A 54,116-nucleotide genomic window follows, 5' to 3' on the forward strand; every position below is an offset into this window, starting at 1 on the left:
CGCTTGGCCAATTGCTGATCGCCAATGGCTTCAAAACGGCTGAAGCTATTGCCAAGGCAACCCCCGACGCTCTGGTCAAGGTTCCTCGAATAGGTGCAGCGCGTGCGCCAGTGCTGATCGCCGCCGCGAAACAGGCGATCGCAGCCAAACCCGCCGCAAAGCCTGTGACACGCCGTGCGCCGTCGCGAGAACCTGCGGTCCGAAAACCAACCGCGCGCAAAACCGTGGCCGCCGCCGCAGCAGAAAAAAGAGCCGAGGAAGCGGCTCGTAAAGCAGCCGAAGAGAAAGCAGCGGCTGCGCTGGCAGAGGCTAAAGCCAAGAAGAAGGCAAAGGCCAAAGCCAAAGCTGAGAAAGCCGCTAAGAAGCGTGCCGAAATGGAAGCTGTGTTCTCGAAAGCCAAGGACAAGGTAAAGGCCAAGGCGAAGAAGGGTAAAAAGTCTAAAAGGGACGATAAGAAGAAAGACGAAAAGAAAAAGAACGATAAGAAAAAGGGCGACAAGAAGAAAGACGCCAAAAAGAGCGATAAGAAGAAGGATAAGAAAAAGGCGAAGAAGTAAGCCTTCCTCGCCTTTGATCACTTAGAAACCGGCGGCCGTGGCGCGTCGGTTTTCTTATGCCAGAGTGCCGTCCAGTTGCAGCGTCAGCTTATCGCCCAAATATGGGGCCAACACTTCGGGCAGGGTGACAGTGCCATCGGAGTTCTGGCCGTTTTCCAGCACCGCGATCAGGCAGCGCCCCACCGCCAGGCCCGAGCCGTTCAGCGTGTGGACATACTCCGGTTTGCCGCCACCTTCGGGCCGGAAGCGCGCATTCATGCGGCGGGCCTGAAAATCGCCGCAGGTCGAAACCGAGCTGATCTCGCGATACGTGCCCTGACCGGGTAGCCATGCTTCGATGTCATAAGTACGGCGTGCGCCGAAGCCCATATCGCCGGTACACAGGATCACGGTGCGATAGGGGACGCCCAGCTTCTCAAGAATCCCTTCAGCGCAGCGCAACATGCGCTTTTGTTCATCGTCGGAATTGTCCGGGTGCGTGACCGAGACCATCTCAACTTTCTCGAATTGGTGCTGGCGCAGCATCCCGCGGGTGTCCTTGCCCGCGCTGCCTGCCTCGGACCGGAAGCACAGCGAATGCGCGGTATAGCGGCGCGGCAGGTAGCTTTCTTCGATCATGGTGTCGTTCACGATATTGGTCAGCGAGACTTCGGAGGTCGGGATCAGCCACCAACCTTCACGGGTCTGATAACTGTCTTCGCCGAATTTCGGCAACTGGCCAGTGCCCAGCATCATCTCGGACAGAACAAGCACGGGGCCGTTGACCTCGGTCAGCTCGTTTTCGTTGATATGCGTGTCCAGCATGAACTGCGCCAACGCGCGGTGGATGCGTGCAACGCCGCCCGACAGCAATACAAAGCGCGAGCCGGACAGTTTGGCAGCGGTCTCGAAATCCATGCCGTGTTGAACGGCCTCAACCTCAAAATGCTCTTTCGGAGCAAAATCCAGTCCGCGCGGGGTGCCCCAGCGGTTGACCTCGACATTGTCGTTTTCATCTGCGCCTTCGGGCACGTCTTCGGCGGGTAGGTTGGCGATGCGGATCAATTGATCTGTCAACAGCGCGTCCAGATCCTTAGCTTCGGTCTGCATCCGGGCGACTTCGGCCTTTTTTTCGGCGACCAGAGCCCTCAACCGCTCGAATTCGGCCTCATCACCGCGACCCTTGGCAGCGCCGACCTCTTTGCTGGCCTTGTTCTGTTCGGCCTGCGCGGTCTCAGCCGCCAAAATCTTGGCGCGGCGGCTTTCGTCCAATCTCAGTAGGTCCGACGACACCGGCGCGTCCCCACGGCGCGCAAGTGCGGCGTCGAAGGCGGCTGGGTTTTCGCGAATGGCGCGGATGTCGTGCATGGTTCAGGTCCTTGAATGCGTGAATCACTGAAACCGCTTATGCACCATCTGAAAGGCGGGGTGTAGCACCGGTTACGACTTATCGGTGTCCTCGTGGGTTTCATGCGCCAGATGCCCGTCCCAGTCCTCGGTCGGGATTTTCGGTTCGGGCGGGTCAGCCATGTAAGAGGGCGTCATGATCTGCACGTTGTTCTCGTTGAACACAGCGACGATGTTGCGATGCAGGTCCGAGCGGATCTTTGGGATAATACTGCCGCGCGTCGAATATCCGTTGATCTGATAGTTGATCGCGTAATCGGCCAAAGCCGTCCATAAAACAAAAGGTTCCGGCTTGGCCTTGATCCCCTTGGTGCGGCTTGCGGCTTCGATCAGCATGGCCTCAACTTTTTCAGGCGGTTCCTCGTATCCGATGCCCACGGTGGTGTGCAAAAGCAACCCGCTGCCGTCGGTTTTCTTGGAGAAGTTCACCACATCCGAATTCATAAGCTGCGCGTTGGGGATCGAGATCAGCTCGTTCTTTATCGACTTCAGATGTGTCTCCATAAGCTTGATCTGGACGACATCACCGATGTGATCGCCGATTTGAATCCGATCCCCGATCGAGGTTGACCGTCGATAAATCACGAACAACCCGGCCAGCATGTTTGACACGACCGAGTTCGCGCCCAGTGACAGCATCGCGCCGACCAGAATGGTCAGCCCTTGGAAGGCGGCAGAATCCGAACCTGGGATGTAAGGCACCGCAAACACAAGCGCGATCAGGATGACGACGACGCGGGCGATGTTGAATGTTGGGTTTACCCAGTGACGCTCGAAATCGCCCATGTCGAATGTGCCAGCCTCGACGGCATCGAAGAAAACGCGCATGCCCTTGATGATGTACATCGCCACCCACGAGATCAGCGCAAGCATGATCAGGTTGGGGATATAGCTGATGATCCCCTTGAAGATCAGCAGAACCGGTTCTGTCAGGTACGTCAGCAATAATTGGGCGAAATACCGAGTCTCGGCAAAGGCCAGCAGGACGAAAGACAGGTAGTAGTAAAAGCCTAGAAAGAAGATCACCAACAAGACGAAACTCAGCCCGTACCGTACCAAGGCTGCGATTGCTTCGGCCTGAACGCTTTTGGCAGTGGCGGTCTCGACATCCCTCAGATGACGTTTCACGAATTTTACAGTTCGGCGCCTGATCCGCCGATGTACCCAAAGGATCAGGGCGACGAATGCTGCAAAACCGACAGTCCACGCAATGGCTTCGATTGCGCCGGATACCCGTGCCTGTTCGGTCCGATTGGCCCTGTATGCCACGATTGCGCCTTCGATCGCTTCACCATGGAGGAAACTGAGAACGTCCAGTTCCATTTGCTCCAGTTCGGAATCGGCGACAGTGACCACTGACACCGCAAAACCGTCAACAAGGATGCGGGTGCCTAGGTCCGTTTCCTCGTAGGCAATCGTAACGGTCGGGCTGTCGGAGGATTCGGCCGCTTGGACGATGTTGTCCTGAACGGTTTCGGCACGCTCTTGCGCAGGAAGGGCGCTTGAACCCCTTAGGAAGAACAGCGTATCGCCATCCACGATCACCGGGGCTTTGAACGTATCAGATTGTTCTTCGGCAATTTCGGTTTGCGTGTCCGTTTCCTGCGCCAATGCCAAGGGCGTCAGCAACGCGACGAACAAGACTGCAATCAGCAGTTGGCGAAACAGGCCAAGGGTATGGATTAATTGCGTCATTCGCCCTCCCACGGCTCAACTATATCTATCCAATCCGGCGTTCCTAGAACGCAGTCGCAACTTCGGCCTGCCACTGTGATTAATATGAGCCAATCATTGAAAAAACCTGCGCCACCATTCCTTGCAAACAGGCGGTTCAAAGAATAGGTTCTCGCCAAATTTGCGGAGCGCTTCCGCAAGACCAAACCAAAAGGAATATCCCATGGAAGGTGGCGCAATCGCCCAGTTTCTCCCGCTGATCCTGATCTTCGCGATCATGTATTTCCTGCTGATCCGTCCGCAGCAGAAGAAGATGAAGGAACATCAGGCCATGGTCGAAGCCGTGCGCCGGGGCGATCAGGTGGTCACCCAGGGTGGCCTGATCGGCAAGGTGTCAAAGGTCAAGGAAGGCGACAACGAGATCGAGGTTGAGATCGCAGAAGGCGTCAAGGTCCGTGTGGTCAAATCGACCATTGCGCAGGTTCTGAACAAGACCGAGCCAGCGAAATAACTTCGCGCGACATCTCGTTGAAAAGGCAGGGTAATGCTGCAAATTGATACCTGGAAGCGGGTTCTGATCTGGGCGGTCTGTGTGATCGGTCTGCTGATGGCCCTGCCGAATGCGTTTTACACGCGCGTCGAGCAATCCAACGACGCCAAAGCCGCAATTGAGCTTGGCGTCGACACCCCCGAGATGCAGGCCGAGGCGGGGCAATGGCCGAATTGGTTGCCGTCATCTCTGGTCAATCTTGGCCTTGATCTGCGTGGGGGTGCACATCTGCTGGCCGAAGTGCAGGTTGGCGATGTCTACGAATCCCGCATGGATGCGATGTGGCCGGAAATCCGCGATGCATTGCGTGATGAGCGGGGCACAGTTGGCACCATTCGCCGGCAGGATTCGGCTCCGGATGAGATTCGGGTGCGCATCAGCCAGCCCGAAGGCATGTCCCGCGCGCTGGAAGTCGTGCGCGGACTGGCCCGTCAGGTGCAGACGCTGACCGGCGTAGGCGCCACGGATATCGAAGCTCGGGCCGAGGGTGACACGATCATCGTGCGATTGTCCGAGGCTGAACAGCTTGCCTCGGACGACCGCACAGTGCGTCAGTCGCTTGAGATCATTCGCCGCCGGATCGACGAAGTTGGCACCCGAGAGCCGACGATTCAGCGCCAAGGTACAGACCGGATTTTGATTCAGGTTCCGGGCATCGGCAGCGCGGGTGAGTTGAAAGAGATTATCGGCACAACCGCGCAACTGACGTTTAACCCGGTTGTCAGCCGCGGCACCAACCCCGATGCGGTTGCTGGTGTGGGTGAGAAAGTCGTCCCGTCCATCGACGAAGATGGCGTGTATTACACGCTTGACGCAGCGCCCGTGGTGACGGGCGAAGAATTGGTGGATGCGCAACCCGCGTTCGACCAGAACGGTCGCCCTGCGGTGAACTTTCGGTTCAACACGTCCGGTGCCCGCAAATTCGGCGACTATACGCTGGAAAATATCGGTGCGCCCTTTGCGATTGTACTGGATGATGAGGTCATCTCGGCCCCTGTCATCCAAAGCCATATTCCGGGCGGATCGGGGATCATCACCGGTAACTTCACCGTTGAAGAAAGCACCAATCTGGCTGTTCTGCTGCGCGCTGGCGCCTTGCCTGCTGGGTTAGAGTTCCTGGAAGAACGCACCATCGGCCCGGAACTAGGCCAAGACAGCATCGACGCTGGTAAGGTCGCAACCATTGTGGCATTCGTCGCCGTGCTGTTCTTTATGGCGCTCAGCTATGGTTTGTTCGGCGTCTTCGCCAATATCGCGCTGATCCTGAACGTGGGGCTGCTGTTTGGCCTGTTGTCGATGATCGGGGCCACGCTGACACTGCCGGGGATCGCAGGTATCGTGCTGACGGTCGGTATGGCCGTGGACGCCAACGTTCTGATCTTTGAACGTATCCGCGAGGAACTGAAATCCGCCAAAGGACCCGCTCGCGCGATTGAACTGGGTTATGAAAAGGCGTTGTCGGCCATTCTGGACGCAAACGTGACCACCTTCATCACCGCTGTGATCCTGTTTGCCATGGGCAGCGGGCCGGTGCGCGGCTTTGCCATCACTCTGGGTTTGGGTATCCTCACCTCGGTCTTCACCGCGATCTTCGTGACGCGCCTGATGATCGTGATGTGGTTTGAACGCCGCCGCCCGAAAACGATCGAGGTTTGATCATGAGACTGAAACTTGTCCCGCAAAACACCTCGTTCGATTTCTTCAGTCGCTGGAAGATCTGGCTGGGCATTTCCGGCCTGATGATGGTCGTGGCCTTCACGTCTTTCATGCTGCAAGGTCTGAACTTCGGCATCGACTTCCGGGGCGGCACAACGATCCGCACCCAATCTGCGCAGGAAATCGACGTGGGCGCTTATCGCGACGCTATCGCGCCGCTGGAGTTGGGTGATGTCACTATCACCGAGATTTTCGATCCAACCTTCGGCGAAGACGAAAATGTCGCAATGATCCGAATTCAGGCGCAGGCCGATGCCGAGGCTGTTTCGGCCGCAACCGTCACGGCCGTAGAAGCAGCGCTGAAAGGGGCAGCCCCGGATATTGTTTTCGTATCTGTCGAGTCCGTAGGCCCCAAGGTTTCGGGTGAGTTGATCCAGACTGCTGTGATCGCCGTTGTCCTCGCGATTGGGGCTGTGCTGGTCTATATCTGGCTGCGCTTTGAATGGCAGTTCGCATTGGGTGCGGTCGCCGCACTTGTGCACGATGTGATCCTGACAATCGGTATCTTCTCGGAACTGCAAATCCGCTTCGACCTTGCCATCATCGCGGCGCTTTTGACCATTGTGGGCTATTCGCTGAACGATACCGTGGTTGTCTTCGACCGCGTCCGCGAAAACCTGCGCAAATACAAAAAGAAAGAGTTGAAAGAGGTGCTGAACATCTCGATCAACGAAACCCTCAGCCGGACGGTTATGACCTCGGTCACAACCCTGCTGGCGTTGATCTCGCTCTATGTACTGGGCGGGGACGTCATCCGTGGCTTTGTTTTCGCGATGATTTGGGGCGTGATCGTGGGAACCTATTCTTCGGTCTTCGTGGCGTCGACCATCCTGCTATGGCTGGGGGTCAAACGCGACTGGTCCAAGCCGTCGAACACGGCGGGCAACCAGTTTGCCAACGTCGATGCCTGATGTTTTCGGCCAGTCCCCGTTGGGGCTGGCCATCATCATTTTTGCGGCTTTTCTAGGCGGTATAGTCCGTGGCTTTTCCGGCTTTGGAACGGCGCTGATCTTTTTACCGATCGCAACACCCTACCTTGGCCCGTTCGGGGCGCTGATCGGCCTGACCATTATGGATATCTTCGGACCCCTGCCGAATTTGCGCCGCGCTTGGGGGGCCGTCGATCGGGGCGACTTGCTTCGGCTTGTCGGAGGCTGCGCGATACTGCTGCCTGTGGGATTGTGGCTGCTGACGCAAGTTGAGCCGGACGTTTTTCGCTATACGGTCAGTATTCTGGCGATTGCAATGCTGGTGATCTTGATTTCGGGGCTGCGCTATCACGGTCACGTCGGTCGAAAGATGGTTATGAGCATCGGTGCCGCAGCAGGTTTTCTGGGCGGTGTGGCGGGGCTGCCTGGGCCGGCCGTCATTCTTTTCTACATGTCTCGCCCTCTGCCGATTGAAGTTATCCGCGCCACTATTTTGCTTTTCCTGTTTGCCTTCGATTTTCTGATCTTGGGTTATTTGTCTGGCATGGGATTGGTCACGCTGCCAGCGGCTGCATTAGGATTTCTGCTGGCGATCCCGAACTTTTTGGGTAATTGGCTCGGTGGCTGGCTGTTTCGACCCTCGCGTGAAAAAGCCTATCGCATCGCTGCTTATGTTGCGATTGCGCTTGCGGCCTTGTCCGGCCTGCCTCTTTGGGGCTAGAACGCATCCATGCGCCTGAATGAGATCACGTATAACAACGCAGTACCCATTGACGGCTATGGCCCGGGGTTCTTCCGGATTGGCGGCGAGGTCCACGAAGGGACGGTTCTGACCAGCCCTCAGGGGACAACGGTTTGGAATGGCTATTCGGACGAAGCCGCATTGTTGGCGTTGGCCGATCACATAGATGTCCTGTTCATCGGAACCGGGGCCGAGCTTGCCCATATTCCGGCCGACCTTAGAACCAAACTTGAAAGCGCGGGCATCGGGGTCGAGATCATGGGCTCTCCTGCTGCGTGTCGTACCTACAATGTACTGCTGTCCGAGGGACGCCGCGTCGCGCTGGCCCTAATCCCTGTCTAAGGGATCCGTCTTCATCTGGCTAAAAATATCCCGGGGAGCCGGCATTGGTGCGCCATTGGTTCAAGCGCCTGTGGCGGCGGGGCTGGTCCCTCACTTCTGCCAGTGTCAACACGAACCCCATTCAAGTTCTGCGGCAAATCCTGCCTTTTGTCCCTTCGTGCAATCCGTTAAGCGAAGGACATGACACTGACTGTAACCGAACTGGCCATTGCCCGAGGGGGCGTTCCCGTGCTCGAAAGGCTCAACTTTGCGCTTCAGCCCGGCAAGGCGCTGATCCTGCGCGGCCCGAACGGGATCGGGAAGACAACCCTTCTTCGGACACTTGCGGGGCTGCAACCTCCGATCGCCGGCCGGGTTGAAGGGGCCGAGGATAAGATCGCCTATGCGTCACATTCTGACGGGATAAAGCCAACTCTGACTGTGGTTGAGAATTTGGCGTTTTGGTCCTCGGTCTTTGGCGCAAATGATATTCAACCCGCGTTGGACGCATATGCGCTGAATGAACTTGCGGACCGTAACGCGGGCAACCTGTCGGCCGGACAAAAGCGGCGGCTGGGGTTGGCGCGAATGCTGGTTACGGGGCGGCCAATCTGGATGCTGGACGAACCCACCGTATCGCTGGACAAAAATGCGGTGAAAATGTTCGCTGATGCCGTACGTGCGCATCTGGGGCAGGGGGGCTCGGCCCTGATCGCCACTCATATCGACCTCGGCCTGGACGGCGAGGTTTTGGATGTCGGCCCCAACAAGGCCAAACCCAAACCCATTGACGATTTCGACGGAGGTTTCCTGTGATCGCTCTGCTGTTGCGTGACCTGAAACTGGCCTTCCGCGCGGGCGGAGGGTTTGGCCTGGGGCTGGCCTTCTTCCTGATTGTCACAGTGCTGGTGCCGTTTTCGGTCGGGCCGCAATCCTCGCTGCTGTCGACCATCGCGCCGGGTATCCTGTGGCTAGGCGCTCTGCTTGCCTGCCTGCTATCGCTGGACCGCCTGCTGGCATTGGATTGGGAGGACGGCTCGCTTGACTTGCTGGCCACCGCGCCGCTGCCACTGGAATCGGTGGTGACGATCAAGGCGCTGGCCCATTGGCTGACCACTGGCCTGCCGCTGGTTCTGGCCGCACCCTTTTTGGGTGTTCTGCTGAACCTGCCGGTACCGGGGTATTTTTGGCTGGTCATATCGCTGCTGATCGGCACCCCGGCCATGAGTGTGATCGGCACCTTCGGCGCAGCCCTGACTGTAGGCCTGAAACGTGGTGGCTTGCTGCTGTCGCTGCTGGTCCTGCCGCTTTACGTCCCCACGCTGATCTTTGGCGCCGAAGTCGCCCGGCTTGGTGCCACGGGGATGGAGACACAGACCCCACTGCTCATGCTGGCCGGGATCACCGCAGCGACAATTGCGCTGTTGCCCTTTGCCAGCGCCGCCGTTTTGCGTATCAACCTTCGGTGACCCATTTAAAGATTGACCAAGGTCAATTGAGAACGAAACCGACTCGGACTAGATAAGGCCCATGTCTATCGCAGCCAAAGCCAACGCCCTCTGGGAATACGCCAACCCGCGCAAGTTCCTTGCCACCAGCGAACGGGTGATGCCGTTTTTCTGGATCACCTCTATCGCGTGCATCGTGATTGGGCTGGTGTGGGGGTTTTTCTTTACGCCGGATGACTACAAACAGGGATCAACCGTAAAGATCATCTACCTGCACGTTCCTGCGGCGCTGATGGCGATCAATTGCTGGCTGATGATGCTGGCAACCTCGTTGGTCTGGCTGGTACGCCGTCACCATGTCAGCGCGCTGGCGGCCCGCGCAGCCGCTCCCGTTGGCATCGTGATGACACTGATCGCACTGGCGACGGGCGCGATTTGGGGTCAGCCTATGTGGGGCACATGGTGGGCTTGGGATCCTCGCCTGACCTCATTCCTGATCCTGTTTCTGTTCTATCTGGGCTACGTGGCCCTGTGGGAAGCGATCGAAGACCCTGATACAGCTGCCGACCTGACATCGGTCCTGTGTCTGGTAGGGTCGGTTTTTGCGATCCTCAGCCGCTATGCGGTGAACTTCTGGAATCAGGGCCTGCATCAGGGGGCGTCTGTGATGCGCGCTGCTGCGATTACCGGAACGGATACAGAAGAAAAGGTCAGCAATATCTATTTCTACCCTCTGCTTCTGTGCATCATCGGGTTTGTTCTGCTGTTCATTGCGCTGGTGCTGTACCGCACGGGTACGGAAATCCGCGCGCGCCGGATCAAGGCGCTGCTGGCACGGGAAAGGGTAAACGGATGATCCCTGATCTTGGAAAATACGCCGATACGGTGATGTGGTCTTACATCGTATCCATCGGCCTGTTGGTGGTGCTGGTCGCATTCAGTGTGATGCGAGGGCGCAAGGTTAGGGCCGAGCTTGAGAAGGTCGAAGACAGGATGACCCGACATGGCTAAAATCTCGCCGTTGATGATCGCTCCGCCAGTGATCTTTGGAATTTTCGCGATCACAGCCTTGGTGCAATTGCAAAGTGGGTCCGATGAAACACTCCCATCGGCTTTGGAGGGGCATCCGGCGCCGCCCGTCGTTTTGACTGAATTCCCCGGCAAAGCCAGCTTTGATGACGCCACGCTGCGTGATGGTGAGGTCAAGTTGGTGAACTACTGGGCCAGTTGGTGCGCGCCCTGCCGGGTCGAGCATCCTAATCTGCAAGCTTTGTCGGATGAGGGTATCCCGGTTTATGGAATCAACTACAAAGATCAGTTGAGAAATGCTGAAAGCTTCCTGTCCGAACTGGGCGATCCATATGCCGGGATTGGACGGGATGAACAGGGGCGTTTGGGTCTTGACTGGGGCGTTTACGGCGTGCCCGAAACCTATGTCATAGACGGGGAGGGTACGATTATCCTGCGGTTTCCCGGACCAATAACGCAGCGCGTAATCGAAAGCACGATCCGACCGGCCCTTGAAAAAGCGGCAGCCAACTAAACCCCGCCCCTTCTTCTGTTTAAAATACTTCGGAGCGCGAGGCAGAGCCTCGCAAGAATAAAGGGCGCCCGCAGGCGTCCTTTATTGTTCGGTCTTACCAAAAGTTCACCCCGCCTTGGCGAGGTTCCTCAGCACATATTGCAGCACACCGCCGTTTTCGATGTATTCGATCTCGGGCGCGGTATCGATGCGGCACTTCAGTGTGATGGTTTTCTCGGTGCCGTCACCGTAGACGATTGTGCAGGGCACCTCTTGCAAAGGTTCGACCGCGTCCAATCCTTCAATTGAAACAGTCTCGTCTCCCTTCAGGCCTAGCGTCTTGCGGGTGTCACCGCCGGTGAATTCGAACGGGATCACGCCCATTCCAACAAGGTTTGAACGGTGGATACGCTCAAAGCTTTCGGCAATCACTGCTTTGACGCCCAGCAATGCTGTTCCTTTGGCTGCCCAATCCCGCGAAGACCCCGCGCCGTATTGTTCACCGCCAAAGACGACCAGTGGAGTGCCTTGTTCCTGATAGGCCATCGACGCCACGTAGACCGAGGTTTGTTGCCCATCGGGACCTTTGGTGTAGCCGCCTTCAACACCATCCAACATCTCATTCTTGACGCGGATGTTGGCGAAGGTGCCGCGCATCATGATCTCGTGGTTTCCGCGGCGCGACCCGTAAGAATTGAACTCGCGCGGCTGAACCTGACGGTCGATCAGATACTTCCCGGCTGGTGTTGTCGTCGCAAACGACCCAGCAGGCGAGATATGGTCGGTAGTGATCATATCACCCAGGATCAGCAAAACCTTGGCCCCTTCGATGTTTGAGATGGTGCCCGGCTCAGCGCCCATGCCTTGGAAATAAGGTGGGTTCTGAATGTAGGTCGACGCGGGTGGCCAGTCATAGGTTTCCTGCTGGGGAACCTCAACGCTCTGCCACTTTTCGTCGCCCTTGAAGACGTCGGCATATTTCGACTGGAACGCTTCGCGGGTCACCGTCTGTTCAACCAGTTCGGCAATCTCTTGGGTCGAAGGCCAGATATCCTTCATGAAGACATCGTTGCCGTTCTTGTCCTGACCAATCGGTTCCGACGTTAGATCAATGTCCAGAGTCCCAGCCAGCGCATAGACCACGACCAGCGGCGGCGAGGCAAGATAGTTAGCGCGCACATCGGGCGAGATGCGGCCTTCAAAGTTGCGGTTGCCCGACAGAACCGAAGTGGCGACCAGATCACCCTCGGCAATGGCTTCCGAGATTTCTTTCTGGATCGGGCCCGAGTTGCCGATGCAGGTGGTACAGCCGTAACCGACAAGGTTGAATCCGATCTTGTCCAGATCTTCCTGAAGACCCGCGGCCTCCAGATAGGCGGACACAACCTGCGACCCCGGCGCCAGCGAGGTTTTGACCCATGGCTTGCGGTCCAAACCCAATGCCGCCGCCTTGCGTGCCACAAGCCCCGCACCGATCATCACATAGGGGTTCGACGTGTTGGTACAGGAGGTGATCGAGGCGATCACGACCTTGCCTGATTCCATGCCATAATTTTCACCTTTGACCTCGACCTGCTTGCCCATCGGACGCTTGAAAGTCTCGGCCATCTCTTTGGTGAAAGCAGCCTTGGCATCCGTCAGCGCCACATAGTCCTGCGGGCGCTTCGGGCCCGAGATTGCAGGAACGATCGTACCCATATCAAGACTGAGCGTGTCGGTGTAGATCGGGGCGTAATCCGGGCCGCGCCAGAAACCGTTTTCCTTGGCATAGGCTTCGACCAGCGCGATGCGGTCCTCGTCACGGCCCGTATTGCGCATATAGCGCAGCGTTTCGCCGTCGATTGGGAAGAAACCGCAGGTCGCGCCGTATTCCGGGGCCATGTTCGCAATGGTCGCACGGTCGGCCAGCGGCAGACGGTCCAGACCCTCGCCATAGAACTCGACGAATTTGCCTACCACGCCTTTTTCGCGCAGCATTTCGACCACTTTCAGCACCAGATCGGTGCCGGTTGTGCCTTCGACCATCTCACCGGTCAGTTCAAAGCCCACAACCTCGGGGATCAGCATCGAGATTGGTTGACCCAGCATTGCGGCCTCTGCTTCGATCCCGCCGACGCCCCAACCCAGAACGGCCATTCCGTTGACCATCGTGGTGTGGCTGTCGGTGCCGACCAGAGTATCGGGGTAGGCGACTTCTTCGCCGCTCTGATCAGTGTCAGTCCAGACGGTTTGTGCCAGATACTCCAGATTCACCTGATGGCAGATGCCGGTGCCGGGCGGCACGACGCGGAAGTTGTTGAACGCATTCTGGCCCCACTTCAGGAACTGGTAGCGTTCCATGTTCCGCTCATATTCGCGGTCCACGTTCATCTGGAATGCGCGCGGATTACCGAACTCGTCAATCATGACCGAGTGGTCGATGACCAGATCAACCGGGTTCAGCGGGTTGATCTTTTGCGCGTCGCCGCCCAATCCCTTGATGCCATCGCGCATCGCGGCCAGATCAACCACCGCCGGAACGCCGGTAAAGTCCTGCATCAGCACGCGGGCCGGGCGATAGGCGATCTCGCGCGGGTTCTGACCGCCATTCGCGCCCCATTCGGCAAAGGCTTTGATGTCGTCGACGGACACGGAAAAACCGTCATCCTCGAACCGCAGCATATTCTCAAGCACCACTTTCAGCGCGGCTGGCAATTTGGAAAAGTCACCCAGACCGGCATCCTGCGCGGCGGGGATAGAATAATAAGAGATGGACTTGCCATTCACGTTCAGGCTGCGACGTGTCTTGGCGGTATCCTGTCCGACTTTGATGGGCATAATTTGGCCTCCCTCTCAAATGACTTGGATTTTGGGACTCGCTGATGGTTATCTGCATCACCGCAGCGCGTGGTTCAAGGTTCTAGGCGCTCAACACCCTGTTTTTTGTATACCATTGCACACATTTTTCCGCGGCGCCTATGTCCAGACTCTCAAGAAACCTTGATTGGAGCTTGAACGACGATCCGTTTAAACCGATTGGGCACCGTACAAATTCTTGAGATACAAATGTCCAGAATCGCTCAGTTGACTGCGTTCGTTTCCCTAGTTTTGGCTACGTCAGCCGCTGCTGAAAGTGATCCGGTCGTGGTCGAGTTGTTTACATCTCAGGGGTGTTCGTCGTGTCCGCCTGCGGATCGGATCATGCACGATCTTGCAAGCCGAGAGGATGTCATCGGCCTGGCCTTGCACGTGGATTACTGGGACTACATTGGTTGGAAAGACGAATACGCCAATCCCGACCATACAACACGGCAGAGAGCCTATGCCCGCGAGGGCGGTCGGACAATGATTTATACGCCGCAGATGGTGGTCAATGGCCAGCAGGACGTAGTTGGCGCGCAATCTCGTGAATTGGACAAACTGATTGATGCACATTTGAAGGCAGCGCCCGAGGCATCTGTAACGGCGAAACATGCGGGGGATCAGGTGACAATCGACGTTACCCCGGTTGATGTGCCAGAGGGCGCGCTGTTTGACGTTCGTGTTGTCCAGTATTCGCCGATGCGCCACGCGTCGATACGGCGCGGTGAGTTGGCCGGGCACGAACTGGATTACGCAAACGTGGTCGAAAGCTGGCAGATCGTCGGTCAGTGGACCGGCGATGCCCCGCAGGAGTTTTCCGCCCCATTGGTATCTGACCTGCCAGCCGTTGTTCTTGTTCAGAGGGTGGGGCACGGCCCGATCATTGCCGCTGCTAGGGTAGAATGATCAGGGCATGTCCTGCGGTTGAACGCCAAGCCCGTTCCATGGCTTCCAGCGGCGGTGAATCCAGAACCACTGTCCCATGTGCTGTCTGACTACGGATTCCAGATCGTCATTGGTGTACTGAGTCATCGTTTTGGCATCGGTGTGCGGCACTGGATCGTGGAGTACGATTTCAAAATCCAGTCCATTTTCTTGCCGCACAGCGTAACAGGGGATCATGACTGCCTTGTACTTCATCGCAAGTTCCGCGTTCAGCACTGATGTGACTGCGGGTTTGCCAAAGAACATCAGCTCTTCTCCGCCATGGGCGTGGAGATCGGAAACGATGGCGATGATCTCACCCTTTTTCAACGAGCGCACCATTTCCACCATGCCGCGACGTCCTTGTTCGAACATCGGAGCGCCGGTTTTGTAGAAGGCATCCACATACATGTCGTTGAAATAGGGGTTCGCCATACGGCGGTACAGGCAACCGATTGCTTTCCCGCTTCGTGCCTGTAGTGCGACGCGCGCCGCCAGATAGTGGCCGAAATGCGCCGTGATCATCATGATCGGCTTTCCCGCCGCAATGGCTGCATCAAATGCCTCGACCCCGGGTCCCGAGATTTTTGCAGTGCGTTGACGCTCAGTAAACCCTTCGGGCGAAAAATGCTCCATAATTGCCCGGCCCGCATTGTCGGGAACGGCACGGCAAATGCGCGCCACTTCGGCATCGGAAAGCTCGGGGCAGGTCAGGTTCAGGTTGTTGCGGACCCGTTTCGAGAAGCCCACAACAGGGGCAAGACCGCGCACGATGGCACCCATAGCGGCAATGCGCCGTTCATAAGGCAAAAGACGCATGGTTCCCACGACGCCCTTGAGAAACAGGCCTGTCAGGTAGTATTTGCCAAGCTCAAAGCGGCTGAGTTCAGACTTTTCAACGGGCATCAGGGGGTCTCGGCGACTATTTGAAATTGCCGGGTCAGACATACAAGCCGGAACCCGTAACCACAAGCATTCTACGCAGAGCCAGTGGTTTGCGCAGTCGCGTTGGCCTATTCTTCTTTCTCTTCCTCGATCAATGTTATGGTACCGTCTTCCACCAGGGCCCGAATGGCGCCAACGATTTGTGCCATGGCGTCTTCGGTCTCGGCCTGTTTGACTTTGCCGCGTTCGCCCATTTCGTCGCGCAGATTTTCAGCCAAGCGCGACGACATGTTGGACAACATAAAATCCACAGCAGTCTTGTCCCCGTCGGTTTCTGCGCCTGCAAGGGCTGTGACAAATACGGGCTGATCCACCCCTCGTAAAACAGCGGGTACATCCCGAGGCAATAAGCGCGCAGGGATATGCGCGAAGGTAAAGATCGACTGCCTTACGATGCTGGCAAAATCCGAATCCTCTTCGTCCAGCGCGACAAGTAATCCGTCCCGCATAGCGGCGGCAGATTGGTTCAAGATGGCGCCGACGCGCTCTCCCGGCCCGTCAGCGAAGGCTGTGGCAGGGCGCTGATCAAGCTGCGCCGCAAGGGACCATCCGATCTGTTCAACGGCCTCGGGGGTGACATTGGCGGTTTTTGAAACGGCATAGGTAATACGGCGCGCTACCGGACCCGGAAGATGCCCCAGAAGCTGCGCGGCCTTTGCGGTTTCAAGTTTTGACAGCATGACAGCGGCGATTTCGGTGCTTTCCGCTTGAACCATCTCAGCCAATTCCTCGGGCGGGATCTGGCGCAGGCGTTCCCATGGATCACCAACCTGACGCACACCCGCGACCTTGCGCAGGCGCGCTGCCGTTGTGGGTGCAATTTTCCCGTTCACGGCGTCCAGAGCACCCGCAAGCCCATGTGGAAAAGACAGGCCGACGCTTTCCAAAGCCTCAGCAAATTCTTGTGCGACCGCGTCAAGTGTCACGCGGTCCACCAGGCCCATCTGGCCAAGTTGGTGGGTCAGCGTTTCCTGCAACGCATCCGGAAGTTCTTCCAGCGGGATATCCGCGCCATCGTTCAACAAAAGGCGCACGACGACCGCAGCCTTTTGCCTGTTGCTGAGCCTGCGTGGAACTACACGCGGCGTTTCGTGGTTTTGTTCGGGCAACGGGGCGTTTGCGCCCGATGCCACCTGTACCAAAGTATTCGCGTCCTGCATTTGCTTGCGGTGCCACTCTTTTGTTCCGCAGTCAGGTTAGCGAGAGTCAGGTAAAGAAAGACTGAACCTCAGTAGCTATATGTCAGGCCCGTGCGGATCGCTTCGCGCAGCGACGCCTCGGCCCATGTTCCTTCGCCGCCGCGTGTTTTGATTTCACGCCACTGCTCGATCGCGAGGTCGGTTTTGCCTTCTGAAACAAAACCCTGTGCCATGTAGGACCGAGCCAGAAGGTTGTCCGGGTTCGTCTGGATCGCGTTGGTGTAGAAGGCATTCGCCAGCTCTAGTTCGCCCATCTTGCGATAGGTGAAGCCCCAATATGTCATCACGCGATCATCGTTCTGATCCATGACCTGCAGAATGCTTTGCGCGTTCTCAAACTGCCCGTCATAAGCCAGTTCGCGAACGGCCTCATAAAGTTCGTCTTGGGTGAAGTTTGTTTTGTCAGGCTTGACGCAACGACCGCGTTCTTTGTCAAAAACGCGTCCGAACAGGCATTTCTTGGTGGTGTTCGTCGGCTTCGGCGGGCTTGCGCTGTCCCCGCCTGCGGCATGCAATGCCGGTGCGAATGCAAATGCCTGAATGACAATAGCTGAAGCGAATACGATGCGCATTTTCCTACTCCGTTATCTGGGCCGTTCTGACCAAACTAGCGCGTTCTGGCGAAAAGCTACCAGCAGTTCGCTCGCTTTTATTCACAAGTAGGAAAGATATGCTCAGCTGTTCACAATTTTTGCGCAGCTGTGGCTATCGGCGTCCCAATAGGTACCAGGCGCACAGGACTGCGTTTGCTTTGAATGGCCGCTGCAGGCCAACGCGGCGGAAGTCGTGCAAGAAAGTGCAAGTGCGCAAAGAACGATGCGGATCATCTTTGGGTCTCCTGTTCGGAAATACACCGACATGCTACCCGAAAACGAACGTTCTGGCAAAAAGAACGGCCCGGACTTGATCCTGAGGTCCGGGCCGTTTGCGCTGTTTGAATTGGTTTACTTATTCCCCAAAAACACGGGCGAAGATCGTATCGACGTGCTTTGTGTGGTAGCCAAGGTCGAATTTCTCTTCGATTTCATCGGTGCTCAGGGCGGCGGTCACGTCTGCATCCCCAAGAAGCTCGGTTTTGAAGTCCTTGCCTTCTTCCCAGACCTTCATCGCGTTGCGCTGTACCAGACGATAGGCGTCTTCGCGGCTGACACCGGCTTGGGTCAGGGCAAGCAGCACGCGCTGGCTCATGACCAGACCACGGAACTTGTTCATGTTGGCCAGCATGTTTTCGGGGTAGACGACCAGTTTGTCGACCACGCTGGTCAGACGCGACAGGGCAAAGTCCAGCGTTACGGTGGCATCAGGGCCGATGTTGCGCTCGACCGAGCTGTGCGAGATATCGCGCTCGTGCCAGAGGGCCACGTTTTCCATTGCGGGGACCACGGCCATACGCACCAGCCGGGCCAGGCCGGTCAGGTTTTCGGTCAGAACCGGGTTGCGCTTGTGTGGCATGGCGGACGAGCCTTTTTGACCCTTCGAAAAGAACTCTTCGGCCTCCAAAACCTCGGTCCGCTGCATGTGGCGGACTTCGATGGCGATGTTCTCGATGCTGCTGGCGATGACGCCCAGCGTGGCAAAGAAGGCTGCGTGGCGGTCGCGGGGGATAACCTGTGTGCTGATCGGCTCGGGTACCAGACCCAGTTGATCGCAGACATGTTCTTCGACGCGCGGGTCGATATTGGCGAATGTGCCGACCGCGCCACTGATCGCGCCGGTCGCGATTTCGGCACGCGCGTCGCGCATACGGGACAGGTTGCGGTCCATCTCGGCATAGAAACGCGCAAAGGTCAGGCCCATGGTTGTAGGTTCGGCGTGGATGCCATGGCTGCGGCCAATACGAACAGTTTCCTTATGCTCGTAAGCGCGGCGTTTCAGGGCAGCCAGCAGACCTTCGAGGTCAGCGATCAGGATATCTGCCGCGCGGGTAAGCTGTACGTTGAAGCAGGTATCCAACACATCCGATGACGTCATGCCCTGATGCACAAAGCGGGCCTCTTCGCTGCCCACATGCTCGGCCAGGTGGGTCAGGAATGCGATGACGTCGTGCTTGGTGACGGCCTCGATCTCGTCAATGCGGGACACGTCGAATTCCACGTCTTTGGCTTTCCACACCGCATCGGCGTTCTCGCGCGGGATCACGCCCAGATCGGCCATGGCTTCGCAGGCATGGGCTTCGATTTCGTACCAGATGCGGAACTTGGTTTCGGGCGACCAGATGGCGACCATCTCGGGGCGGGAATAGCGGGGAATCATTGGCGGCAGCACCTTTTTGTGATTGGGATGAGGCGTTGGCGCGGGGTTTAGCCGTGCAGGTCTGCGGGAACAAGGTACGAGTGCAGGTATGAGACGGTTTGCCCTGATTTTATTGCTCTGGCCCGGTATTTTGGCCGCAGAGGAGTTCCGCGCGCTGACCGGAGATGAGATTCTAGAGGCTTTGACCGGCCATAAGCTTGGCTACGGCAAAGGCATCTGGCAGACATTCGACGCATCTGGCGTGACAAACTACTTCTCGGGTGGTCCAAGCGCGGGGCGCTGGGCTGTGCGGGGGGACCAATACTGCTCGGTCTGGCCCCCGTCAGAGCTTTGGGCCTGTTATGACGTGCGCCGTTCGGGGCAAGTCATTCGGTTTGTCGACAGCAATGGCGAGCTAACAGACGGAACTTACGCTAAATGACCTTGCCGCAAAGCCTTTCGGACTTTGAGGGCCGCTGGAACCTGACCCGTGTCATTCGCGATGCCAGGGCAGGGCACGTCGTGCGCGCAGACGGAATAGCGATCCTGAGCCGGTCCGACGATGGGCTGGTCTATGACGAAGACGTTACTTTGCGCCTTCCGGGGCAACCAGCGATGAAGGGAACGCGTCGCTATCTTTGGCGTGATGGCGGCGATGGTATCGCCGTGCATTTCGACGACGGCCGCTTTTTTCACAGGCTAAAGCTGGGAAAGACCTTTGCGTCGGATCACCATGACTGCCCGCCGGACAGCTATTATGCAGAGTACGATTTCTCGAACTGGCCGCATTGGAAGGTGCGGTGGATCGTGTCCGGACCTCGAAAATCCTATGAAATGGACACGGAATTTATGCTGCGGTAGCGTAATCATCTTGCAGAATTAGCTTTGACAGGGCATTGCTGTCGCAGAATTTCGGTCCGAATTGGGAGAAGTGAAGATGAATGCAAATGTTCTGGCCAACGCGATTGGTCCGCGCGAGGGAACAGCGCTGCGCGTTAAGCAGGTTGTTCTGGTTGCGCTGGGCATCGTTGCCCTGGCCGTTGCCGCGAAAATCAAAGTACCGATGTGGCCTGTGCCGATCACGATGGGTACCTTTGCTGTTTTGACCATCGGCACCGCCTATGGCGCCCGTTTGGGTCTGGTGACGATGCTGGGTTACCTGCTGGTCGGGGCACTGGGCTTTGACGTTTTCGCCGGGTCTTCGGCTGAAAAATTCGGCCTGACTTACATGATGGGTGGCACTGGCGGCTACCTGGTGGGCTATCTGATGGCGACCGTCCTGCTGGGCGCACTGGCTGCGCGCGGCTGGGACCGTTCGGTTGGCAAGCTGGCGCTGGCACTGGTTCTGGCAAATGTCCTGATCTATGTCCCCGGCCTGCTGTGGCTGGGTCAGCTTTATGGCTGGGACAAGCCGATCCTGGAATGGGGTCTGACACCGTTCCTGGTGGGTGACGCGATCAAGCTGGCTTTGGCTGCGCTGTTGATCCCTGGCCTGTGGAAGCTGGTCGGCGACGCCCGCACCTGATCCACGGCATAATCACAACGAATGAACCCGCGCCGGAAAGACCCGGCGCGGGTTTTTTGTTGCATTCAGATACTGGACAAGTCGCACCGCCACAGTTCAGTTTGAATTGACTGAAACAAAAGGTTTTTGAGACATGCATATTCGATTGGCTGCCGTCTTGCCCACGTGTGCGGCATTGCTGCTGGGCGGTACTCAGGCTGTTGGGGACACTCCGATCACTTACACGGATCAAGGGCGTGCCCTGTTCAGCTTTGCAGTCCCTGATTTCTGGGCTGTCCGTACCGGCGGCCCGCGCGAGATTGAGGATACCGAACTGGGCGACCCGCGCGCCGTTGCGCGCGTGATTGGCGTACGCCCCGTGACTGATGACGGCGCGTGGATGGGGTTTGTTTCGCCTGCCGGCGTCGCCTCGATCGACGGAGGGCTTCGTTACCTGCAAGATATTGACAAGTTTCTTGTAAAAGACCCCGACGTTTCCGAGACCGTCACTACGCAGATCGGTGGTTTGCCTGCCCGCGTGATCCGGGGGACAGGCACGCGCGAGGGGCGTGGCGTGAACTTTACCGCCACCGTGGTTGACCTGCCGCGCGACCGTGTCGCGGTGATCATAGCCGTGCTGCGCGATGGCGCTGACCCGGCCTATGTGGACGATCTGAACGCCGTGTTCGCATCGTTCCGGTCGGCGCAGTAGGGAGGCTCAGATGACACATAAACTGTTGAAACGGTCTATTCTGGCGCTGGGTCTTGGTGCTGCAAGTTTTACCTTGTCGGCTTGTGATGGCGTGACGGTCGGGGTTGGGTATGGGTACGATCCGTTCTACGACTCGATGCTGTGGAACGATTATTATCACGACGTGGACATCGACATTGACGTAGACCGCCCAGGTCGTCCACGTCCGCCCGTGGCCAAACCACCAGCGCGTCCCAAACCGCCCGTGGCCAAGCCGCCCGCACGCCCCAGACCGCCCGTGGCCAAACCACCGGCGCGTCCGCGCCCGCCGGTCGCGCGGCCACCCGCAGCACGACCGCCAATTCACCGTCCGGCTCCACGGCGCTGAGTTTGTCAGGTCAGAAGCTCGGTCGTGATCTGAGCTGAGCCCTCAAGTGTCCGGTGTACAGGGCACTTGTCGGCAATCTCTAGCAGGCGCGCGCGTTGGGTTTCGTCAAGCGGGCCTTCTAGACGGATTTTCCGCCGAAACATGTCGACTTTGCCGTCACTGACCAATCCAGCGTCCTGCGCGTGAACCTTGTCGTGGCAGACGTCGACAGTGATGCCGGTCAACGGCCAGCCCTTGCGTCGCGCATACATGCGGATCGTCATCGAGGTGCAGGCACCCAACCCTGACGACACAAAGCCGTAGGGCGACATGCCCTGATCGGTGCCTCCGTATGAGGCGGGCTCGTCAGCTATGGCGTGATGCCGGGGGCCGGATTGGATATCCTGCAGGAACCCCGCAGGATCAGCTTCGGTCACGCGCACGACCCCTTCGGGTGCGCCCGGCGGAGGGGCTGGGGGACACAAAGGAACATAGCGTGTGACCCATGCCGCGATTACGTCGGCGGCATATTCAGCATCCGCTGCTCGTGTGATCAGGTGATCCGCATCGTCCAGCGTCACAAAGCTTTTGGGATGTTTGGCTGCCAAAAAGATCGTGCTGGCGTTGTCTACACTGACCGTTTCATCCAACGGAGCGTGCAAAACCAAAAGCGCAGCTTTCAGGTTGGCAATGGCGGGGGTCAAAGCGGATTCTGAAATGTCGTCCACAAAGGCTTTGCCAATACGGAAAGGGCGTCCGCCCAGCGTAACCTCGGCAGAGCCTTGCTGCTGAATCTCAGGCAGGGCGTTTTCAAAGTGGTGCGACACATGCCCCGGATCGGCCGGGGCACCCAGCGTTGCGATGGCTTTGACGGTGGGAATGCCCGCACGCGCGCGTAATACAGCTGCGCCCCCCAGCGAATGACCAATCAACAACGACGGAGCCATGTTGCGTCCGGCCAGATACTGGGCAGCGGCGATCAGGTCTTCGACATTAGACGTGAAGGTGGTGTTTGCAAACTCGCCTTCCGAATGGCCAAGGCCGGTAAAATCGAAACGCAGAACGGCAATACCCATACCCGCCAAACGCGCCGCAATCCGGCGGGCGGCAGGAATATCCTTGGAACAGGTAAAACAATGCGCGAACAAGGCTGTTGCCAGAACTGGTCCGTCCGGAAGATCAAGGCGAGCCGCCAGCTGGTTGCCGTCGTGACCGGCGAATGTGATGCGTTCCGTAGGCATGGCGGCTCCTTACACTTCTTGATGCCATCAATATTGTGGTCAACAAGTGGGCTGCTCAACCCCTATGTAGGAAGCGTCACGGGAAGGTGAGCCGACAGTGGGAGGTCGTGGACGCCTGATGCCGGGGAGTAAATTAAAATATCAACATTTGTGATATTTAACCTAATAAATATTCGTTTTAAAATTTATCTCTCGCCCTCATCTTTTGCCTGTCACTAGTTTGCAGCCAAGGAGGGTATCATGGCGCATATCATCACAGCACCTCGCGGATTTGCCCCGCGTCCTGACATTCTGATCGCGATTATCCTGACCGGGATTATCGGCTTCGCTGCTGGTCAGTATTCGTCGCAACCTTCGGTGACACCGTCGGTTGGCGCGGAAATCGAAGACTGGCACGGCAATGTGCGGCGTTAAAATTGGCCGGACCAAGGGTCAGTCTTGTCCCATCAGCATCGGATCGAACGGATAGGTGGTGAGGTTTTCGTACCCCTCCTCGGTGATCAGAACCTGATCTTCGAGTTTGATCGAAAAGTCGCCACCAACCTCTCCGACTGCAGCTTCGACGCATAGCACCATGCCGGGTTCCAGTGGGTAATCATAAGCGCCTGCCACCGCCTTATCCGGGTAAGCAACCAGCGGCCATTCATCACACAGTCCGACCCCGTGCATCAGGCAGCCATATTTCTGAGCCTGAAATTTGTCGTCCAACCTGTGGGTGTTGGCGGTCAGGTCGGGGATCATCACGCCGGGTTTAAGCATCTCCATGTTCGTCATGATATGCTCATGTGCGTGCTGCATGGCATAGACCATATCGGCCCGAGGCTTTTTGTCCCCAATCCACCATGTGCGCGAAATGTCGATACAAATGCCGTATGACCCGATCAGATCGGTATCAAAGGCAATGATCTCGTTCTTTTGTGTGATCCGAGGCCCGCATTCCTGAAACCACGGGTTGGTGCGTTGGCCCGAAGCCAAAAGGCGCGTTTCGATCCACTCACCTCCGCGCCGGATGTTTTCTGCGTGCAGAATAGCCCAGATATCATCCTCGGAGGTCTTTCCATCGCCTACATTAGCACGGGCGAATTTCTCCATCTTGGCCACAGCGGTTTGGCAGGCATGGTTGGCGCAGCGCATGGCCAGTATTTCATCAGGGCCTTTGATCGCGCGGGTTTTCTCGGTGACCTCTTCACCCTCCATGATCTCGAATCCCTGTGCCTCAAGCGCGCGTAGGCCGTGCAGCATGATCTTGTCGACCGCCAGCCGCTTGTTGCTGCCGCCGTGTTCCTCGATCAATACACGCACTTCATTTGAAAACACGTCTGCCGCGATATCAACCTTGTCGCCCCGGTCGAAGTAGAACAGATCGGCACCGGATCGTTGCTCGCGCACCAGCGGATTGAACGTCGAAAGGAATGGAGAATTCTTGTAGTCCCAGATCACCATGTACCCATCGGCACACAGCAAAACCGCGCGGAACGGGTTGTGGGTGTTCCAAAGCTGCATGTTCGTGCTGTCAGTCGCATAGCGGATGTTGAGGGGATCAAACATCAGCAAACCGCCATACCCCCGGTCCACGATTGCCTGCGTCAGACGTTTCCACCGAAACTCTCGCATCTGGCTCAGGTTGGGTAGGCTCAGACCCGCTGCCTCCCACTCGGCGAAGGCCAGTTGGGTGGGTCCGATCTCGATCCGGTCCAAGTCGTTCGGGGTGCCGTCCCCAAGAGTGGCTCCTTTGGTCGGGTCGATCTTGCGGTTGTCCCGATAGTGTTCGTTCATGGTGGGCCTCCCTACTTGTTCGTAAACCGTGGAGAAACATTCCTGTCTCGTCTGGAAAAAATGCGACGACTTGTTCGTCGCTTTTTGACCGACAGGGAGGGCGTCTGGTGATAGGTGAATCTCATGACGATCATACTGCAAAACTCGATCCCTTATGATCCGCTGACCCCGCGCCCTTTGCCGGGCATTCAGCCAACGTCGCTGGACACTTGGCTGCACCGCGATGACGCTTTTGCAGCCCAATTGCAGCACCGGGAAGCCCTGCTAAGGGAAAGGCGCGACGATGTTCTGGCGCTGGATACGTCCGCCGAACCCGCAGCGCAGGAGGTTCTGGATCTTGTGCTGCAACACGCCTATCCAGGGTGTTCGGATCACGTCGTTAGACCGGATGGCCAAGAGGTCCCGGTCGACCGTGAAAACCCGATGGATACTTTGTGCCGCCTGGTTCAAGAGGACATCTGCATTCTGCAAAAGCATGGGGATGAGCATGTCCTGACAGGTGCAATCCTGTGTTTTCCCGCCAGTTGGCGCTTGTCTGAAAAGTTCATGCGCCCCTTGGTCGGTATTCACGTGCCGGTTGCGAGTTATGACGAGAATATCGCGCGCCGTGTCCAGCGTTTGTTCGACGGGATTCAACCTGACCGTCCGCTCTGGCGGTTCAATGCGTTGTGGTATGAGGATGCCGAGCTGCACCAACCCCGAAGTGAAAACGCACGGCGCGAAACAAAGGCGCCCGGCGACGCCCGGTATTTGCGCAGTGAACGGCAAACCCTATTGCGACTGCCCAAGACCCGAGCGGTGGTGTTTTCAATTCATACCTATGTCATAGAGGCAAGCAGCCTGCCAAAAATGGAAAACCCCGCCTGATGGCGGGGCCTCCTAGGAGGGTCTTTGGAGTGTGAACTACATGCCCAAGGCGTTGGCAACGCCGGCGAACGCACCGCTTGTGCTGAGAGCGGATATCGCGACCGTATAGGCAAGTACCTGCGTGTTCAGACGAAAGTCTTCGCCCCTGATCAGGTTTACAGCGGCCATGGACGCTGCAATCGGGACCGACACACTAGCCACGGCACCCGTGAGCCCCCAGCTTGTAAGCCGGAGGATATCACTGGGTTGGTCGTGGTCGAGGGGGGGCGTGTCGTCCCGATCTGATGACTGCTCGGTTGTTTCTTTTTCTGTCCGAAAAGCGATGCTGAGCAACTGCTCATCCGACAACTGGATCGGCCGGGCTGCTGGTTTCAGCGCCGTTTTTTGTGGCTCGTCCAGGACTTCTTCATTAATTTTCTGCCCCGCAAAAGGGCCGGAAACTGCCTCGAAAATCTGTTTTCTATTCCGCTTTTTTGCGGGCGGTAGAGTGTCAAAGGCACTCAGGAACTGTTCGATTGTCAGCACGGTATTGGGCGTTAGCCATTCAACCCGTTGTGTCGCGCAAATGTCGACCATGCGGTACAGGATCACAACCAGCATAAGCTCTGAGATCTCACTGTCGTCCAACAGGGCGGATACCGGGCTGATCGTGATTGTAAGCCGGTTTTCAGGCAGCGTTACAGCTGGTCTTTCAATGGTTTTTAAACCCGCCGCACGATCCATACGTTCAAATCGGTCTTCGGTCTGAACAACCTGCGTGTCCAAAGTCATGCGCACGAGGTACTGGCTGGACACGATGCTGGCCTCGGTCGTGTCCCGAACTGTCTTGCGTTCGACCAGATGACCGTAGTCTTCCAGCGTGGCCGCGACGATTGCTGCGAACCGCTCGATCGCGCCATCGGTATTACCGTTGAATTGCAGACCGCCATGGTAGCTGTGCTTCGGTGTCACTGCTTTTTCCTTTGTCGCATCCCGTCGTGCAAACAAATTTACCAAGCGATATTGGGCAGATTTGGGCAAAAATGGAAAAAAATCAGAAAATGCCAAGATTGATTACGCTCTGGAAACCTAGGCATTTTAGGGGCCTTTTAATGTATATGGCAGCAATGTGGCGGAATTGAGGTGGTCCGGCCTGAAAATGTGGCGCCCTCAGCCGTCGATTCGGGCGGCCATGATCGCAATAGATTGCTGATACACAGTGGCCGCGTTCCACTGTTGTATGACGGCAAAATTAGGTTGTCCGGGCTGATAGCCCCGGCCAGGTTTCCAACCCTTCTTACGCAAAAAATTGGCGGTTGAGGCCAATGCATCAGTCATATTGTAGAAATCGACCTTGCCATCGCCTGTGGCGTCGACCCCATATGTCAGAGCGTTTCCGGGCAAAAACTGTGTGTGCCCTAATTCGCCATGTTTCGCCCCCTGGGTCGCTGTCGTAATGCTGCCTTGATCGACCAGTTTAAGGGCGCCGATTGCATGAGGGACAAAGAACTCGGATCGGCGACAATCATAGGCAAGCGTTGTTATTGCTGACACAACCTGACTGTCCCCCATAAAGTTGCCAAAGCCGGTTTCCATGCCGTGGATCGCGATTAGGACACCCGCCGGCACCCCGTATTGCCGCTCAAGAGCTGCGTAAAACTGTGGGTTGCGGGCTTTGCGTTTGCGGCCTTGTGCGACGATTGCATTTGCACCGCGCACCTGCATGAACTTGTCCAGCGAGTACTTGAAGCTCTTTTGGTTGCGATCAGCAGCGATAGTGCGCGTTGCGTAAGTTGTCTGGGATAAGGCTTGCAGCCCCCGCTTTTTCACTCCGGCGCGTTTGGCTGTCCGGGCAAAGTCGGACTTCCACGCCTCAAAACCTGCGCCGGTGTTTCCGCAGGGCGCTGCTGCGCCAATTGTTGGAAGCGACATGGCAAGGATGAAGGCTAATCGAAGCACGGTCAAAATCCGGTCGGCTGAAATACTGTATCCAAGCCTATGCCGTATTCCCCGATGCGCAAAGAAGTTTAATACAGGTCCAGTTCACCTGTTCCCTTCAAGCTTTCAAACCACTCATCCGGCGTTTTGTTGATCTTGGCATGTTTGACCATCATCGCGTTCATGTTTGGCAGGTCCGACGAGTCCGGCCAAACGTCTGGCTGCCAGATGCCTGATCGGATGACGCATTTGGGGCAATGGGCAAAAACGGTCTGAACCTCAACCAGCAGGGCGAGTTTGGGTGGGTGATCCTGCACCGCCATTTTCCGTAGTAACGCAGGGTCCGCGCAAATACGGGCTGTACCGCGAATCCGCAGTGTTTCCATCTTGCCGGGAACAAACAAGATCAGGCTGACGCGGGGGTCTTTCAGAACATTGTGAAACGTATCCACGCGTTTGTTGCCGGGCCGGTCGGGAATTGCGATCAAACTGTCCGACAACACGTGAAGAAAGCCTGCCGGATCGCCGCGCGGAGAAACATCCACATGTCCGTCGGGGTTGGCCGAGGCGATCACGCAGAAGGAAGACATGGCGATAAAGTCACGACACATCTGATCCAGCGCAGGCAGCTCTTTGGCGATAACCTGAGGCAGAGGAGCGCCGGTTATCTGCTCTAACTCTTCGACGGTGGTCACGAAGTCAGTAAATTCAGTGTCCATGCGATCTCCTCCTGTCGTCCCAGTCTGGAAGATCGACCCAAATGAAACAAGGGCGCCCGAGTGGACGCCCTTGTAGATGTAAACCCAATCCGGATCAGCAGCTATAGTACATGCCATATTCTACCGGGTGCGGGGTGTGCTCGTAGGTTTCGACCTCTTCCATCTTAAGTGCGATGTAGCCGTCGATCTGGTCTTTGGTGAACACGTCGCCCTGCAGCAGGAAGTCGTGATCGGATGCCAGAGCTTCCAGAGCCTCACGCAGCGAACCGCAAACGGTCGGGATGTCGGCCAGTTCTTCGGCAGGCAGATCGTACAGGTTCTTGTCCATGGCTTCGCCCGGATCGATCTTGTTCTTGATGCCGTCCAGACCGGCCATCAGCAGAGCAGCAAACGCCAGGTAGGGGTTCGCGGCCGGATCGGGGAAGCGGGCCTCGACGCGCTTGGCTTTCGGGCTTTCGGTCCACGGAATACGGACACAACCCGAACGGTTACGTGCCGAGTAGGCGCGCAGAACGGGGGCTTCAAAGCCCGGGATCAGGCGCTTGTAGCTGTTGGTCGACGGGTTGGTGAAGGCGTTCAGGGTCTTCGCGTGCTTCAGGATGCCGCCGATGAAGTAGATCGCTTCGTCCGACAAGTCGGCATATTTGTCGCCAGCGAACAGAGGCTTGCCGTCTTTCCAGATCGACATGTTCACGTGCATACCGGTGCCGTTGTCACCTGCGATCGGCTTCGGCATGAAGGTGGCCGATTTGCCGTAGGCGTGTGCAACGTTGTGGATGACGTACTTATACTTCTGCAGCTCGTCGGCCTGCTTGGTCAGGCTGTCAAAGATCAGGCCCAGCTCGTGCTGACAGGACGCAACTTCGTGGTGGTGCTTGTCCACTTTCATGCCCAGACGCTTCATGGTCGACAGCATTTCCGAACGCAGATCCTGCGCTTCGTCAACCGGGTTCACCGGGAAGTAGCCACCCTTGACGCCCGGACGGTGGCCCATGTTGCCCATCTCGTACTCGGTGTCGGTGTTCCACGACGCGTCGGTTGCATCAACTTCGTAGGATACCTTGTTGATGCTGTTCGAGAAACGGACGTCGTCGAACAGGAAGAATTCAGCTTCGGGGCCCATGTAAGCCACATCGCCGATACCCGAAGATTTCAGGTAAGCTTCGGCTTTCTGGGCGGTGCCGCGCGGGTCACGCTCATAGGCTTCGCCGGTGTCGGGCTCAACAATCGAGCAGTGCAAGCAGATGGTTTTTTCCGCGTAGAACGGGTCGACATAAGCGCTTTCGGTGTCGGGCATCAGTTTCATGTCCGATGCTTCGATCGACTTCCAGCCAGCGATCGACGAACCGTCGAACATGAAGCCTTCTTCCAGGAAGTCTTCGTCAACCTGATCGGACATAATTGTGACGTGCTGAAGCTTGCCGCGCGGGTCGGTAAAGCGGATGTCGACGTATTCTGCGTCTTCATCACGGATCAGCTGAAGAACTGCGTCCTTGCTCATACTTTCTATTCCTCTGATTTGAGTGCGTTCGATTACAGTGCTTCCGAGCCGGTCTCGCCGGTCCGAATGCGAATGGCTTGTTCAACGGGCGAGACAAAGATCTTGCCGTCGCCGATCTTGTCGGTCTTAGCGGCTGAGACGATGGCGTCGATGGCAGCATCAACCTGATCGTCGTCTAGAACGACTTCGACCTTCACCTTGGGCAGAAAGTCGACCACATATTCCGCACCGCGATACAGTTCGGTGTGGCCTTTCTGACGACCAAACCCTTTCACCTCGATCACGCTGAGGCCCTGGACGCCGACGTCCTGCAAGGCCTCTTTCACTTCATCGAGTTTGAACGGTTTGATGATCGCTTCGATCTTCTTCATCCCGGGCTCCCTTTAACTCTTGTCAGAATGGGACTGACCACGTCTAAGATCAGTCGGCAATCTGATTGCGTAATTGCCCCTGTTTGGGTGAAGAGAAAATAGAGTGCCGGTTAAATTTTGACCGACTTGCACAAAAAGTAATCAGTATTGAATCGGCAGAGGGATTGAGATGACGGAATTACTGACCGCCGCACAGATGCGAGCCATCGAACAGGCTGCGATTGAGTCTGGTGAGGTGACCGGGCTGGAGCTGATGGAGCGGGCCGGGCAGGGCGTTGTCGATGCGGTATTCGAAGAGTGGCCGGAGTTGCGCAAGCGAGGGGCCAGCCCCTCGCGCTCCCCGGGATATTTAGGGCCAGATGAAGGGGATCCGCTGCGCGCTGTGGTGCTGTGTGGGCCAGGGAATAACGGTGGCGACGGTTTTGTCGTTGCGCGGCTTTTGCGTGGGTTGGGGTGGGAGGTTGAGGTGTTTCTGTATGGGGACGCCGAGAAGCTGCCGCCGGATGCAAAGAAGAATTTTGCAAGGTGGTCAGCCTCCAATGTCGTTCATGATTGGGATGACGAAGAAATCGAGGGTATTTTGGACGAGCAGGAACACGACCTAGTTGTCGATGCGTTGTTCGGGACAGGCATAACCAGATCAATGCCGGATGATACAGATCGAACATGGAATGGGTTCGTTCCTACGGTCACCGGTACTCTTCCACAGGATCGCAGGCCGAAATATGTAGCAGTGGACTGCCCCAGCGGGCTGTGCTGCGATTCCGGAATGAATTTCGGCGCTCTGCCAACGGATTTGACCGTTTCGTTTCACTCTCCCAAACTGGGACATTTCTTGATGGGAGATGGTCATTATGGCGGAGGACCGGGGCTTTCGGGCAAACTTGTGATTTCCGATATCGGCCTAAAGCCCGCCTATGCCAAGAGTATTGTTCAGTTGGCGTCTGATCCCGCAGGTAAGGGATTCCACGGTAAGTGGACTGGACAGCACAAATACACGCACGGCCATGCCCTCATCCTTTCGGGCGGTGCGGCGAAAACCGGCGCTGCGCGGCTTGCTGCGCGGGGGGCTTTGAGGATTGGGGCGGGGTTGGTGACGCTGGGTGTTCCTCCGGCTGCTCAGATGGAGGTCGCTGCGCACGTGACGGCGATCATGTTGCGGCGGGTCGAAGGCGCGGACGGATTGTCCAATGTGCTGAAGGATGACCGGCTGAATGCCTTGTGTCTTGGCCCCGGTATGGGGGTTGAGCGAGCGCGGGAATTGGTGCCGGATGCGCTTGAGGCACAGCGTGCGACGGTGTTGGATGCCGACGCGCTGACGGCTTTTGCGGATGATCCGGCCGCCTTGTTTACCCTTCTACACGATAATTGCGTTTTGACTCCGCACGGGGGCGAGTTCGTGCGGCTGTTCCCGGATATTGCCGAGAAGCTGGCAGCCACCCCGACCAAAGGTCCGGCCTATTCCAAGGTAGACGCCACCCGCGAAGCCGCCGAAAGGTCGGGATGTGTCGTATTGTTCAAAGGGCCGGATACAGTCATTGCCGCTCCGGACGGGAGGTGCTCGATCAACGGAGCATTCTATGAGCGCGCAGCGCCCTGGCTGGCGACGGCAGGGTCGGGGGATGTGCTGGCAGGGTTCATCACAGGGCTTTTGGCGCGGGGATTTGATCCGATGCAGGCAGCGGAATCTGCCGCCTGGTTGCATGTTGAATGCGCGCTGTCCTTTGGCCCCGGTTTGATTGCAGAGGATTTGTCTGAACAATTGCCTTGCGTTTTTAAAAAAATGAATATGTGATTGTTTCGGCGGTATTTGGCCGAGCATTATCAATCTCGGCGGCTATTGGCTTACCGGAGCATTGCAGATCAGCAGCGAATGTTTGCAACACGCGTGGCTGGGCGGCACTCTTGAAGCGTTGGGAGGGAGTAAACGAAACATCTTTTGAGATATTAAAAATATAAATATTACAGGCGTTTGGTTGCAGCGGTAGCGCTTTGCTTACGCGACTTGATCTGAATAGCTGAATGCTTGTGAAAAATGGGGATTGGTGCGCGATTGGGCAGTGCCGGAAACCGGAATTTTTTCATGGTGAGTGAAATGACCCAGAGAATTGTGCTTAGTTCAGTGGCAACTGTTTTGGCGGCGTCTGCAGCAGCGCCTGCTGTGGCAGAGCTTAAGTATGAAAACAACAGTGGTGGATATGTCGAGTTATACGGGCAATTCCATCCGGTGATTGTCTCGGTTGACGATGGCGAGGAAACGGAAACGCGCCTGCTTGACAACGATCTGTCGAACAGCCGCGTTGGGCTGCGTTTGATGCAACCCTATGGCAGCAACGAGTTTACGTTCTGGTTCGAAACCGGCCTTGGCCTGCCCAGTACAGGTTCGGCCAACCAGGATGGAACCAACAACGATGGTTGGTCACGAGAAGATCTGCGTCACGTGGACTTTGCGCTGCGGGGAAGCTATGGAAAATTCTCGGCAGGACAGGGCAGTATGGCGTCGGACGGTGCCGCCGAGGTTGATCTGTCTTATGTCGGTACGACGCTCTATTCGTTCACAAACGATGAAAACGGGGCGTTCTTCTACAGGCAGCCTGACGGTCTGCTGAGTGCGATTACGGTTGGCGATTCAGCCAGCAACTTCGACGGTGGCCGCCGCGGAAGAATCCGTTATGACACCCCTGATTTCAATGGGTTTTCTGCGGCCATCGCATACGGCCAGAATATCCTGTCGGACAGCGACGATGACGACTATTACGATCTCGCGGTCTCATATGGGAACACCTTTGCCAACGGGGTAGAGTTCGCCGCAAGCATTGCTTACGCGGTACGAGATTTCGATGACAGTTCCGGAGAGCGGAAGGACACGATTGGGTCGGCCTCTGTTCTGTTGCCCAGCGGATTTAGCTTTACGGCGGCCTTGGGTACACGTGATGACACAGCCGCAGGCGCAAGCGACCCCGATTACTGGTATGCCAAGGTTGCCTATGAAGACGACTGGGTCTCGTGGGGGCAAACCGGGATCGGCATCGACTATTTCGACGGTTCTGACTTCAACAACGAAGGGTCCAGCACCAAGTCCTGGGGGATCGCGGTCGTTCAGCGGATCGACAGCATCAATACCGATGCTTACCTGAAATATCGCAGCCATGATTTCGATGGAACGGTGGATTTTGACAACAACGAAGCCTGGGCCTTGGGCGCGCGCTGGCGCTTCTGATCTGTTGTAAAACGGCCTGAAACGCCCCGACGCATTTCGGGGCGTTTTTTTGCCCTTTTCGGCGGTAAAACAAGGTTGATCCCGGCTTTGCCTCTTGCACGCGGGCTACAGGACAAATAGAAGGCGTCAAATTTGCCCGGCGCGCCGTTTTGCGCGCCCCGAATCCTATGGGGACTACCATAATGCAGGTTACCGAGACGCTGAACGAAGGTCTGAAACGTGGCTACAACATCGTCGTATCCGCCGCTGAGCTGGATGAAAAGGTCAACGAAAAGCTGACCGAAGCGCAGCCGGAAGTCGAAATGAAAGGCTTCCGTAAAGGCAAGGTGCCGATGGCGCTGCTGAAAAAGCAGTTCGGTCAGCGCCTGCTGGGCGAAGCGATGCAGGAAAGCATCGACGGTGCGATGAACAAGCACTTTGAAGACAGCGGTGAGCGACCTGCCCTGCAGCCCGAGGTCAAGATGACCAACGAGGACTGGAAAGAAGGCGACGACGTACATGTCGAGATGTCTTATGAAGCGCTGCCTGCGATCCCTGAAGTTGACCTGAAATCGGTTGAACTGGAAAAGCTGGTCGTCAAAGCCGACGACGCGGCCATCGAAGAAGCACTGAACAATCTGGCCGAAACCGCGCAAGACTTTAAAGCGCGCCGTAAGGGTTCGAAAGCCAAGGATGGCGATCAGGTTGTGATCGACTTTGTCGGCAAAGTGGACGGTGAAGAATTCGAAGGTGGCTCGGCCGAAGACTATCCGCTGGTTCTGGGTTCCAACAGCTTCATCCCTGGTTTTGAAGAGCAACTGGTTGGTGTGAAAGCCGAGGAAGAAAAGGACGTCAACGTCACCTTCCCCGAAGAATACGGTGCCGAGCATCTGGCGGGCAAAGAGGCTGTTTTCACCTGTACTGTGAAAGAAGTTAAAGAGCCTGTCGCAGCCGAAGTAAACGACGAGCTGGCCACCAAGTTCGGTGCCGAAGATCTGGAAGCCCTGAAGGGCCAGATTGCCGAGCGCTTGGAAGCTGAATATGCGGGTGCTTCGCGCGCGGTGATGAAACGTGCGCTGTTGGACGTGCTGGACGAGAAGGTTTCGTTCGATCTGCCGCCGTCGCTGGTGGAAGCCGAAGCCAAACAGATTGCTCATCAACTGTTCCACGAGGAAAACCCGGACGTGGAAGGCCACGACCATGGTGAGGTCGAGCCTACAGACGAGCACAACAAGCTGGCTGAACGTCGCGTACGTCTGGGTCTGCTGCTGGCAGAACTGGGTCAGAAGGCCGAGGTTGAGGTGACTGATGCCGAGATGACTCAGGCGATCATGAACCAGGCACGTCAGTACCCGGGTCAGGAACGTCAGTTCTTTGAATTCGTTCAGCAGAACGCCCAGATGCAGCAGCAACTGCGCGCGCCGATCTTCGAAGACAAAGTCATCGACTATATTGTCGAGCTGGCTCAGGTGGCTGACAAAGAAATCAGCAAAGACGACCTGCAAAAAGCTGTCGAGGCTTTGGAAGAGGAGTAATCCTTTTCCGCCCATCTTGGGTGGGCAAAGAAAAACGCGGAGCCGTCTGGTAATGACGGCTCCGCATGAGTGGCTTTAGTTGAATGAGGTGAGGGGGTTAGGCCTCATAAGCTAAAGCACGGGGGGTATTCAGCAGAGCGATCTTTTGCTCTGGCGTGAAGCTCGCGGACAGCGTTTCAATCAATTGCAGAACGGATTTGACCTCTGCTTTGGTTGTGGCGGTTTTCATTTGTTCCACAAAATATTTTTCCAGTTGTGTCAGTGGCTTGCGGTCGAAGTTTGCCGCCTGCTTTGGCTTGATTTTCGTTCCGGCAAACAGGTCCAGCGCAGCCTCGTCGCTTAGAAAGACATCATGTTTGATACCTGCGTAGTTCCGGATTCCTGAAATTCGCTCTTCGGAGCAATCCATCAACGCCGCCATTGCGACCACTTTGCCCATCGGCTTGGCAGTGCCGACATAGTCGTACGGTGCATTGCCGGACCGTTGCAGAACCCGGTTCATGACGGGATCAATCACGGCAACAGAGTCCAATACCCCGGCGGCCATCGCATATTCGAAAGAGCCGATCATGACCTCGCTGGTGACATATGAAACGGTGTTCTTGCCACGACCATGCGATAGCTTTTGGGTGTCCACGCAAAACCGGGTGGCCTCCCAGACCTGGGCGCTGCGGATCGGAGGTTCGCCGTCCAAAATTGAATGAAACACGTCGGACAGCATGTGTGGCCCGGTGGTCTGCAACAGCCGCATGCAGCCAACGACGTCCCCATCGTCGTTGATGCTGACAACATGTGCAGGGTGTAAGTCGTCGAACTGATCGCGTTCGCGCCCGTTTACAATATTCACGTCCCATCCCAGCCGGTCGCCGAATACACGCGCGCGCAATTGGTACATTTCATCAAGGACATCTTTGAATTTATGTTGGTTGATACCATCAATTACGATGATCATAGCCATCCCCCTACAGTCAGGTTACCGTGGAGGCAAAATTAACCATGTTCGAAACTTAGGCTATTGGGGGTATCCCGTAGGGTTTGGTGGTTTTGTTAACCGGGAGCTATCAAACCAAGACCAATTGCGCGCCCAATCGCCTGCGGAGTCGTCAAGGCCCCAAGCTTTTCCCGACCAGACCGCATGTGTACTTCGACGGTACGGTGCGAGATTGAAAGGATGTCGCCGATGTCCTGCTGGGACTTACCTTCCGCGACCCATTGCAGGATTTCTTTTTCCCGCGTCGACAAGGCGGGCAGGTATAGCGCTTTGGCCAGCAGACCGGATTGCATGACCGTGTCATGGGCTTGCACCGCGGCCAGTTGCAAATCGCCCATGATATGTCTTTTCAGCCTTTCCCACTCGTCATCCGAGCAGTCCCGGGTAACATTTAACAGCCCACAATCGCCGTAAGGCCCCCGTACCGGCACCGTTAATCCGCGGGACGTAATCCCGAAATCATGCGCGTCGCGAAATACGGTGTGGAATTTTTCGTCGTGATGGAACCGGCTCCAATCCACAGGTGCAATGCTGAGGAGGGATTGATGCAAGGTGGGGTCGAAATGGTGAAAGCCTTGGTTCCCGTAGTGAACCTTCCATTCATCGGGATAGTTTGCGTACCCCTGCACATCCCCCTTAACGGGATTGAATGTGGCGTAGGACGCATAGTCAAAGCCGAGCTCTTGGCAGACGGCATTTAATATGTCGGCGGCCGACTTCTCCTCATGGTCGATCGCGGCCAAGTCTATTAGTTTCACTTGTCCAACCTTTGTGGCGGCAGTTCTTTCCCCAAAGAACAGCCATATCTGTCCATACTAAATCATACGTTGTGTCACCTATGCCGCGAAGGGCAAGCAATTTGTGAGGCTTCGGCAGGTGTGTCGCAGGGAAATAGCTGCAAACAAAGGGCCAACGTGACATTTTGTCGGTGGATTTTTGCTTGTCGCGACGCCGCTATTCTGACCTTAGGCCGGTCTCGACAAGCATCCCGCGCGCTTTCGCCTCGGGGTAATACCCTTTCGCGTACAAAAAGATTGCGCGCTGCTGATCTCCGTCAGACAAAAGCCAAGCGCCTCGCAGGTATTTTCCCGCAAACTCCAGATTGGTATCCGCATCAAGCAAGCCCTTGGGGGTACCGGTATATCCCATTGATCTTGCCGTCGCGGGAAGGATCTGGAGTAAGCCATAATAAGGCCGGTTTACCGCCCATGGGCGGTGGGTGCTTTCACGGATTGCCAGTTTGTGGACAAGCTCGCGCGGTAGTTCATAGTGATCGGCCCATTTGTTGATCGAAGCACGCAGTTCGGGCGTTTCGTTGGGGTAGAGCGGCGGATCGAACTGGGCGCGGGTTGGCGTTTCAGGGCCACCACAAGCGGCTAGGGGGGCGGCAAGCAGCATGGCCAGAACACTGCGGCGTAGGAGGAGGGTCATAAAAGGTCTCCGGTCATTCTGGGCGTGATGATAGGAATCAATCGTCAGACTGCAAGCGTAGGTGAAAAATCTGGCCGAATTTTGCCCGTAAAACGAGCCGACAAAAAAAGGCCGCACGAACCGTGCAGCCTTTTCATAGGTTAGACTACCAAAATCAGGCTTTGGTTTCGTCTTCTTCCTCAGCCGGAGCTTCTTCGGCCACCAGATCTTCGTCTTCAGACGCGGCGGAGCCGATGTCGTCAAACAGCTCGGCGATCTCGAACTCTGCAGCGGCTTCTTCTTCAGCCGCCAGTTCTTGAATCGATTTGCCCGAAGCCTGCAGTTCGGCTTCTTCTTCCGAGCGGGCAACGTTCATCTTGATCTCAACTTCGACTTCGGGGTGCAGTTTGACTGCAACCGCGTGAAGGCCCAGCTCTTTGATCGGGGCGACAAGAGCGACCTGTTTTTTGTCGACGGTAAAGCCAGCTTCGGTCGCGGCGTCTGCGGCGTCACGCGGGGTGACCGAGCCGTACAGCGCGCCAGCATCCGATGCCGAGCGAATCACGATGAACTGCTGACCGTCCAGCTTTTCAGCCAGCGATTCAGCTTCTTTCTTGGTTTCCAGGTTGCGTGCTTCAAGCTGTGCTTTCTGGGCTTCGAACGACGCGATGTTGGCGTCCGATGCGCTCAGGGCTTTGCCTTGGGGCAGCAGGAAGTTGCGGGCAAAGCCGGGCTTTACGTCAACGACGTCGCCCATCTGACCCAGTTTCGCAACGCGTTCCAGCAGGATAACTTGCATGTCAGTCTCTCCTTACTTCACAGCGTAGGGCAGCAGGGCGAGGAAACGGGCGCGCTTGATAGCACGGGCCAGTTCACGCTGCTTTTTGGCCGAAACGGCGGTGATGCGCGAGGGAACGATCTTGCCACGCTCAGAGATGTAGCGCTGCAGCAGACGGGTGTCTTTATAGTCGATCTTCGGCGCATTCTCACCCGAGAACGGGCAGACCTTGCGGCGGCGGAAAAATGGTTTTGCGGCCATGGTTTATGTCCTTTCGTCAGGCGTTGATCAGCGGCGCTCGCGGCGGCCTTCGCGCTCATCGCGCTTCTGCATCTGGACCGAGGGGCCCTCGGCATGCTCGTCGACCTTGATGGTCAGAACGCGCATGACATCGTCGTGCAGCTGCATCAGGCGCTCCATCTCGTCTTTCGCAGCCACAGGCGCGTCAGTCTTGAGGAAGGCGTAATGGCCTTTGCGGTTTTTGTTGATCTTGTAAGCCATCGTCTTGACGCCCCAGTACTCGCTGTCGACGACGCTGCCGCCGTTATCAGCCAGAACGGTGCCGAAATGTTCGACAAGGCTTTCTGCCTGCGCGTTGGACAGATCCTGACGCGCGATCACTACATGCTCATACAGTGGCATGTGCACTCCTGTTTATATCAAGGCGCACTTCAAAGGCGGGGCCATTCAACCCTTCGCGACCCTGCCACGAGAGGCTGCGCGATTCATACGATTAGCGAAGGATGGCCCCGTATACACGTTTATGGCCGGGGGGCAAGTCCCGTCACATATGCCTTGGTGAAGTCCTGCTATTTCCTTTGGGTTGCCCAATTCCTGACGCTTTTCAATTCGAAATTGAATGGCATACCGGGACAAAAACCGGACCACACACCGGACCCAAGTCGGCAACCTGAAAACAGGGTGAGAAAAATGACCGCGATTAATACGAATACGTTTGAACAGTCCGCGAGCAACGCGGCTTTTGAAAAATCAGTTCCAGTCCTCATCACTTTCGCCCCCAACTGGAAGGTGCGGATGGTTCTGGCCCGCGTTGTAGGCGCCTTTCTGATTGTAATGTCCTTTTCGATGTGGCTGGCACCGGGCTCGGTCATGGCTGCGGAAGTATGGCCAATCAAACTGGTTGCATCGCTTGCTTTCTTGATCGTTGGGGTCAGTCTGCTGACAATTCAGGTTCTGGATGCGCGGCCTGATGCCTATTTCGACCCGATCCGCCGCGAGGTTCGGGTGTTGCAAAAGAACGAAAATGGACGCCCTCAGACCGTACTGCGTCGCAGCTATGACACGCTGGGTGGTGCCAAATTTTCCGACGATCAGGTTGAGCTGTTCGACGTCGATGGCAGCTTGCTGATGAAGTTGCCGCTGCAGTCGGCGGATGTCAGCCGAGCGCTCAAGGGTCAATTGAGCGGAAGTGTAACAATCTTCGCCTAATTTCCATTCTGTTCAAATAGGAACAGATGTTGTGAGAGAATAGGACTTGTGTGCCGCCCTTGGGCGGCACATTTTCGTTATTGAGCAACCCAACAGGTTTGCATCCACAACATTGCGGAGATTGTCATGAAATCCACACTTCTTGCTGCTGCACTGGCCGTATCAGCGACTTCGGCGTTTGCGAGCGCGGAAAAATACGTTCTGGACCCCAGCCACAGCCAAGTCATCTTCAGCTATAACCACCTTGGTTTTTCGACCACTTACGGCATGTTCTCGGGTTTTGAGGGCGAGATCATGTTTGATCAGGAGAACCCGGCAGCTTCGAGCGTGACCGTGTCCATGCCTGTTGTCGAGATGTTCACAGGTTGGAAGCCGCGCGAAGATCACTTCATGACCGAGGATTTCTTTGGCGCAGCCGAAGGTGATCTGGTGACATTCACCTCGACCGGTATCGAGGTCACTGGCGAGAATACAGCGAATATCACGGGTGACCTGACCATGAATGGCGTGACCAAGTCGGTGGTTCTGGACGCCAAGCTGAATCAGGTTGGCGAACACCCGATGGCGGGTAAGCCCTGGGCGGGTTTCGACGCGACAACGACGCTTGTCCGCAGCGAGTTCGATCTTGGCCAATTCGCGCCTTTCGTTGGTGATGAGGTTGAGGTGCGCATTTCCGTCGAGGCCCAGAAAGCCGACTAAGGCAATCTCAGATATCGAATGCGAAACCGCCGGAGCCATAAGCTCCGGCGGTTTTTCATTATTCGCCGCGTGTCGCGGTCAGATCCACCGAGACAACAACTGCAAAGCCCAAGGACTCTTCGGTGGGCTGTGATGTGCCAATGTCGAAATCCATACGGTTCAGCTCTAATTGCCCGTTGACGGTTGCCCGATCGCCTTCAAGGTCCAGTGTGAATGGCAGAACGACATCTACGGAATTGTCGCGGATCGTCAGGGGCCCTCGTGCCTCATACCCGGTTTCGGTTTTGTACAGGTCTGCTTTGAACTGAGCCGTAGGAAACTGTGCGCTGTCGAAGAAGTCCGCACCCATGGCCTGACCGCTGACAGTGCCAAGGCTGAGCGATGGGATAGCAACCGTCACCTCGGCTGACCCGGCCAGCCCGGGCTGCGCCGGCTCATCAAACGCGATGGCGGCGGTCCATTCCTCGAATTGACCGGTCACGGGGCTGCCCAATTGGGTGATCCTAACGGCAAGAGTACCCTCTTGAACTTGCCAGTCGGATTGCACCTCGGCCAGTTCGGTAGTGTCGGTGTCGGCGTGGGAGTGATGGTCGAATGCACCGATGCTCCATCCGCCGATCAGAACTGCGCCCCAGACAGCCAGCGCTGCAATAGCCGGAACTGACGAGTGATGTTGCGCAGGTGGTTCGGGGGCCTGTGCGTTGCCTGGCAGCATTCGCCGAAGGGTGCTGTCCTTGTCGACAACATGGTGCTTGAGCGCCCCGGCAATGTGTAGAACCAGAGACCCCGCAAGTGTCCAGACGAACAGCCAGTGCAGGCTGGCTGTGAGCTCTGCCAGATGCGCGGATTTTGGAACGAAAGGCAGATTTTGCCCGAACGGCCACAGGATCGGCGCAAAACCTTCCGCCGCTGCGTGATGCACCCAACCGGTCAGAGGAACCAAAACCAATGACCCGTAGAGAAGCCAATGAACGGTCTCGGCGGCGAAGGCTTCGGGTTTGTTATCGGCGTTCAAAAGGCCGGGCTTGGTTTGTGAAATGGCCCAAAGGATACGGGCGAGCGCGACGAAGAAAACCGTGATGCCAACAGTCTTGTGCATTGAAAACAGGCGAGCAGCCCGCGCGATGTCGTCCTCGGTGGTTGGGACCGTCGGATCATAAATGGCATGGGCAATGTCGTTTGCAATCCAGCCCAGCGGCAGGGCGGTCAAAATCAACAGGGCGGTCAGCCAATGAAAGGTCTTGGTTACGCTGCCATAGCTGGAGAAGGTATTCGTCGCGGACATCTGATGCTCCGGAGGTAGGATCGCTTTGATCAACCTATCGCCATACAGTCAGGACACAATAGCGGGCCGCGCACAGCTATGGTGCCAAGGCGCAGACCCAAGGCAGTGCTTGTGCCGCGCGGTCACACGGTTTACACCCCGCCGCAACCTAACGTCATCCAAGAGGTTGCAATGACACGCGCATTTGTTTTTCCCGGGCAGGGCGCCCAGACCATCGGAATGGGCAAGGCTCTGGCCGAGGCGTATTCCACCGCGCAGGCGGTATTCGACGAGGTCGATGAGGCATTGGGCGAAAAGCTGAGCAACCTGATCTGGGAAGGCGATATCGCTGAACTGACTCTGACCCAGAACGCGCAGCCCGCATTGATGGCGACGTCGATGGCAGCGATGCGCGCGTTGGAGGCAGAGGGCGTTTCCGTCACGGATGCCGCATTTGTGGCAGGTCATTCGTTGGGCGAGTATTCGGCGCTGGCTGCGGCAGGTGCGTTGTCTGTTTCGGATACGGCGCGCCTGTTGCGCACCCGGGGGCAAGCGATGCAAAGCGCTGTTCCAGTGGGCGAGGGCGCGATGGCTGCGATCCTTGGGTTAGATTTGGATGCGGTTCGCGCTGTGGCCGACGAAGCCGCGCAGGGTGAGGTTTGTCAGGCCGCAAACGACAACGACCCGACACAGGTTGTGGTTTCGGGCGCGAAGGCCGCTGTGGAACGCGCTGCTGAAATTGCCAAGGAAAAAGGTGCCAAGCGTGCCGTGATGTTGCCGGTGAGCGCCCCTTTCCACTGCGCGTTGATGCAGCCTGCGGCGGATGTGATGGCTGAAGCTCTGGCCGGGGTTGAAATCAAGGTGCCTGCCTTGCCGCTGATCGCCAATGTCCGCGCCGAGGCCGTTAGTGACCCGGATCTGATCCGCCAGTTGCTGGTCGAACAGGTCACCGGCTCGGTCCGTTGGCGCGAAAGCGTTCAGTACATGGCCGCGCAGGGCGTGACCGAAACGTGGGAGATCGGGGCAGGCAAAGCCTTGTCGGGTATGATCCGCAAAATCGATCGCGCGATCGCGGGTAAAGCTGTTGGCACGCCGGATGACGTGCAGAATGTGACCCAGGCCGAATCGTAAGACACAGCGCATCGCTGGATGCGTATGAAAAGGATAATCGAATGTTTGATTTGACAGGTAAGAACGCACTGATCACCGGTGCCTCAGGTGGGATCGGCGGTGAGATCGCGCGCGTTCTGCATTCTGCAGGCGCGACTGTTGCACTGTCGGGTACTCGGGTTGAACCGTTAGAAGCCCTTGCTGGCGAACTGGGTGAACGCGCCCATGTGCTGCCCTGTAATCTGAGCGACCCCGAGGCCGTGGCAGCCCTGCCGAAGCAGGCGGCCGATGCAATGGGGTCGGTCGATATTCTAGTCAACAACGCAGGTATTACCCGCGACAACCTGTTCATGCGTATGTCGGACGAGGAATGGCAGAGTGTGATCGACGTCAACATGACCTCGACCGCGAAGCTGTGCAAAGGCGTGTTGCGTGGCATGATGAAATCTCGCTGGGGTCGGATCATCAACATCTCGTCTGTTGTGGGGGCTACGGGCAACCCCGGTCAGGCGAACTATGCCGCGTCCAAGGCGGGGATGGTTGGTATGACCAAGTCCCTGGCCTATGAGGTTGCCAGCCGCGGGATTACAGCGAACGCTGTGGCACCGGGTTTCATAACGACCGCAATGACCGACAAGCTGACAGACGACCAGAAGGCGGGAATTCTGGGACAGGTTCCAGCAGGTCGCATGGGGGATGCTTCGGAAATTGCGGCGGCGGTTCTGTATCTTGCCAGCCCCGAAGCTGGATATGTTACCGGAACCACCTTGCATGTTAACGGTGGTATGGCCATGTTGTGAGCGCGGATCGGGGCAGGTGCGAAAGCGTTTGCCTCGGGCGTTGTCTGTGCTATAGGCGGCGCATAAATGCAGGGGTCGGCCAAATGGTCGGCCTTCTACTTTCCCGGTAATCGGGGACCTTAACCGCCCGGATCGGGCAAATCAAAGCCAGCCTGAGCGGGCAAGGGCAGAACCGGGCACTACGCCCTGAAACGGAATGAGGAATAGACATGAGCGACGTCGCAGATCGCGTTAAAAAGATCGTTGTTGAGCACCTGGGTGTCGAAGAAGACAAAGTAGCGGAAAACGCTTCTTTCATCGACGATCTGGGCGCAGACAGCCTGGACACTGTTGAACTGGTCATGGCCTTCGAAGAAGAGTTCGGCATCGAAATCCCCGATGACGCAGCCGAGACCATCCAGACCTTTGGCGACGCCGTCAAGTTCATCTCTGAAGCGTCCTAAGACCTTCGAATTTAGTTAAAAGCGGCGCTTCCGTGCAACGGAGGCGCCGTTTTTTGTGCCCCAGCGGAATTCTTACTTGCCAGCCGCGATATTCCTCCGCAACCATTTTCGCGAGGCATAAATATCTGAGCGGGCAGGGCATGATACGATCCACCCCGATGATCAACACGGCACGTCTGACGCTTTGCGGCATGCGGCCCGAGGATTTTAACCGGTTCGCCGAGATATGGCGCAACCCCTGTGTTGTGCGCCATATCGGCGGCACGCCACGATCCCGTGGCGAAGCGTGGGATTCGTTCCTTAGAAACGCAGGACACTGGCAGATGGCCGGATTTGGGCAGTGGGCGGTCATCCAGCAATCGAATCGTCAGATGATCGGGCAGGCGGGGTTTTTCTATGGAAATCGTGCCTTGGGCGAAGACTTTGACAGTTTTCCCGAGGCCGGATGGGTTTTGGCACCCGAAGCGCAGGGCCGGGGTCTGGGCTTGGAGGCGGCACAGGCCGCGCATGATTGGTTTGACCGAATTATGCCTGGGCCATTGGTTGCATTGGTGAATTCTTCAAATTCGTCTTCTCAGAAGCTGGCGGAAAAGCTGGGATACGAGTTGATCAGAGAAAGCGAGTTCCAGGGTTCGCCCGTTCATCTATTGCGCCGAAACGGACCTCCTGTGCGCCACTGAAACGCCAGGCGCGATGCCGCAAATTGCCTGTAGTTTGCCGAAACTGGTAGAACGCGGCCCCTGTTCTCTGACTATGATATTCTGGATTTCCAGATTGATTGGGCGGAGGAGCAAGCTCATGAGGATTTACCCCACGATGGAACTGCAGGGCGGCCGGTGCGTTACGCTGGACAAGGGCCGCTTGGACGAGGCCATGATTTGGCATGTGAATCCTTCGGAAACGGCGCATGGCTGGGCCACCGCCGGGGCTGAGTGGATGCACCTGACGGATTTCGACGCAATCGAAGGGCGCGACACGAACTCGGAACTGGTTGAAGAGATTATCCGTTCGGCAGAGATTCCCGTGCAGTTGGCGGGCGGCATGCGGACCCGCGAGCAAGTTGAATATTGGATCGACAAAGGCGCCGGGCGGATCGTGATCGGTACCTTGGCTGCCTGGGATCCCAACCTGGTCAAAGAGCTTGCCAAGCTGCATCCGGATCAGATCGTTTTGGCCGTGGATGTCTGGCAGGGTCAGGTCATGACGGAAGGCTGGCGCAGCCAGAGCGCCTTTACCCCCGAGGCATTTATCGAGGCTTTCTCTGATACGCCGTTCGCCGCCATCCTGGTGACCGATATCGACAGTGATATGGAAGACGTCGAGGCGCAACTGGGCTTGATCTCGGGTCTGGCCGAAAAATCCCGCACCCCCATCATCGCAAGCGGCGTTGTGCGTACTGCGGATGACATTTCTCGTTTGGCCTACATCCCCAATATCTCGGGTGCACTGGTCGGTCGGGCGTTGTTCCGCAAGACAATTGATCTGTCAGAAGCCCTGAGCGTCGCAAGCGCGGCTCATGAGCCCGTGGCGGAGTTTCAGTAGAATAGTTCCGAATGCTCTGTCCGCCTCCTTATCTATTTTGAGGGGGCGGATTATTTTTTGGGCTTGGTGTTACCGCTTTCGGCATTTCTTTGCCTTTCGCAGCGTCAGGTGTTCAACGCAGAATTTGCTGTTCCTCTTGCCCCCGCACCCCGGCACGGGGTATGAGCGTTTCTTAAACACGAAGCAGGCAAGAGGCACTTCATGCGCAGAGTCGTTGTAACCGGTCTGGGATTGGTCACTCCGTTGGCCAGTGGGGTCGAGGAAACCTGGTCACGGCTGTTGGATGGAGAATCCGGCGCGGGACCAATCACGCTGTTTGACGCCGAGGCAAGCGGGGTCACGACGACCTATGCCTGCGAAGTCCCCCGTGGCGATGGAACAAACGGGACGTTCAACCCCGATGAATGGATGTCGCCAAAAGAGCAGCGTAAGGTTGAAGATTTCATTCTATATTCGATCGCGGCTGCTGAAATGGCCTGCAAGGACGCGGATTGGCTTCCTGAAGATGAAGAGGCGCGCCTGCGTACCGGTGTTCTGATCGGTTCGGGGATTGGTGGTTTGGGATCCATTGCGGAAACGGCGAACCTGATCCGTGACAAGGGGCCACGCAGGGTTTCCCCCTTCTTTATTCCTGGCGCGTTGATCAACCTGGCTTCGGGTCAGGTTTCCATCCGCCACGGTTTTAAAGGGCCGAACCATTCGGTCGTGACTGCATGTTCGACTGGCGCCCATGCAATTGGGGACGCAAGCCGGATTATCCGTGCAGGAGATGCCGATGTCATGGTCGCAGGCGGCGGCGAAGGCTGCATCTGCGAGATCGGCATCGCGGGCTTCAATGCCTGTAAGGCGCTGTCGACCAAATATGCAGATAACCCCAAAGCCGCGAGCCGTCCTTACGATGTTGATCGTGACGGGTTTGTCATGGGCGAGGGGTCCGGAATCGTCATTCTGGAAGAATACGAACACGCCAAGGCGCGTGGCGCGAAGATTTATGCCGAAGTGTTGGGATACGGCATGTCCGGCGACGCCTACCATATCACCGCCCCTAGCGAGGATGGTGATGGCGCAGAACGTTCAATGCAGGCCGCGTTGCGTAGTGCCGGGCTGGAGCCAAAGGATCTGGACTATATCAACGCGCACGGCACGTCGACCATGGCGGACACAATTGAGCTGGGCGCAGTTGAGCGGTTGCTGGGTGAACACGCCGCAAAGGCGACCATGTCCTCGACCAAATCCGCCACAGGCCACCTGCTTGGGGCTGCTGGCGCGATCGAGGCGATCTTTTCTATCCTGGCAATCCGGGATCAGGTGGCCCCGCCGACGATCAATCTGGACAATCCTGCTGTTGAAACACCTATCGACTTGGCGCCAAACGCCAAGCGAGAGCGAGAGATCAACGTGGCGCTGTCCAACTCGTTCGGGTTTGGTGGCACGAATGCCAGCGTGATCTTCGGAAAGGCCAGCTAAATGTGGCGCGCTCTGGCGTCCAATATGCTGACCATTCTGGTGGTCTGCTTGTTCTTGTCGGGCGGCCTCATCCTTTGGGGGCAGTCGCGCTACAAAAACGAAGGCCCACTGGAAACTGCGATCTGTCTTCAGGTTGAGCGCGGATCCAACATGACCGAAGTCAGTCAGAAACTAGAGGATCAGGGCGCGATCAGTAGCGCGATGATCTTCCGTATGGCCGCAGATTACACAGACAAAGCCCCGCAGTTGAAAGCGGGCAGTTTCCTGGTGCGCGAAGGCTCGTCGATGGAGCAGATCATCGACGAAATCACGCGCAGCGGTGCCAGCACCTGTGGGTCCGAGATCGAATACCGCATTGGTGTGACGCGCATACAGACCAGAGTGCGCGAGTTGAATCCCGCAACGCTCGATTTTGATGAGATTGCGTCATTCGATGTCGCCGAAGAAGAAGCGCCCGCGGCCTATACCGAGAAACGCAATGACGCTGATACGCGCTATCGGGTTTCGGTGGCCGAAGGCGTTACCGCGTGGCAGGTGGTCGAAGGGTTGAAACAGATTGATGCGCTGACCGGGGAAGTAACCGAAATTCCTGCGGAGGGGATGTTGGCGCCCGACAGTTATGATGTGGTACGGGGTGCTGACAGGAACGCCATTCTGCAGGGGATGCAGGACAGGCAGAAGTTGCGCGTCAACGCGGTCTGGGAAAAGCGGCAGGATGATCTACCAATCAGCAGTCCGGAAGAAATGCTAATTCTCGCGTCGATCATCGAAAAGGAAACAGGCGTTCCGCATGAGCGTGGACAGGTGGCCAGTGTTTTCGTGAACCGTCTTGAGCGTGGCATGAAGTTGCAGACAGACCCGACTGTCATTTACGGCGTAACGAAAGGTCAGGGAACCTTGGGGCGTGGCCTGCGTAGGAGCGAGCTACGCCGCGCAACGCCCTGGAATACGTATGTAATTGACGGTTTGCCGCCAACTCCGATTGCAAGTCCAGGTCTTGCAAGCCTGGAGGCCGCTGTAGCCCCGGAAGACACGAATTATGTGTTCTTTGTTGCGGATGGTACAGGCGGGCATGCGTTTGCCGAAACGTTGGACGAGCATAACCGTAATGTCGCCAAGTGGCGTGAGATAGAAGCCGAACGTCAAAGTTCAGGAAACTAAAAAAGGTGCCGCGTGTTGCGGCACCTTTTTCAATTCATGCGGCCGGTTTTCTTTTCTGCCGCCGACGCTGGTTTGACCTGGGCTTGGCCGACGCGTTGGCTGCCTGTGGCTTTGGCCCACGACGGCGGAACCCGCCACGTTTGCGCGGTTTTTTGGGCTCTGCAAATTCGGGCATTGTGCCGCTGGCGACGGGGATTTCGATCTTCATCAGCTTTTGAATCTGCTTCAACTGATCCAGTTCATCCGGCGCACAGAATGCAATAGCTTCGCCTTCGCGGCCTGCACGCGCGGTGCGGCCAATCCGGTGCACATAGTTGTCGGGCACCTCGGGCAGGTCGTAGTTAACTACATATGCCACGCCGGGAATGTCGATGCCGCGCGCGGCCACGTCAGTTGCCACAAGCACGTTGATCTCACCCGCGCGAAACGCCTTGATTGCACGGTCGCGTTGGCCTTGGCTTTTGTTGCCGTGAATGGAGGCCGCGTTAAAGCCGTCAGCGACGAGATCTTTCATCAATCGCTCTGCGCCATGCTTGGTGCGCGCAAATACCAATGTCAGAGCATCGGCGTCTTCAGACAGAATCTTGCGCAGCTTAGCGGGCTTTTCCGCCCGGCTCAGGAAGTGGATCGACTGCGTGATCTTGTCAGCCGCCTTCCCCGGAGGAGAGACCTGAATGCGCTGTGGGTTCGTCAGATAGGTTTGGCTGATTTCCTCCATCTGCTTGGGCATCGTGGCGGAAAACAACATGGTTTGACGCGGTGTGCCAAGTTCGGGCGCGATACGGCGCAAGGCGTGAATGAACCCCATGTCCAGCATCTGGTCAGCCTCGTCCAACACCAGATGGCGGACCGAGCTGAGATCAACTGCGCCGCGCTCCATCAAATCAATCAGGCGACCGGGTGTTGCGACAAGGATATCGGTTCCGCGTGCAAGGAAGGAAATCTGCTTGCCGATGGACTGACCACCCACAACGGTTGCGACGCGGATTTTTGTTTTATGTGTCAGGTTTCGCAGGCTTTCCGCGATCTGATTGACCAGCTCACGCGTCGGCGCAAGGATCAACGCCTTGGCTGTCTTGGGGGCGGGTTTGCCGGGTTGCGCCAGCAGGTGGTCAATCAGCGGCAACCCAAAAGCCAACGTTTTTCCGGTGCCGGTTTGCGCCAGCCCCATAATATCGTGACCCTGCAGCGCCATCGGAATGGCCTGATTCTGGATCGGCGTGGGTTGCGTAAAGTTTGCGCGTTTCAGCGCGTCATTCAGAGCCGGGGCAAGGCCCAGCATGTCAAAGTCGAACAAGTAATTATCCTTTGCAATCCGTGGCCGCCTATCAGCCACGAACAAATATATCGACACGTGCGCACCGCACGAGCCTACAGGGTTTCGCGAAGCCTCGGGACGCACGGGCGATTCCCGTGCCGTCTGGCCATCGCAACAAGAACCCTGCGTGAAGGGGAACTGGAGAGGTCTGGGCGCTGTAAGGTCGAATACGACCGTCTATGCTCACGCGGAAGCGCCTTGTTTCGGGGCACATGCGTGTTTGGCGAGGGAATGTCAAGTTTGCCGCTGTGTAATTGTCGAGTTTCCCAATCGGTGTGCTTGTTATCAAGGATACGGCGGGTCGTGACCCAGAGGTGGAAGGTCTTGAGAAATAGTTGATCTACAGGTCGGTTCCTGTTGCGTGAGTGTTACGTAACCATTTGACTTTACGCACTTATTATCCTAGCTTTGGTGCCATGCTAGAAGAGGTGGGTATCGGCCGCGGGTAAACCCGTTGGCCAATTTTTGCTTCTCTCGTGCGGAGAAAACTCACGCATGAGGTCACAGGCACACATGACTTTGATAACCCCGGAAGAGCGGATTACCCAGACGGCTGACTTGTTGCAGTCGCTTGAGCGATCCATTCGCGATCTGCGCCAAGCAGCGGAAGAACTGCGTAGGCAGATCGGTGCCGGGGAGGATGCAGACTTTGCCGGAGCAGGCAAGCAACTGGGTCAGTTAGAGGGGCTGATCCGAAGTTGCCAGAAAGTGGAGACAAGCTTTGTCGAACAACATCACAGACAAGCCGGAATTGCCCAAGGGGGCTATGCGCTCGACCTTGAGCGCGCTCGACTTGAAATCGGGTGCAGGTTGGCTCGCCTCCGCCGATGCTGCGGTGAGGGACAGATTTCTGAGTGAGATCGGGGAGGGGGGGCTGTGTGCCCTCCCTTTCCTGTTCGAGTTCTGGGCTTTACCGCATCAATTACCGCCCGAGGGGGACTGGCGGTCGTGGGTGATTATGGGGGGGCGAGGGGCAGGTAAGACACGCGCGGGGTCCGAATGGGTGCGTGCGATGGTCGAAGGATCCAAGCCGTTGGACAAGGGAGAGGCCAGTCGGGTGGCGCTGGTCGGTGAGACTTTCGATCAGGTGCGCGATGTAATGATCTTTGGCGATAGCGGGATTTTGCAATGCTCGCCCCCGGATCGTCGACCTGTGTGGAAGGCATCGGAACGCAAGCTGATCTGGCCCAACGGGGCCGAAGCACAGACGTTTTCGGCGCATGATCCCGAGGGGTTGCGGGGGCCGCAGTTCGATGCCGCTTGGGTAGACGAACTGGCCAAGTGGAAAAAGGCGGGCGAGACCTGGGATATGTTGCAGTTTGCGTTGCGTCTGGGTGAGCGGCCGAGGGTCTGTGTGACGACCACACCGCGCAATGTGAAGGTTCTGAAGGATTTGCTGGCCTCGCCGTCCACCGTGCAGACCCACGCGCCGACTGAGGCGAACCGGGCCAATCTGGCCGCGTCGTTTCTGGCGGAAGTGCGCGCGCGATATGTGGGAACGCGGCTGGGACGGCAGGAGTTGGATGGGGTTTTGCTTGCGGATGCTGAGGGGGCGTTGTGGACAGGCTCGATGCTGGATGCGGTGCGGGTTGAGGTTGTGCCTGAACTGGACCGCATCGTTGTGGCTGTAGACCCGGCGGTGACGGCCGGGTCCAGTGCGGACGCTTGTGGGATCGCGGTTGTCGGCGCACAGCTGCAGGGGCCGCCCGAGGACTGGCGCGCCTACGTGCTGGCCGACCGGACGGTGCAGGGCGTCGGTCCGGCGGGCTGGGCGCAGGCAGCGATCGACGCCATGGACGAATTCAGGGCCGAACGGTTGGTGGCCGAGGTCAACCAAGGCGGACAGCTGGTGGAAGAGGTCGTGCGGCAGGTGGACCCTCTGGTCCCGTTCCGGGCGGTGCGGGCTTCGCGTGGGAAGGTGGCGCGGGCTGAGCCTGTGGCGGCCTTGTACGAGCAGGGGCGGGTGCGCCATGTGGCCGGGCTGGACGCGCTGGAGGAGCAGATGTGCCAGATGACCGCGCGGGGGTTCGAAGGGCAAGGCTCGCCCGACCGGGTCGACGCGCTGGTCTGGGCGCTGCATGATTTGGTTGTGGGGCCTGCAGGGGCGTATCGGCGGCCTAGGGTGCGGAGTTTGTGAGGAGATTGACAGGCAAAAGGAGATTTTACTTCTGACGGTTGGCTAGCCAAAGATCGAAGTTTATCAGCACATCGTCAAAGGATTGCTCGTATTTGGATTTGGCATCAAATCCTCTTAGTCCTTTGAATGCATCGTCTGGAACTTGCCATCTCAGTGATTTTCCTTCGGACAAGGCATCCTTCATTTCGACTTTGTATTCACGAATACGCTTGGGGTCATTTGGGGCAAAATCGCGCGTAAAGAAATCGCACGCCTTCATGCGGGCCAGTATGATATCGTTTCTTTCGACATCGTCTTTGAAGATTCCAAACGGTTTATCCTTGTCGGCATTGTCTCTGAGGTACTTTTCAATACTCATCGGTGAGCCAGAGCCAAGAAACAAAAGCCACCCCGTACCCAGATCGCATTCTGGATGCTTTACGAACGCCAAAACCCAAGCCTCGTCATACATGCCGTCATAGCAAATCTGTCGAGCAAGATAGTGAATGTCATGTGCGTCCAGAGTATTCAGGAAAGCTTGACCTCCAGCACTGTCAGGGGAAGTCTCATGCATGTTGATTACGTGCGCTGTAGCTTCCCAGTCTGGACGGAGATGCTTTGTAGCTTTCCAACGCTCCGCGTTTCGCTCCGCTTCGACAATTTCTTCTGGAGTGCTGTATAGAAGCTGTAACTTCTTGAACGTGTTCGCTTTATTTAGCTTGCGAAGCGCTCGCTTGCGTTTGAAGTTAAAGATCAGTTTTGAAACTTTGAGCACAAATAAATCCCTGATTTAGTGCTTTGGTTGCTATTGTCGAAGATAAGCACTTCCATTTTGTCCAAATTATGGTGAGGCGCACGCCATAACCACGTGGTCAGTGTCGGTTTTTGTCCCGTTGCTCATCCCCCGTACGCCCCATTCCCAAGCCCTAAACTTCTTTCCGTCATAACTCCTTTCAACACGCCGGGCAGAGCGGCGGCAGAAAGGAGCACAGATGGTATTCGATTTCTTGCGTCGTGGAGCGGCCGGGGTAGCGCCCGAGGCGAAGGCCAGCGCGGCAGGCCCCGTGGTGGCGTGGCACACGGGCGGACGCGTGGCGTGGAGCCCTCGGGATGCGGTGTCGCTGACACGTACTGGGTTTTCGGGGAACCCGGTGGGGTTTCGCTCGGTCAAGCTGATTGCCGAGGCGGCGGCTGCTCTGCCTTTGGTTCTTCAGGATCAGGCGCAGCGGTTTGATACCCATCCGATCCTGTCGCTGATGCGGCGTCCAAATGCGGCGCAGGGGCGGGCGGAGTTGATGGAGGCTCTGTTCGGGCAGTTGCTGCTGTCGGGCAATGCCTATGTCGAGGCTGTGCAGACTGATGAAAGCCTGCCGGTTGAACTGCATGTTTTGCGCTCGGACCGGATGAGCGTGGTGCCGGGCGCGGATGGGTGGCCCAAGGCCTACGACTACGCGGTTGGCGGCAAGACGCACCGGTTTGCGGCGGAAAATATCTGCCATATCAAATCGTTCCACCCTCAGGATGATCACTATGGGTTCTCGCCCATGCAGGCGGCGGCGATGGCGATTGATGTGCATAACAGCGCGTCTCGGTGGTCGAAATCGCTGCTCGACAATGCGGCGCGGCCTTCGGGGGCGCTGGTGTGGAAAGGCGATGGCCATGGGGTGATGGCAGAGGATCAGTTCCGGCGCCTAAGCGACGAGATCGAGCAGAACTATCGCGGGGCGCGCAATGCGGGGCGTCCGATGGTTCTGGAAGGGGGGCTGGATTGGAAGCCGATGGGGTTCTCTCCGTCCGATATGGAGTTTCAAAAGACCAAGGAAGCCGCCGCCCGCGAGATCGCGCTGGCCTTTGGGGTCCCGCCGATGCTGCTGGGGATCCAGGGCGACGCGACCTATTCGAACTATCAGGAGGCCAACCGGGCGTTCTATCGCCTGACCGTTCTGCCCCTGGTGACGCGGGTGGCGGCGGCGCTGTCCGAGTGGCTTTCGGGCTTCACGGGCGAAGAGATGATGCTGAAGCCAGATCTGGATCAAGTACCTGCCCTGTCGGCGGAGCGGGATGCGCAATGGGCGCGGGTTAGCCGGGCGGAGTTTCTGACCGAGGCGGAAAAACGCGCACTGCTGGGGTTGCCGGCACTGGCGGATGGCGCGGATGGCTGAGGGGTATCCCCCGTTTGATTGCGCGCCGGGCCTGCGCCTGGCCGCGCATGAGAGAGTGGCCGAGATTCAGCATGCACATCTGTGCAGGCGCTTGGATCAGATCGAAGAAATGATGGAGCGGCTGGAGCGACGCCTATGGCTGACGGTTTACGGCGTGGCGGCGGTGATCCTGGCGCAGGCGTTCCAGTCATTCCTGACGGTAACGCCATAAGTTCAGCGGGTTACATGGAGAAGTTTATGGATTTGGAACACAAATTCGCACGGTTTGGCGAGGGCTTGTCGGTCACCGAAGATGCGGTGATCGAAGGCTATGCCAGCCTGTTCGGACAGGTCGATCAAGGCCGCGATGTGGTCCAGAAAGGGGCCTATCACGCCTCACTGGCCGGGCTGAAAAAAGCGGGTCAGCGGGTCAAGATGCTGTGGCAGCATGACCCCGCTCAGCCCATCGGCGTCTGGGATGAAGTGCGTGAGGATGACTGTGGTCTGTGGGTCAAAGGTCGTCTGCTGGAGAGTACCCAAAAGGGCCGCGAGGCAGCCGAGCTGATCCGGGCGGGGGCGATGGACGGGCTGTCGATTGGGTACCGCACGAAACGGGCCGCGAAGAATGACAAGGGCCAACGGGTCCTGACCGAACTGGAGCTGTGGGAGGTGTCTTTGGTGACCTTCCCGATGCTGCCCAGTGCGCGGGTGGCGGCCAAGGGCGTGGACCCTGAGGCCGAGAACACCTGGCGC

Annotated in this window: 59 protein-coding genes (2 of these 59 running past the window's edge); 36 read left to right on the top strand and 23 right to left on the bottom strand. The window is 57.2% G+C overall.

What is annotated here, in order from left to right; genetic code table 11:
• Window positions 1-557 carry the 3' portion of a helix-hairpin-helix domain-containing protein gene (locus RUESEDTHA_RS10360; RefSeq protein ID WP_180886898.1) on the top strand. It extends 37 nt beyond the left edge of the window, so 557 of the gene's 594 nt are visible here — the last part of the coding sequence; its start codon lies off the left edge, out of view; it ends in the stop codon at window positions 555-557.
• A 54-nt stretch (window positions 558-611) separates the two neighbouring features.
• Here RUESEDTHA_RS10360 and serS read toward each other — a convergent pair whose 3' ends face one another.
• Window positions 612-1,904, bottom strand: coding sequence for a serine--tRNA ligase (gene serS / locus RUESEDTHA_RS10365; protein WP_180886656.1), 1,293 nt, complete (start codon window positions 1,902-1,904; stop codon window positions 612-614).
• Window positions 1,905-1,976: 72 nt separating this feature from the next.
• A complete protein-coding gene (locus RUESEDTHA_RS10370) occupies window positions 1,977-3,638 on the bottom strand; it encodes a mechanosensitive ion channel family protein (protein WP_180886657.1) in 1,662 nt (553 codons plus the stop codon).
• Window positions 3,639-3,840: 202 nt separating this feature from the next.
• Between RUESEDTHA_RS10370 and yajC the strand changes: the two genes are divergently transcribed.
• The 10 genes from yajC to RUESEDTHA_RS10420 all read left to right on the top strand — a co-directional run bounded on the left by yajC (window position 3,841) and on the right by RUESEDTHA_RS10420 (window position 10,866).
• Window positions 3,841-4,128, top strand: a complete 288-nt coding sequence (yajC, locus tag RUESEDTHA_RS10375) for a preprotein translocase subunit YajC (protein ID WP_155151194.1) — start codon at window positions 3,841-3,843, stop codon at window positions 4,126-4,128.
• Window positions 4,129-4,161: 33 nt separating this feature from the next.
• A complete protein-coding gene (gene secD / locus RUESEDTHA_RS10380) occupies window positions 4,162-5,823 on the top strand; it encodes a protein translocase subunit SecD (protein WP_180886658.1) in 1,662 nt (553 codons plus the stop codon).
• Between the two features lie 2 nt (window positions 5,824-5,825).
• Complete coding sequence (gene secF, locus RUESEDTHA_RS10385) at window positions 5,826-6,794, top strand: protein translocase subunit SecF (RefSeq protein WP_180886659.1); 969 nt, start codon at window positions 5,826-5,828, stop codon at window positions 6,792-6,794.
• The gene (locus tag RUESEDTHA_RS10390) at window positions 6,787-7,533 is read left to right on the top strand and encodes a sulfite exporter TauE/SafE family protein (RefSeq protein ID WP_180886660.1); all 747 of its coding nucleotides are present in this window, start codon (window positions 6,787-6,789) and stop codon (window positions 7,531-7,533) included. The genes secF and RUESEDTHA_RS10390 overlap by 8 nt, the downstream gene beginning before the upstream one ends.
• A gap of 9 nt (window positions 7,534-7,542) precedes the next feature.
• On the top strand, window positions 7,543-7,896 hold the full coding sequence (locus tag RUESEDTHA_RS10395; RefSeq protein WP_180886661.1) for an Mth938-like domain-containing protein: 354 nt from the start codon (window positions 7,543-7,545) through the stop codon (window positions 7,894-7,896).
• A gap of 180 nt (window positions 7,897-8,076) precedes the next feature.
• A complete protein-coding gene (gene ccmA, locus RUESEDTHA_RS10400) occupies window positions 8,077-8,691 on the top strand; it encodes a heme ABC exporter ATP-binding protein CcmA (RefSeq protein WP_180886662.1) in 615 nt (204 codons plus the stop codon).
• Window positions 8,688-9,344, top strand: a complete 657-nt coding sequence (ccmB, locus tag RUESEDTHA_RS10405; RefSeq protein ID WP_180886663.1) for a heme exporter protein CcmB — start codon at window positions 8,688-8,690, stop codon at window positions 9,342-9,344. Before ccmA ends, ccmB begins: the two co-directional genes overlap by 4 nt.
• 61 nt (window positions 9,345-9,405) lie before the next feature.
• Window positions 9,406-10,179 carry a heme ABC transporter permease gene (locus RUESEDTHA_RS10410; protein ID WP_180886664.1) on the top strand — a complete coding sequence of 258 codons (774 nt, stop codon included), beginning with the start codon at window positions 9,406-9,408 and terminating at the stop codon, window positions 10,177-10,179.
• Window positions 10,176-10,334, top strand: coding sequence for a heme exporter protein CcmD (ccmD, locus tag RUESEDTHA_RS10415; protein ID WP_180886665.1), 159 nt, complete (start codon window positions 10,176-10,178; stop codon window positions 10,332-10,334). The genes RUESEDTHA_RS10410 and ccmD overlap by 4 nt, the downstream gene beginning before the upstream one ends.
• Window positions 10,327-10,866, top strand: a complete 540-nt coding sequence (locus RUESEDTHA_RS10420) for a DsbE family thiol:disulfide interchange protein (protein WP_180886666.1) — start codon at window positions 10,327-10,329, stop codon at window positions 10,864-10,866. The genes ccmD and RUESEDTHA_RS10420 overlap by 8 nt, the downstream gene beginning before the upstream one ends.
• A 105-nt stretch (window positions 10,867-10,971) precedes the next feature.
• Here RUESEDTHA_RS10420 and acnA read toward each other — a convergent pair whose 3' ends face one another.
• Window positions 10,972-13,662, bottom strand: coding sequence for an aconitate hydratase AcnA (gene acnA / locus RUESEDTHA_RS10425; RefSeq protein WP_180886667.1), 2,691 nt, complete (start codon window positions 13,660-13,662; stop codon window positions 10,972-10,974).
• Window positions 13,663-13,890: 228 nt separating this feature from the next.
• Here acnA and RUESEDTHA_RS10430 point away from each other — a divergent pair, with 228 nt between their 5' ends.
• A complete protein-coding gene (locus tag RUESEDTHA_RS10430; protein ID WP_180886668.1) occupies window positions 13,891-14,592 on the top strand; it encodes a thioredoxin family protein in 702 nt (233 codons plus the stop codon).
• On the opposite strand, the gene RUESEDTHA_RS10435 is transcribed toward RUESEDTHA_RS10430, so the two are convergent.
• From RUESEDTHA_RS10435 to purB, 4 genes are all read right to left on the bottom strand, one after another.
• Window positions 14,593-15,516 carry a lysophospholipid acyltransferase family protein gene (locus RUESEDTHA_RS10435; protein ID WP_180886669.1) on the bottom strand — a complete coding sequence of 308 codons (924 nt, stop codon included), beginning with the start codon at window positions 15,514-15,516 and terminating at the stop codon, window positions 14,593-14,595.
• A gap of 107 nt (window positions 15,517-15,623) precedes the next feature.
• On the bottom strand, window positions 15,624-16,715 hold the full coding sequence (locus tag RUESEDTHA_RS10440; RefSeq protein ID WP_180886670.1) for a flagellar motor switch protein FliG: 1,092 nt from the start codon (window positions 16,713-16,715) through the stop codon (window positions 15,624-15,626).
• Window positions 16,716-16,783: 68 nt separating this feature from the next.
• Window positions 16,784-17,326, bottom strand: a complete 543-nt coding sequence (locus RUESEDTHA_RS10445; RefSeq protein ID WP_180886671.1) for a hypothetical protein — start codon at window positions 17,324-17,326, stop codon at window positions 16,784-16,786.
• Window positions 17,327-17,702: 376 nt separating this feature from the next.
• Window positions 17,703-19,007 carry an adenylosuccinate lyase gene (gene purB, locus RUESEDTHA_RS10450; protein ID WP_180886672.1) on the bottom strand — a complete coding sequence of 435 codons (1,305 nt, stop codon included), beginning with the start codon at window positions 19,005-19,007 and terminating at the stop codon, window positions 17,703-17,705.
• 88 nt (window positions 19,008-19,095) lie between these two features.
• Here purB and RUESEDTHA_RS10455 point away from each other — a divergent pair, with 88 nt between their 5' ends.
• The 5 genes from RUESEDTHA_RS10455 (at window position 19,096) to RUESEDTHA_RS10475 (ending at window position 21,569) form a co-directional block, all read left to right on the top strand.
• Window positions 19,096-19,428: a hypothetical protein gene (locus RUESEDTHA_RS10455; protein ID WP_180886673.1), complete on the top strand. Its 333-nt coding sequence runs from the start codon at window positions 19,096-19,098 to the stop codon at window positions 19,426-19,428.
• On the top strand, window positions 19,425-19,847 hold the full coding sequence (locus tag RUESEDTHA_RS10460; protein WP_180886674.1) for a DUF6314 family protein: 423 nt from the start codon (window positions 19,425-19,427) through the stop codon (window positions 19,845-19,847). Before RUESEDTHA_RS10455 ends, RUESEDTHA_RS10460 begins: the two co-directional genes overlap by 4 nt.
• Window positions 19,848-19,923: 76 nt before the next feature.
• Window positions 19,924-20,511, top strand: a complete 588-nt coding sequence (locus tag RUESEDTHA_RS10465; RefSeq protein WP_171122151.1) for a biotin transporter BioY — start codon at window positions 19,924-19,926, stop codon at window positions 20,509-20,511.
• Between the two features lie 133 nt (window positions 20,512-20,644).
• Complete coding sequence (locus tag RUESEDTHA_RS10470; RefSeq protein ID WP_255431684.1) at window positions 20,645-21,202, top strand: hypothetical protein; 558 nt, start codon at window positions 20,645-20,647, stop codon at window positions 21,200-21,202.
• A 10-nt stretch (window positions 21,203-21,212) separates the two neighbouring features.
• Window positions 21,213-21,569: a hypothetical protein gene (locus tag RUESEDTHA_RS10475; RefSeq protein ID WP_171126520.1), complete on the top strand. Its 357-nt coding sequence runs from the start codon at window positions 21,213-21,215 to the stop codon at window positions 21,567-21,569.
• A 5-nt stretch (window positions 21,570-21,574) separates the two neighbouring features.
• Here RUESEDTHA_RS10475 and RUESEDTHA_RS10480 read toward each other — a convergent pair whose 3' ends face one another.
• Window positions 21,575-22,789, bottom strand: a complete 1,215-nt coding sequence (locus RUESEDTHA_RS10480; protein ID WP_180886675.1) for a bifunctional alpha/beta hydrolase/OsmC family protein — start codon at window positions 22,787-22,789, stop codon at window positions 21,575-21,577.
• A gap of 240 nt (window positions 22,790-23,029) precedes the next feature.
• On the opposite strand from RUESEDTHA_RS10480, the gene RUESEDTHA_RS10485 reads away from it, so the two are divergent.
• Complete coding sequence (locus RUESEDTHA_RS10485; RefSeq protein WP_180886676.1) at window positions 23,030-23,203, top strand: hypothetical protein; 174 nt, start codon at window positions 23,030-23,032, stop codon at window positions 23,201-23,203.
• 18 nt (window positions 23,204-23,221) lie between these two features.
• Here RUESEDTHA_RS10485 and dddP read toward each other — a convergent pair whose 3' ends face one another.
• On the bottom strand, window positions 23,222-24,565 hold the full coding sequence (gene dddP, locus RUESEDTHA_RS10490; protein ID WP_180886677.1) for a dimethylsulfonioproprionate lyase DddP: 1,344 nt from the start codon (window positions 24,563-24,565) through the stop codon (window positions 23,222-23,224).
• Window positions 24,566-24,688: 123 nt separating this feature from the next.
• Here dddP and RUESEDTHA_RS10495 point away from each other — a divergent pair, with 123 nt between their 5' ends.
• Window positions 24,689-25,432 (top strand): DUF3445 domain-containing protein, encoded by a 744-nt coding sequence (locus RUESEDTHA_RS10495; RefSeq protein WP_180886678.1) that lies wholly within the window; start codon window positions 24,689-24,691, stop codon window positions 25,430-25,432.
• A 36-nt stretch (window positions 25,433-25,468) separates the two neighbouring features.
• On the opposite strand, the gene RUESEDTHA_RS10500 is transcribed toward RUESEDTHA_RS10495, so the two are convergent.
• The 5 genes from RUESEDTHA_RS10500 to RUESEDTHA_RS10520 form a co-directional block, all read right to left on the bottom strand.
• The gene (locus tag RUESEDTHA_RS10500; protein WP_255431685.1) at window positions 25,469-26,383 is read right to left on the bottom strand and encodes a hypothetical protein; all 915 of its coding nucleotides are present in this window, start codon (window positions 26,381-26,383) and stop codon (window positions 25,469-25,471) included.
• Window positions 26,384-26,581: 198 nt separating this feature from the next.
• Window positions 26,582-27,343, bottom strand: coding sequence for a lytic transglycosylase domain-containing protein (locus tag RUESEDTHA_RS10505; RefSeq protein WP_180886901.1), 762 nt, complete (start codon window positions 27,341-27,343; stop codon window positions 26,582-26,584).
• A 95-nt stretch (window positions 27,344-27,438) separates the two neighbouring features.
• Entirely contained in the window at window positions 27,439-28,068 is a 630-nt protein-coding gene (locus RUESEDTHA_RS10510; RefSeq protein ID WP_180886680.1) for an MSMEG_1061 family FMN-dependent PPOX-type flavoprotein, read from the bottom strand.
• A gap of 94 nt (window positions 28,069-28,162) precedes the next feature.
• Window positions 28,163-29,569 (bottom strand): type I glutamate--ammonia ligase, encoded by a 1,407-nt coding sequence (glnA, locus tag RUESEDTHA_RS10515; protein ID WP_171122160.1) that lies wholly within the window; start codon window positions 29,567-29,569, stop codon window positions 28,163-28,165.
• Window positions 29,570-29,601: 32 nt separating this feature from the next.
• Window positions 29,602-29,940: a P-II family nitrogen regulator gene (locus RUESEDTHA_RS10520; RefSeq protein WP_170354532.1), complete on the bottom strand. Its 339-nt coding sequence runs from the start codon at window positions 29,938-29,940 to the stop codon at window positions 29,602-29,604.
• A gap of 169 nt (window positions 29,941-30,109) precedes the next feature.
• Between RUESEDTHA_RS10520 and RUESEDTHA_RS10525 the strand changes: the two genes are divergently transcribed.
• From RUESEDTHA_RS10525 to tig, 3 genes are all read left to right on the top strand, one after another.
• Window positions 30,110-31,735, top strand: coding sequence for an NAD(P)H-hydrate dehydratase (locus RUESEDTHA_RS10525; protein WP_180886681.1), 1,626 nt, complete (start codon window positions 30,110-30,112; stop codon window positions 31,733-31,735).
• 300 nt (window positions 31,736-32,035) lie between these two features.
• Window positions 32,036-33,160, top strand: a complete 1,125-nt coding sequence (locus RUESEDTHA_RS10530; protein WP_180886682.1) for a porin — start codon at window positions 32,036-32,038, stop codon at window positions 33,158-33,160.
• Window positions 33,161-33,342: 182 nt separating this feature from the next.
• Window positions 33,343-34,674 carry a trigger factor gene (tig, locus tag RUESEDTHA_RS10535; RefSeq protein ID WP_180886683.1) on the top strand — a complete coding sequence of 444 codons (1,332 nt, stop codon included), beginning with the start codon at window positions 33,343-33,345 and terminating at the stop codon, window positions 34,672-34,674.
• 97 nt (window positions 34,675-34,771) lie between these two features.
• Here the strand turns inward: tig and RUESEDTHA_RS10540 are convergent, their stop codons facing one another.
• From RUESEDTHA_RS10540 to rpsF, 6 genes are all read right to left on the bottom strand, one after another.
• Entirely contained in the window at window positions 34,772-35,626 is an 855-nt protein-coding gene (locus RUESEDTHA_RS10540; protein ID WP_180886684.1) for an acyl-homoserine-lactone synthase, read from the bottom strand.
• 95 nt (window positions 35,627-35,721) lie between these two features.
• Entirely contained in the window at window positions 35,722-36,423 is a 702-nt protein-coding gene (locus tag RUESEDTHA_RS10545) for a LuxR family transcriptional regulator (RefSeq protein ID WP_180886685.1), read from the bottom strand.
• Window positions 36,424-36,619: 196 nt separating this feature from the next.
• Window positions 36,620-37,096, bottom strand: coding sequence for a lytic transglycosylase domain-containing protein (locus RUESEDTHA_RS10550; protein ID WP_180886686.1), 477 nt, complete (start codon window positions 37,094-37,096; stop codon window positions 36,620-36,622).
• A gap of 154 nt (window positions 37,097-37,250) precedes the next feature.
• Complete coding sequence (rplI, locus tag RUESEDTHA_RS10555) at window positions 37,251-37,874, bottom strand: 50S ribosomal protein L9 (RefSeq protein WP_180886687.1); 624 nt, start codon at window positions 37,872-37,874, stop codon at window positions 37,251-37,253.
• Between the two features lie 12 nt (window positions 37,875-37,886).
• Window positions 37,887-38,114 (bottom strand): 30S ribosomal protein S18, encoded by a 228-nt coding sequence (gene rpsR, locus RUESEDTHA_RS10560; RefSeq protein WP_005608650.1) that lies wholly within the window; start codon window positions 38,112-38,114, stop codon window positions 37,887-37,889.
• Window positions 38,115-38,141: 27 nt separating this feature from the next.
• Window positions 38,142-38,495, bottom strand: coding sequence for a 30S ribosomal protein S6 (gene rpsF, locus RUESEDTHA_RS10565; protein WP_171122168.1), 354 nt, complete (start codon window positions 38,493-38,495; stop codon window positions 38,142-38,144).
• Between the two features lie 288 nt (window positions 38,496-38,783).
• Here rpsF and RUESEDTHA_RS10570 point away from each other — a divergent pair, with 288 nt between their 5' ends.
• Together RUESEDTHA_RS10570 and RUESEDTHA_RS10575 are read left to right on the top strand one after the other, a co-directional pair.
• A complete protein-coding gene (locus RUESEDTHA_RS10570) occupies window positions 38,784-39,302 on the top strand; it encodes a hypothetical protein (RefSeq protein WP_171122169.1) in 519 nt (172 codons plus the stop codon).
• A gap of 126 nt (window positions 39,303-39,428) precedes the next feature.
• Window positions 39,429-40,001 carry a YceI family protein gene (locus RUESEDTHA_RS10575; RefSeq protein WP_180886688.1) on the top strand — a complete coding sequence of 191 codons (573 nt, stop codon included), beginning with the start codon at window positions 39,429-39,431 and terminating at the stop codon, window positions 39,999-40,001.
• Between the two features lie 58 nt (window positions 40,002-40,059).
• On the opposite strand, the gene RUESEDTHA_RS10580 is transcribed toward RUESEDTHA_RS10575, so the two are convergent.
• Complete coding sequence (locus RUESEDTHA_RS10580; protein ID WP_180886689.1) at window positions 40,060-41,286, bottom strand: cytochrome b/b6 domain-containing protein; 1,227 nt, start codon at window positions 41,284-41,286, stop codon at window positions 40,060-40,062.
• 171 nt (window positions 41,287-41,457) lie between these two features.
• On the opposite strand from RUESEDTHA_RS10580, the gene fabD reads away from it, so the two are divergent.
• The 7 genes from fabD to mltG all read left to right on the top strand — a co-directional run bounded on the left by fabD (window position 41,458) and on the right by mltG (window position 47,788).
• Window positions 41,458-42,396: an ACP S-malonyltransferase gene (gene fabD / locus RUESEDTHA_RS10585; protein WP_180886690.1), complete on the top strand. Its 939-nt coding sequence runs from the start codon at window positions 41,458-41,460 to the stop codon at window positions 42,394-42,396.
• A 41-nt stretch (window positions 42,397-42,437) separates the two neighbouring features.
• Window positions 42,438-43,175: a 3-oxoacyl-[acyl-carrier-protein] reductase gene (gene fabG, locus RUESEDTHA_RS10590; RefSeq protein WP_180886691.1), complete on the top strand. Its 738-nt coding sequence runs from the start codon at window positions 42,438-42,440 to the stop codon at window positions 43,173-43,175.
• 209 nt (window positions 43,176-43,384) lie between these two features.
• Window positions 43,385-43,618, top strand: coding sequence for an acyl carrier protein (locus RUESEDTHA_RS10595; protein WP_008756330.1), 234 nt, complete (start codon window positions 43,385-43,387; stop codon window positions 43,616-43,618).
• A 140-nt stretch (window positions 43,619-43,758) separates the two neighbouring features.
• A complete protein-coding gene (locus tag RUESEDTHA_RS10600) occupies window positions 43,759-44,298 on the top strand; it encodes a GNAT family N-acetyltransferase (RefSeq protein ID WP_180886692.1) in 540 nt (179 codons plus the stop codon).
• Window positions 44,299-44,416: 118 nt separating this feature from the next.
• The gene (locus RUESEDTHA_RS10605; RefSeq protein ID WP_180886693.1) at window positions 44,417-45,160 is read left to right on the top strand and encodes a HisA/HisF-related TIM barrel protein; all 744 of its coding nucleotides are present in this window, start codon (window positions 44,417-44,419) and stop codon (window positions 45,158-45,160) included.
• 201 nt (window positions 45,161-45,361) lie between these two features.
• Window positions 45,362-46,627 (top strand): beta-ketoacyl-ACP synthase II, encoded by a 1,266-nt coding sequence (fabF, locus tag RUESEDTHA_RS10610; RefSeq protein WP_180886694.1) that lies wholly within the window; start codon window positions 45,362-45,364, stop codon window positions 46,625-46,627.
• Window positions 46,628-47,788 carry an endolytic transglycosylase MltG gene (gene mltG, locus RUESEDTHA_RS10615; protein WP_180886695.1) on the top strand — a complete coding sequence of 387 codons (1,161 nt, stop codon included), beginning with the start codon at window positions 46,628-46,630 and terminating at the stop codon, window positions 47,786-47,788.
• Window positions 47,789-47,822: 34 nt separating this feature from the next.
• Here mltG and RUESEDTHA_RS10620 read toward each other — a convergent pair whose 3' ends face one another.
• Window positions 47,823-49,085, bottom strand: a complete 1,263-nt coding sequence (locus tag RUESEDTHA_RS10620) for a DEAD/DEAH box helicase (RefSeq protein ID WP_180886696.1) — start codon at window positions 49,083-49,085, stop codon at window positions 47,823-47,825.
• Window positions 49,086-49,619: 534 nt separating this feature from the next.
• On the opposite strand from RUESEDTHA_RS10620, the gene RUESEDTHA_RS10625 reads away from it, so the two are divergent.
• Together RUESEDTHA_RS10625 and RUESEDTHA_RS10630 are read left to right on the top strand one after the other, a co-directional pair.
• Window positions 49,620-49,964, top strand: coding sequence for a hypothetical protein (locus RUESEDTHA_RS10625; RefSeq protein ID WP_180886697.1), 345 nt, complete (start codon window positions 49,620-49,622; stop codon window positions 49,962-49,964).
• Window positions 49,873-51,243, top strand: coding sequence for a DNA-packaging protein (locus tag RUESEDTHA_RS10630; protein WP_180886698.1), 1,371 nt, complete (start codon window positions 49,873-49,875; stop codon window positions 51,241-51,243). The genes RUESEDTHA_RS10625 and RUESEDTHA_RS10630 overlap by 92 nt, the downstream gene beginning before the upstream one ends.
• Before the next feature lie 25 nt (window positions 51,244-51,268).
• On the opposite strand, the gene RUESEDTHA_RS10635 is transcribed toward RUESEDTHA_RS10630, so the two are convergent.
• Window positions 51,269-51,997 carry a hypothetical protein gene (locus RUESEDTHA_RS10635; protein WP_180886699.1) on the bottom strand — a complete coding sequence of 243 codons (729 nt, stop codon included), beginning with the start codon at window positions 51,995-51,997 and terminating at the stop codon, window positions 51,269-51,271.
• A gap of 217 nt (window positions 51,998-52,214) precedes the next feature.
• Here RUESEDTHA_RS10635 and RUESEDTHA_RS10640 point away from each other — a divergent pair, with 217 nt between their 5' ends.
• The 3 genes in view from RUESEDTHA_RS10640 to RUESEDTHA_RS10650 are tightly spaced (at most 26 nt apart) and all read left to right on the top strand, a layout consistent with a single transcriptional unit that may run on beyond the window.
• Window positions 52,215-53,384 (top strand): phage portal protein, encoded by a 1,170-nt coding sequence (locus tag RUESEDTHA_RS10640; protein WP_180886700.1) that lies wholly within the window; start codon window positions 52,215-52,217, stop codon window positions 53,382-53,384.
• On the top strand, window positions 53,377-53,595 hold the full coding sequence (locus RUESEDTHA_RS10645) for a hypothetical protein (RefSeq protein ID WP_170428039.1): 219 nt from the start codon (window positions 53,377-53,379) through the stop codon (window positions 53,593-53,595). The genes RUESEDTHA_RS10640 and RUESEDTHA_RS10645 overlap by 8 nt, the downstream gene beginning before the upstream one ends.
• 26 nt (window positions 53,596-53,621) lie before the next feature.
• Window positions 53,622-54,116, top strand: partial view of an HK97 family phage prohead protease gene (locus tag RUESEDTHA_RS10650; RefSeq protein WP_255431687.1) — the 5' portion only. Its footprint extends 51 nt past the window's final position; only the first 495 of its 546 coding nucleotides appear in the window; its start codon is at window positions 53,622-53,624; its stop codon lies beyond the right edge, outside the window.

The sequence above is a fragment of the Ruegeria sp. THAF57 genome, assembly GCF_903914075.1.
In the GTDB taxonomy this organism is placed as follows: Bacteria; Pseudomonadota; Alphaproteobacteria; order Rhodobacterales; family Rhodobacteraceae; genus Ruegeria.

Excerpts from the sequence above, each read along its gene's own strand:
- serS (WP_180886656.1), bottom strand. The coding sequence starts at position 1,904 with ATGCACGACATCCGCGCCATTCGCGAAAACCCAGCCGCCTTCGACGCC.
- RUESEDTHA_RS10370 (WP_180886657.1), bottom strand. The coding sequence starts at position 3,638 with ATGACGCAATTAATCCATACCCTTGGCCTGTTTCGCCAACTGCTGATT.
- yajC (WP_155151194.1), top strand. The coding sequence starts at position 3,841 with ATGGAAGGTGGCGCAATCGCCCAGTTTCTCCCGCTGATCCTGATCTTC.
- secD (WP_180886658.1), top strand. The coding sequence starts at position 4,162 with ATGCTGCAAATTGATACCTGGAAGCGGGTTCTGATCTGGGCGGTCTGT.
- secF (WP_180886659.1), top strand. The coding sequence starts at position 5,826 with ATGAGACTGAAACTTGTCCCGCAAAACACCTCGTTCGATTTCTTCAGT.
- RUESEDTHA_RS10390 (WP_180886660.1), top strand. The coding sequence starts at position 6,787 with ATGCCTGATGTTTTCGGCCAGTCCCCGTTGGGGCTGGCCATCATCATT.
- RUESEDTHA_RS10395 (WP_180886661.1), top strand. The coding sequence starts at position 7,543 with ATGCGCCTGAATGAGATCACGTATAACAACGCAGTACCCATTGACGGC.
- ccmA (WP_180886662.1), top strand. The coding sequence starts at position 8,077 with ATGACACTGACTGTAACCGAACTGGCCATTGCCCGAGGGGGCGTTCCC.
- RUESEDTHA_RS10410 (WP_180886664.1), top strand. The coding sequence starts at position 9,406 with ATGTCTATCGCAGCCAAAGCCAACGCCCTCTGGGAATACGCCAACCCG.
- ccmD (WP_180886665.1), top strand. The coding sequence starts at position 10,176 with ATGATCCCTGATCTTGGAAAATACGCCGATACGGTGATGTGGTCTTAC.
- RUESEDTHA_RS10420 (WP_180886666.1), top strand. The coding sequence starts at position 10,327 with ATGGCTAAAATCTCGCCGTTGATGATCGCTCCGCCAGTGATCTTTGGA.
- acnA (WP_180886667.1), bottom strand. The coding sequence starts at position 13,662 with ATGCCCATCAAAGTCGGACAGGATACCGCCAAGACACGTCGCAGCCTG.
- RUESEDTHA_RS10430 (WP_180886668.1), top strand. The coding sequence starts at position 13,891 with ATGTCCAGAATCGCTCAGTTGACTGCGTTCGTTTCCCTAGTTTTGGCT.
- RUESEDTHA_RS10435 (WP_180886669.1), bottom strand. The coding sequence starts at position 15,516 with ATGCCCGTTGAAAAGTCTGAACTCAGCCGCTTTGAGCTTGGCAAATAC.
- RUESEDTHA_RS10440 (WP_180886670.1), bottom strand. The coding sequence starts at position 16,715 with ATGCAGGACGCGAATACTTTGGTACAGGTGGCATCGGGCGCAAACGCC.
- RUESEDTHA_RS10445 (WP_180886671.1), bottom strand. The coding sequence starts at position 17,326 with ATGCGCATCGTATTCGCTTCAGCTATTGTCATTCAGGCATTTGCATTC.
- purB (WP_180886672.1), bottom strand. The coding sequence starts at position 19,007 with ATGATTCCCCGCTATTCCCGCCCCGAGATGGTCGCCATCTGGTCGCCC.
- RUESEDTHA_RS10455 (WP_180886673.1), top strand. The coding sequence starts at position 19,096 with ATGAGACGGTTTGCCCTGATTTTATTGCTCTGGCCCGGTATTTTGGCC.
- RUESEDTHA_RS10460 (WP_180886674.1), top strand. The coding sequence starts at position 19,425 with ATGACCTTGCCGCAAAGCCTTTCGGACTTTGAGGGCCGCTGGAACCTG.
- RUESEDTHA_RS10465 (WP_171122151.1), top strand. The coding sequence starts at position 19,924 with ATGAATGCAAATGTTCTGGCCAACGCGATTGGTCCGCGCGAGGGAACA.
- RUESEDTHA_RS10470 (WP_255431684.1), top strand. The coding sequence starts at position 20,645 with ATGCATATTCGATTGGCTGCCGTCTTGCCCACGTGTGCGGCATTGCTG.
- RUESEDTHA_RS10475 (WP_171126520.1), top strand. The coding sequence starts at position 21,213 with ATGACACATAAACTGTTGAAACGGTCTATTCTGGCGCTGGGTCTTGGT.
- RUESEDTHA_RS10480 (WP_180886675.1), bottom strand. The coding sequence starts at position 22,789 with ATGCCTACGGAACGCATCACATTCGCCGGTCACGACGGCAACCAGCTG.
- RUESEDTHA_RS10485 (WP_180886676.1), top strand. The coding sequence starts at position 23,030 with ATGGCGCATATCATCACAGCACCTCGCGGATTTGCCCCGCGTCCTGAC.
- dddP (WP_180886677.1), bottom strand. The coding sequence starts at position 24,565 with ATGAACGAACACTATCGGGACAACCGCAAGATCGACCCGACCAAAGGA.
- RUESEDTHA_RS10495 (WP_180886678.1), top strand. The coding sequence starts at position 24,689 with ATGACGATCATACTGCAAAACTCGATCCCTTATGATCCGCTGACCCCG.
- RUESEDTHA_RS10505 (WP_180886901.1), bottom strand. The coding sequence starts at position 27,343 with ATGTCGCTTCCAACAATTGGCGCAGCAGCGCCCTGCGGAAACACCGGC.
- RUESEDTHA_RS10510 (WP_180886680.1), bottom strand. The coding sequence starts at position 28,068 with ATGGACACTGAATTTACTGACTTCGTGACCACCGTCGAAGAGTTAGAG.
- glnA (WP_171122160.1), bottom strand. The coding sequence starts at position 29,569 with ATGAGCAAGGACGCAGTTCTTCAGCTGATCCGTGATGAAGACGCAGAA.
- RUESEDTHA_RS10520 (WP_170354532.1), bottom strand. The coding sequence starts at position 29,940 with ATGAAGAAGATCGAAGCGATCATCAAACCGTTCAAACTCGATGAAGTG.
- RUESEDTHA_RS10525 (WP_180886681.1), top strand. The coding sequence starts at position 30,110 with ATGACGGAATTACTGACCGCCGCACAGATGCGAGCCATCGAACAGGCT.
- RUESEDTHA_RS10530 (WP_180886682.1), top strand. The coding sequence starts at position 32,036 with ATGACCCAGAGAATTGTGCTTAGTTCAGTGGCAACTGTTTTGGCGGCG.
- tig (WP_180886683.1), top strand. The coding sequence starts at position 33,343 with ATGCAGGTTACCGAGACGCTGAACGAAGGTCTGAAACGTGGCTACAAC.
- RUESEDTHA_RS10540 (WP_180886684.1), bottom strand. The coding sequence starts at position 35,626 with ATGATCATCGTAATTGATGGTATCAACCAACATAAATTCAAAGATGTC.
- RUESEDTHA_RS10550 (WP_180886686.1), bottom strand. The coding sequence starts at position 37,096 with ATGACCCTCCTCCTACGCCGCAGTGTTCTGGCCATGCTGCTTGCCGCC.
- rplI (WP_180886687.1), bottom strand. The coding sequence starts at position 37,874 with ATGCAAGTTATCCTGCTGGAACGCGTTGCGAAACTGGGTCAGATGGGC.
- rpsR (WP_005608650.1), bottom strand. The coding sequence starts at position 38,114 with ATGGCCGCAAAACCATTTTTCCGCCGCCGCAAGGTCTGCCCGTTCTCG.
- rpsF (WP_171122168.1), bottom strand. The coding sequence starts at position 38,495 with ATGCCACTGTATGAGCATGTAGTGATCGCGCGTCAGGATCTGTCCAAC.
- RUESEDTHA_RS10570 (WP_171122169.1), top strand. The coding sequence starts at position 38,784 with ATGACCGCGATTAATACGAATACGTTTGAACAGTCCGCGAGCAACGCG.
- RUESEDTHA_RS10575 (WP_180886688.1), top strand. The coding sequence starts at position 39,429 with ATGAAATCCACACTTCTTGCTGCTGCACTGGCCGTATCAGCGACTTCG.
- RUESEDTHA_RS10580 (WP_180886689.1), bottom strand. The coding sequence starts at position 41,286 with ATGTCCGCGACGAATACCTTCTCCAGCTATGGCAGCGTAACCAAGACC.
- fabD (WP_180886690.1), top strand. The coding sequence starts at position 41,458 with ATGACACGCGCATTTGTTTTTCCCGGGCAGGGCGCCCAGACCATCGGA.
- fabG (WP_180886691.1), top strand. The coding sequence starts at position 42,438 with ATGTTTGATTTGACAGGTAAGAACGCACTGATCACCGGTGCCTCAGGT.
- RUESEDTHA_RS10595 (WP_008756330.1), top strand. The coding sequence starts at position 43,385 with ATGAGCGACGTCGCAGATCGCGTTAAAAAGATCGTTGTTGAGCACCTG.
- RUESEDTHA_RS10600 (WP_180886692.1), top strand. The coding sequence starts at position 43,759 with ATGATACGATCCACCCCGATGATCAACACGGCACGTCTGACGCTTTGC.
- RUESEDTHA_RS10605 (WP_180886693.1), top strand. The coding sequence starts at position 44,417 with ATGAGGATTTACCCCACGATGGAACTGCAGGGCGGCCGGTGCGTTACG.
- fabF (WP_180886694.1), top strand. The coding sequence starts at position 45,362 with ATGCGCAGAGTCGTTGTAACCGGTCTGGGATTGGTCACTCCGTTGGCC.
- mltG (WP_180886695.1), top strand. The coding sequence starts at position 46,628 with ATGTGGCGCGCTCTGGCGTCCAATATGCTGACCATTCTGGTGGTCTGC.
- RUESEDTHA_RS10625 (WP_180886697.1), top strand. The coding sequence starts at position 49,620 with ATGACTTTGATAACCCCGGAAGAGCGGATTACCCAGACGGCTGACTTG.
- RUESEDTHA_RS10630 (WP_180886698.1), top strand. The coding sequence starts at position 49,873 with ATGCGCTCGACCTTGAGCGCGCTCGACTTGAAATCGGGTGCAGGTTGG.
- RUESEDTHA_RS10640 (WP_180886700.1), top strand. The coding sequence starts at position 52,215 with ATGGTATTCGATTTCTTGCGTCGTGGAGCGGCCGGGGTAGCGCCCGAG.
- RUESEDTHA_RS10645 (WP_170428039.1), top strand. The coding sequence starts at position 53,377 with ATGGCTGAGGGGTATCCCCCGTTTGATTGCGCGCCGGGCCTGCGCCTG.